Origin of the sequence: Streptomyces sp. NPDC088354 (assembly GCF_044753585.1) — a bacterium.
Classification (GTDB): Bacteria; Actinomycetota; Actinomycetes; order Streptomycetales; family Streptomycetaceae; genus Actinacidiphila.
In genome coordinates this window covers 226,985-284,655 of the sequence record NZ_JBIVNJ010000008.1, presented here as the reverse complement: position 1 = coordinate 284,655, position 57,671 = coordinate 226,985, and the positions used below count along the sequence as shown (strand labels likewise).

Genomic DNA, 57,671 nt, shown 5'->3' with positions numbered 1-57,671 from the left:
TTCCTGGAGGCGTACTACGACGACTCGGCCGGAGCCCCGGCCGGTGCCGGTGCCGGCGCGGGTGCCGCCAAGGGGGAGGCCGCGGCCGCATGACGGCGTCGCTGCTGCTCGCCGAGGCCAGGGAGGCGGAGGGTTTCGCCGTCTTCCTGGCCCGGCTTCTGCGCTGGGACAAGGCCGCGGTCGTCCGGCTGCAGGCGTTCGGGGAGGTGCTCGCGGTCTTCGGCCAGCCGCCCTTCGGGGGCGGCGTGCTGGCCGTGCGCACAGCGGAACTCGCCGAGGCGCACGAGCTGGACGCCACCGTCTCCGCCGGGCAGCTGCTCGACGGCCTCGACGAGGAGGCGGGCACGGTCGCCGTGCCGGCCGCCGTCACCGGCCCCGCGTGGGCCGGGGTACTGCCGCCGCGCGGTGGCTGGCGGCGGGTGGAGGGACTGCCCTCGCCGGACGACGTACGGGCGGTGGCCGCCGCGGCGGTCACCGAGTTCCGCACCCGCAGCGAGGCCCTGGCGCCCGAGCACCGCACCCGGGCGGAGCTCGATGCGCTGGCGGACGGCATCTGGTCCCGGCAGCTCGGCGTGACCGGCCTGCCGCTGCGGGCGGTGCACGCCGCCCACGCCCTCGGCTTCCTGCGCCCGGTGCGCGCCACCGTCCCGGCCCCGCGCGCGGCGGGCGGGGAAGGGGAGCCGGCGATGGACCTGCTGGCGGCGGGGTCGTGGCTGCGGCTGCGCACGTCGTACGGCTCGGTCGCGGTGCGCCGCGGCAGCGGCCTGGGGCTGTCGGTCAGCCCCGTCTGACCACCGGGCCGCGGGCCACCGGGTCGCCGGGCCGTTCGGCCCCGGCGCCCGGGGCGGGGGCCGTCAGCCGGGCGAGTTCACCATCGACGCGGCCGCGTACACCAGGTAGTCCCACAGCTGACGCTCGTGGTCGGGCTCCAGGGCCAGTTCGTCCACCGCGTCGCGCATGTGGCGCAGCCAGGCGTCGTGCGCCTCCTGGTCGACCCGGAAGGGCGCGTGCCGCATCCGCAGCCGGGGGTGGCCGCGGTTCTCGCTGTAGGTGCGCGGGCCGCCCCAGTACTGCATCAGGAAGAGCAGCAGCCGCTCCTCGGCGGGGCCCAGGTCCTCCTCGGGGTACATCGGCCGCAGGACCGGGTCCTGCGCGACGCCCTCGTAGAAGCGGTGGACGAGCCGTCGGAAGGTCGGCTCGCCGCCCACCGCCTCGTAGAACGTCTGCTGGTCGAGTGTGCCCCGCGGGATCTCAGTCACGTGTCCCATGGTCTCAGACGGCCCGGTGGAGCCGGGAGTCAGTCGCGCACGATCGTGATCGTCGTCCAGGCGCCCACGTGGACGCGGTCCCCGTCGCCCAGCGGGACGGGCACGAAGGGCTTGATCGAGTCCTCGCCGCCGTTGACCGTGGTGCCGTTGGTGGAGTCCTGGTCGACCACCGACCAGCCGCCGTCCGGCTGCTGCACGAGCACGGCGTGCTTGTGGGAGACACCCGGGTCCTCCGGCGCCCGCGCCAGGTCGATGTCGGGAGCCTCTCCGGTGCTGTGCCGGCGGCGGCCGATGGTGATCTGCGGACCCGTGAGCGGCAGGCGCTGCTCGGGGGAGTAGGAGGGGAAGTACAGGCCCTGGGCCTCCGGGCCGCTGCGGGCCATCATCGCCGTGAAGTACTCCCGGTCGGCGCCGATCACGGCGGTCCAGGTGCCGGGGCCCGCCGGCGGCGCCTCGGGCTCGTACGCGGACGGCGGGGTGAGCAGGAAGTCGCCGGAGCCGGCGGTGACCGACTGCGGCTCCAGCGGCTCGGCCGGCCGGTTCACCTGCGACGGGCGGGTCAGGGACGACTCGTACCGCTGGTACGGCGGCATGCCGGGCTGGGCGGCCGGGAACGGCGGTGCACCCGTCGTCCCGCCGGCCGGGGACTGCGGGACGAAGGTCGTGCCCGCGTGCGTGACGAAGTTGTAGCGGCACTCCTCGCAGAACTGCGCGTAGCCCTCGCGCGGTGTCCCGCAGTGGGGGCACGGCTCGACGGCCGCCGTGGCGTCCGGGTCGTAGGCCCGGCCGCCGTGGCCGCGGCCCGGGTCGTACCCCGCACCGGCACCGGAGCCGGGGTGGTAGCCGGGGTCGTACCCCGGGTCGTAGCCGCCCGAGTACGGCGGTGGGGGCGGTGGCGGTGGGTAGGAGGAGGCGGGCGGGGCGGAGGCGGCCGCCGGTGAGGTCATGCGCATCCCGCACACCTCGCACCAGTCGTCCGTCGCGGACTCATGACCGTTCGGGCAAGTCGACATGTCGTTTTCTCTCCCCCTCCGCCCCGTTGTACCCCACCACGCTACTTCTTGACGCGGACGGTCTTCGTCGAACGCGTCTCCAGGGTCATCTCGTCGGCGTCCGCGACCCTGGCCTTCAGCCGCACAGTACCCGTCACCGCGTCGACCACGTCCACCACCTTGGCCAGCAGCTTGGCGGTGTCCTCGTTGCCCGAGGCGCTGGCCAGCTGCACCGCGCGGCCCAGCTTGGCGGTCGCGGAGTCGAAGTCGCCCTGCTTGCGGGCCTCCAGGCCCTGCTGGATGACCTGGGCCAGCTCCGCCTGGCCGGTGTAGTGGGCGACCTGCGGGTTGATCCGCGTGGAGGCCGCCATGTCGTCGGTCCACACCGCCCGCACCAGGCCCTGCCCGAGCACCTGCGGCGTGCCGTCCGGGTGCGGCTGGACGAGCGAGATCCGGGCCGCCAGCATCTCCTGGCCCACTCCGGCCGTCGGGACGACCACGTTGACGTGGTAGTCGCGGGACTCGTCGCCCCAGGAGCCCGTCGGATAGTCGCCGGCCCGGGGACCGGCCTCGGCGCGCCGGGCGGTGAGGTCCTCGACCGTGGGGGCCACCTGCTTGACGTACTGGATCTCCGCGCCCTGCGGGGTCCACACGCGCAGGGCCACGTCCGCGACCTCCTTGCCCATGGCCGTCTCCATCATCTGCCGGAAGTCCGCCTCCAGGCCGGAGGGGTCGGCGACGATGTCGACGGAGCCGAGCAGCGCCGAGGCGATGCCGGTCAGCTCCTTGACCTCCCAGTCGGTGCCGACACCGCGGGCGTCGCAGGTGAAGCGGCCCGCGCAGGCGTCGAGGGCGGCGCGCAGGTCCTCCGGCTTCTCGTGCTCGTTGCGGCCGTCGGTCAGCAGGATGCCGTGGCGTATCGACCCCTCCGCGGTGTCCAGCAGCCGGTCGGCCAGCCGCAGCCAGGTGCCGATCGCCGTGCCGCCGCCCGAACTGAGCCGGCGCAGCGCCTGCTTGGCCTGGTGACGGGTGCTGGGGTCGGCCACGGCCAGGCCCCCGTCGGCCGGGTAGACCTCCTTGGCCTGGTGGGTGCCGGCCACCACCGCGAAGGCGACCCCGTCACGGATGGTGTCGATGGCCGTGGCCGTCGCGTCGCGGGCACTGCGCATCTTGGTCGGCGGGTAGTCCATGGAACCCGAGCAGTCCACCATGATCACCACGGCTGCCCCGGGACGGGTGCCGGGCAGGTCGGCGGGGGCCTGGCTGGCGAGCGGCAGCCCACCCGAGGTGCCACCGCCCGTCGAGGTCACGGTGACGATCGCGTTGACCTCGCGGCCGCCTTCCGGGAGGAACTCGTTCTGGTAGATGTCGACGGAGAACTGCGGCACGTTGGACTTGGAGAAGTTGGCCATCGGGTGCGCTCCTAGCGCTTGTCAACCAAGAAGCGGAATCAACGAGTTGAGGAGTGGTGGAAAGGAGGATCGGAGGGTCGGGCGACCGGGAAGGGCAGCACGGCCACGGTGATGTTGTCGTGTCCTCCGCCATCGATGGCGACGCCGACGAGAGTGCGGGCGCAGTGCAGCGGCCGGACGCGGGCGTCCCCGGGCATCACCGAGGCGAGCTCCGCGGCCGACTCCGCGTAGTTCCACAGGCCGTCGGTGCACACCACCACTACACCCGGTCCGTCCGGCTCGAAGGAAGCGGTGTGCGGGTCCAGTTCGACCGCGTCCGCCCCGAGCCAGCCGGTGATGGCGTGGGCCCGTTCGTCCGCGTAGGCCTCGGCCTGCGTCATCAGGCCGAGCGAGACCATGCGTTCGGCCCAGGAGTCGTCCTCGGTCAGCCGGGCGGCGGGGACCGAGCGGTCGTCGGGAATCCAGTAGGCACGGCTGTCGCCGATCCAGCCGACGGTGAAGGTCTTGCCGGAGGTGACCGCGCTGACGCAGGTGCAGGCGGGCGCGTTGTGGTGCCGCCGGCTCTCCTCCTCGGGCGTCTCGGCGGCCAGGTCGGCGACGGCCTGCGCGGCCACCAGCAGGGCCTCGCGCATCGCCTCCTCGGGTCGCACGCCGCGCGACAGCGACGGCACCAGCGACTTCACCGCCGTTTCCGCAGCGGTCTCCGAGGCGTCGTCGGGACGGTACGCGGACGAGACTCCGTCGCACACCACAGCGACGACCGACGGGGTGCCGTCCGGCAGTGCCGTCGTCGACAGCGCGAAGGCGTCCTCGTTGCGGTGGTGCCGCAGGCCCCGGTCGGTGACCGCGGCGACCCCGCCGAGCTCCACTTCCTGGTGGTCGCGGGGGCGTGGCTGGGCGTGGCCGCAGTGCTCGCAGTAGCCGTCGGCGTCGATGGTGCCGACCTCGCAGGCCACGCAGTGCGGGCGGGGAGCCGGCTCGGTGCCGGGCTGCTCGATCCGGGGGTCGGCGATCCGGGCCTGGGTCAGCCCCGATGTGCCCAGTCCGAAGGCAAGCGTGTCGGACTCCCCGGCGGGCGGGGCGAGTTCGTACGCCTCGGGCTCCGCGGGCGGCGCGAGCGGGTAGCCCTCCGGCCGCCGGGAGGCGGCCAGGTCGGCGCCGCAGGCGTCGCAGAACTTGTCGGCGGGCTCCAGAGGCTCGGCGCACTCCGGGCACATGGTCGTCTGGGGCATGGCGTTACACCCACGTCCGGGGGCGGAAGCGGTTGGCCCGCTCCACCAGTTCGATCCTTGTCCGGCCCCGCTCGGCGAGGCGGGCCAGCACTCGGTAGGACTGCTCCAGGCCGAAGCGCAGGCCCCGCTCGTCGAGGTCCCGGCCCAGCAGCGCCGGCGACCCGGCCACGGCGGTGGCGCCGTCCGGCGCGCCGCCCTGCTGTCCGGCGAGCACCCAGTCCAGGGCCGTGCCCAGCACCTCCGTGGACAACTGCTCGCGCAGCCGGGTGTCCAGGCCCAGCCGCTGCAGGTCCTCGACCTGCCGCGCGGCGGCCCGCAGGTCGCCGAGCAGCGCCTCCTGCGGTGGGCGGTCGCGCAACCGCGCCCGTACCGCCGCGACCCGTGCCGCCGTGTAGTGGATGGACGCCTCGGGTACCGACTCCAGCGCCGCGACGGCCCCCGTGCGGTCGCCGGCGGCCAGTTGCACCCGGGCGAGGCCGAAGGCGGCGCTGACGTAGCTGTGGTCGGTGCTCCACACCAGCCGGTAGTACTCGGCGGCGTTGTCCAGCTGCCCCAGTACCTCGGCGCAGATGCCGAGCGCCAGCTTGGGTGCCGGCTCGCCGGGGAAGGCGTCGTAGACCGCGTCGAAGGCGAGGGCGGCGGTCTCGTGGTCGCCGGTGGCGAGCGCGGCCAGGCCGCGGTGCCACACCACCCGCCAGTCGTCGCCGTGTTCGTCCTGGAGCCCGTCCAGCGCCTCGGTGGCCGCGCGCGTGTTCGCGGTGTCGAGCCAGGCGCGCACCAGGCGCAGCCTCAGTTCCGTGGACTCCGTGGGCGCCGCCTGCAGCGCCGCCACCAGCTCCGCGGGCGCGGCGGCCGCCATGCCCGCGAGGAAGCCGGCGTTGGGATCGGCCGAGTCGACGTGGGGCACCGGCAGCGCCAGGGCGGCGGCTCGTACGTCGAGCCGCGTGACCGCCGGGCCGGCAGTTCCGGCATGACCGGCCACGGGTGCGGGGGCGGACCCGGTCCGCTGGGCCGGGACGGCGTAGGGGGCGCCCGCCACCGTCGGGCTGTAGGCGCCGTTCGCCGGTGGCAGGGCGGGCATCGGGGGCGCCGCGGCGAGGGCGGGGGCGGCCGCCGGGGCACCGCCGTCCGCCGTGCCGTCGGCCCGCCCGTTCCTCCGGCCGCCGCCGAGCGAGGAGGCGTCGCCGTCCGCGGGCGCGAGCAACTCGGTGTCCACCACGCGCAGCTCGGGTCCGAACAGCGTGGACAGCGCGGGCCGCGGCGTCCCGGTGCCCATGGCGACGACCTCGCGCAGCACGCCCAGCAGCTGGTCGCCCATCTCCTCCGCCGAGGCGAAGCGGCGCCCCGGGTCGGGGTCGGTGGCCCGCACCAGGAGCCGGTAGAAGGACTCGTAGCGCGAGAAGACCTCGATGTTGCCGGGGTCGGGCAGGCTGTCCACGAAGACGTTCGTGTAGCCCTGGAAGTCGAAGGTGAGCACCGCGAGGGTGCGCGCGACGGTGTAGAGGTCGGAGGCGACGGAGGGACCGACCTCCGGCACCTCGGGGGCCTGGTAGCCGACGGTGCCGTAGATCGCGCTGTCGTTGTCGTCCATGCGGCGCACCGCGCCCATGTCGATGAGTTCGAGCCGGTCCTCGGTCTGGATGGCGTTGTCGACCTTGAAGTCGCAGTAGAGCAGATTGCGGCTGTGCAGGTGGCCGAGGGCGTCCAGCGCCTCTATGGCGTAGGCGATCGCCTGGTCGACGGGCAGCGGTTCGCGCCTGCCGTCGGCGGAGCGGCGCTCGTTGGCGATCTCCTTGAGCGACTTGCCGCCGACGTACTCCATCACGATGTAGCCGTCGAGGCTGCCCGTGCGCGGGTCGAGGTGTTCGACGAAGTTGTAGATCCGCACGATGTTGGGGTGCTCGATCTCGGCCAGGAAGCGCCGTTCGGAGACCGCCGCCGCCAGGGCGTCCTCGTCGCCGGTGTCCAGCAGACCCTTGAGCACCACCCAGCGGTCGCTGACCGCCCGGTCCACCGCCAGGTAGATCCAGCCGAGTCCGCCGTGGGCGAGGCAGCCCACCACCTCGTACTGGCCGTGCACCACGTCGCCCGCCTGGAGCTTGGGCGTGAACGAGTACGGGTGACCGCACTTGGTGCAGAAGCCGTCCGTGCGCCCCGGGCGGTCGCCGCGGCTGCGCCCGACCGGCGCGCCGCAGTCGCCCTTGCTGCAGAACCGCTTCCGCTCGGGAACCTGCGGGTCCTGCAGGACCGACGCGGCGGGGTCGGGCCGCGGGATCGGCGGAACGGCCACCAGTCCCGCGCCGAGCTTGCTGCGGGTCGGGCCGCTGGAGGCGGAGCGCGAACTGCGCACCGACACCGGGGTGCCGCCGACGGTGCCGCCGCTGAGGGAACGGGACAGCCGCCCGGACACCGAGCGGCGGGAGGAGCGGGAGGTGCCCGACGAGCGGGCGGAACGCGAGGAGGGCGCGGACCCCGACGAGACGGCCGATGCCGATGCCGATGCCGACCCGGACCCCGATCCCGATCCGGACCCCGGTCCCGTGCCCGCGCCGGATGCGGTGCCGGTTCCGCCGCCGGCCGTCACCGGGGCGAGGCCGCAGGTGTCACAGAACAGCTGGCCGCCGCCGACGTCTTCGATCGTCCCGTCGCAGCCCGGACGCTGGCACTTCATCGCCCATCCCCCTTGTGATCGGCAGGTCCCGCCTGCCCCGGTACCAGCATGTCGGACACCGCGCGCTGATAGCGCAGCACCGCGCTCTCCGCGGCGCGCAGATCGCACGGCGCACTCCACAGAAGACGCCGCGCGTGGTCGTACCGCTCCATCAGCAGCGGATCCTCCGCCAAACCGTGACGAGCCACCTTCGCCCGGTAGGCGTCCAGCCGTCCCCGCAGCTCCGCGCGGACCGCCAAAGGTGCGGTGACCGCCGTCAGTGACTCGCGGGCGCGCAGCAACTCGTCGTCGGCACGCTGCTCCAGACCGTCCAGCAGCGGGGACAGCCGGTGCCACTGCCCGGTCCTGCGGAACTCCACGGCGGCGGTCAGCTGGTCCTGCAGGACGACCGGCGCGCCGCTCACCGCGGGGACCTCCGACGCGGCGATCTTGGAGAGCACCTCGACGCGGGCGCTGCGCGCCTCGGTGAGCGTCCGGTCGGCGCGCGACAGCACGTCCCGCAGCCGCATCATCCGGTGGTCGGCGTCGTCCCGCACGTGCAGGACGGCCTCGACCTCACGGCGTATGTCCTCCAGCGCGCGGCCCGCCCGGTCGTAGCGCCCGGTGTCGGGGCGCCCGGCGGTCCAGAACAGCAGCGGGTCGGAGACGACCTGGCCGCGCAGCGCCCCCAGTGACGTCAGCAGTTCCTCCAGGTCGTCACCGGAGGGGTGGGTGCCCGGGCGCACCCCGACCGACTCGGCCAGGGAGCGGACCCGCTGCGCCTCGGCGGCGAGCAGGTCGATGCGCGCCGGCAGCGCCGACCACACCGCGTCGACGGCCGAGACGACGTCCAGTACCTGCGCGTACCGGTCGTTCATCCGCGCCAGCAGCTCTTCCAGGCTGAGCCGTTCACTCAGCCGGGCGGGACCGGTCAGTCCGCGGGCGGCCTCCGGGACCGCGCCGCCGGAGACCGTGATGCCGGAACCGCGCAGCAGTTCCGTCAGGTCCCGCAACTCGCTCTGGGTGGGCCAGCGGCGGCGCGAACGCAGCGCGCGGGCGCTGGTGAGCGCGTCGGTGTACGCGTCGAAGTGCGCCCACAGCAAGGACAGGGCCTGCTCGGCGGCGGCCCAGCGCTCCTTGGTGGCGCCGGTGAGCGCCGCCCCCTCCAGCAGCCTGCGGCCGGAGTGGTCCTGGAGCGCGAGCAGGGACGCCTCGATCGCCTCCCGCTCGTCACCGAGCCGCGCCAGGGCACGGTCGACGTCCTCGCGGCTCATCGCCGGTCCGGATGGTCCCGCGAGCGCCATCGCACCTTCTTCCTTCTCCGCCGGTCCCCGTGTCTGCGTCAGCTGTCGGCCGGTTCCCCGTCGGTCGTGGGACGCCCGCGCGGGCGCCGGTCCGCCTCAGTCCCGGTACAGCGGTTCCGGCGGCCCCTCGATGCCGGGGAGATCCGCCTCCAGCCAGGTACGGTACGCCTGCATCCACCGGCTGTCCGGGCCGCCACTGCGGTAGTCCGCCAGCACTTTGTTGACCCGGCGCACCAGGTCGGTGTCCTTCTCGTTCATGGCCACGCCGTAGTACTCCGTCGTGACGGGCTTGCCCACCAGGCGCACCGCCGGGTCCTGGGCCGCCTGCCCCGCGGCGAGCGCGTTGTCGGTGAACACGGCGTCGGCCTCGCCCAGTTGCAGCTTCACCAGACAGTCCAGCTGGTTGGGGACGAGAACGATCCGCGGCCGCAGCCGGTCCTTCTCCTCCTCCAGCTTCGCCTCGCCGGTGGTGCCCTGGGCGGTGCAGATCCGCTTGCCGGTGATGGAGCCGTCGAAACCCTTGATGACGGAACCCTGCCGGGGGACCAGCAGTTGCTGCCCCGCCTCGAAGTAGGCCGTGGAGAAGGCGATGTGCTTCTCCTTGATCCGCTCGCAGGTGATGCTGACCGTGCGCACCAGCACGTCGACGTCGCCGTTGTTGACGGCCTCGAAGCGCTTGGCGGTCGGCACCGTCTTGTACACGATCGCGTCGTCGTCGCCGAGGATGTCCTGGGCGATCGCCTTGGCCAGGTCGATGTCGAATCCGATGATCTTGCGGCTGACCGGGTCGCGGTAACTCCAGCGGTAGCCGTTCTGGTCGACACCGACGACGAGTTTGCCGCGCTGCTTGATCCGTTCGACGGCCGGCCCGCTCTCCCCGGACGGCAGCAGGCTCGCCTCCGGGTGGCCGCCGCAGTCGTCGGCGGCGGCCTGCCGCCCGGCCTGCTCCGCGCCGGCGGGCGTCGCCGAGTGCGTGATGGTCGCCGCGCGCTCCGCATCCGCTCGCTCGGCCGCCCTGAAGTGCAGCGGCAGGGCTGTGCCGGCGACCGCCAGCACGCACAGCCCGGCCATCGCGGCCACGCCTCCCCAGCCCCGCATGCCCTGCCCCCCGCGTGTCATCCGCGGCCTCCCTCCGCCGCTCATCGGTACTCCGACAACCGGCGCCCGATGCCGAGCACCGCTCCCGCCGCGCCGAGCACCGCCAGGAGCGCCGCGCCGGCGCCCAGTCCGTTCAGCGCGCCGCGGCCGTCCTCGGCGGCCTGCTCGAACTCCTCCTGTTCGTGGGCGACGGCCTTGGCCAGACTGCTGTCGACCCCGTCGAAACAGACGCCCGTGTACTCCTTGGCCTGCTCGCCGTTCTCGTAGCTCCCGCCGATCGTCTGGGCCACCGCGTCCAGGTAGCTGCCGGCGTCGTCCTTCGCGCGGGCCTGGAGGTTCAGGCTCCACCAGGCCTTGGCGTCCTTCATCGCGGTGGTGATGCTCTCCCGGCTCTCGGTGTCGTCCGCCAGCCGCAGCGCCCGGGCGAGCAGGCCGGTCTTCCCGTCGGCCCTGGTGCCTGCCATGTCCTGGATCTGCTGGAGGTAGGCGGTGTTGTACGCGTCACCGCTGCCGCGGGCCACCAGCGTCAGGTTCTCGTTGCTGCGGGCCTGCAGGGACTCGATGCGCGCCTCGTTGAGGACCTGCAGGGACCGGGCCCCGTGCGCGTACGAGTCGTCCAGCCGGGCGCGTGCCACGCCGTGCCCCGCCACCAGCCACAGCAGCACGGCGACGGTGGCGGCGGTCCCCGCCAGCAGGCCGACGTTGAACACCCGGTGGGTACGCCGGTACGCGCGCCGCTGCGCCCAGACCAGGGCCACCAGCGCGACGCCGCCCAGCGCCCAGGCCCCCCACGGCAGTGCCTGGGCGTCGTCGTAGTCACGGCCGAGCCGGGCCGTCTCGATCGTCCACAGTTCCTTGGCGTCGGGCAGGATCTGCTCGTTCATCAGGTCGTTGGCGCGGCGCAGATACGCCCCGCCGACCGGGAAGCCCTGCCGGTTGTTGGATCGGGCCCGCTCGATCAGGCCGGTGTACTCCGAGAGCCGCTGGTTGAGCCGCTCCAGCCGGTCGCGCGATCCGGGCGAACCCTCCGAACTCGCCGCCGCCTGCGTGATGCTCCGGGAGGCGACGTCGATGTCCTTGGTGTAGCGCCCGCTGACGTCGGCGGGCTCCACGCCCCCGGCGAGGAACCCGCCGGAGGCGGTGGCGCCGGCGTCGGCCAGCGACCGGTAGATGTCCGCAGCGCGCGCGCTGAGCGGCTCACTGTGGTGGATCACGTCGTCGGCCGCAGTCGCGCGCTCGGTGATCTGCCAGGCCGTCACCGCCCCGAACGCCACGACCAGCACCACCAGCAGGGCCCCGATCACCCGCAGCCGGCCCGGCTCGGTGGTCGCGGCCGTGCGCCACGCGCGCACCTGGTCGACCCACGCCCACGACCGCGCGTCCCCGGGCGCGCCGGAGTCCTGCCCCGGCGGATCGCCGGGCCCCCTCACGGTCGGCGGTTCCGTATTCGTCGGCGTCCGCATCCGCCAGCCCTCCCCCCGACTCGATCCCCGCGCACGCGCGCCGAGCCCATGACCAGCAGTATGGCCGCCGGCGCCGACATCCACCCGCGAATTGGGTGGATCTTGCCGCCGGTTCCGCCCCTTCCGCCCCGGTCGACGTCCCCCCGCCCGGCCCGTGCGCGCGTTCCCTCTCGCTGCTCACCACGCACGCGGGTGCGTGTTCGGTTCCCGGCCTGCGCGCGGGCTACGGCACCGGCGCCACCGGCTCGTAGTGCGCGCGCAGCCGGGCCTGCGCCTCGGTCCCCGCCCCGGACCGGTCCAGGCCGAGCAGCGCGGCGCCGAGGACGGGCGGTGCGGTGACGACCCGCGGGACGGCCCGGGGGGCGCGGGCGGCCAGCAGGGCGGTCACCGAGTCCATCAGCAGCGGGTGACGGGCCGCCAGGACCCCGCCGCCGAGCACCACATCGACCTCCTCGTCCAGCAGACCGAGCCGGTCCAGCGCGACCGCGGCCATGACCACGATCTCCTCCGCCTGACGTTCCACGATGGCCCGGGCAACCGAATCGCCCGATTCCGCGGTTTTGAAGAGTACAGGGGTCAATTCGTGCTTACGGGAGAAATCAATGCGTCCCAAGTGCAGTGCTTCGATCAGCGCGTACATCGAGGTGAGCCCGAAGTGCGCGGGCAGCGTGGCCGCCAGAGCGGTGGGGCCGCCGCGCCCGTCCTCCGCGCGCGCCGCCCACCACAGCGCCTCGTCGGCCAGGCCCGATCCGCCGCCCCAGTCACCGGAGAGGTGCCCGATGGCGGGGAAACGGGCCGTGCGGCCGTCGGGCAGCATGCCCGCGCAGTTGATGCCGGCGCCGCAGACCACGGCGACACCGCGCGGCTCGTCCACACCCGCGCGCAGCAGCGCGAAGGTGTCATTGGCGACGCGGGCGGTGACACCCCACCCCCGGGCGTGCACGGCGAGTTCGAGCTGCTGTTCCTCTACCGGCAGGTCGGCGTTGGCCAGGCAGGCCGAGACATGCCCCACCAGCGGTTCACCGGGGCGCACGGCGGTCCCGGCGGCTTCGGCCGCCCGCTCGACGATACGGGCGACCACCTCGACCGCCGCCTCCACACCGGTGATCTGCGGCTGGAAGCCGCCGCCGCGGGCGGTGCCGAGCACCGACCCGTCGGCGGCGACGAGGGCGACGTCGGTCTTGCTGTTGCCCGCGTCGATCGCGAGGACCCCCCCGTCGAGGGGACGGTTCAGATCCACGCGAGGTGCTCCCGGTTGTGCGCGATCAGACGGTCGGTCAGGGCATCGGCGTACTCGTGCTGGCCGATCAGGGGGTGGGACAGCAGCGCCTTGAAGACGCGGTCCCGGCCGCCGTGCACGGCGGCCGCCAGGGCCAGGTCCTCATAGGCGGTGACGTTCGCGATCAGGCCGCTGTAGAGCGGGTCCAGCGGCGCGACCGGGAGCGGGTGCGTCCCGCTCGCGTCGACGGTGGCGGGCACCTCGATGACGGCGTCGTCGGGGAGGAAGGGCAGGGTGCCGTTGTTGAGGGTGTTGACGACCTGGACGTCGCCGGTGTCCCGCAGCAGCGAGGAGGCCAGGGCAACGGCGGCCTCGGAGTAGTACGCGCCGCCGCGGCGTGACAGCAGCTCCGGCTTCTCGTCGAGGCTCTCGTCCCCGTACATCTCCAGCAGTTCGGCCTCGATCGCGGCGACCTCGGCGGCCCGGGACGGCTTCGACCCCAGTTCCCGCACGACCTCGTCGTGCGCGTAGAAGTAGCGCAGGTAGTACGAGGGCACGACGCCGAGCCGGTCCAGCAGGGTCCGAGGCAGGTGCAGGTCGTCGGCGATGGCGTCGCCGTGCGCGGCCAGCAGCTTGGGCAGCACGTCCTCGCCGTCGGGCCCGCCGATCCGCACCCCTCGCTCCCAGGTGAGGTGGTTCAGGCCCACGTGGTCCAGGTGGACCTGCTCGGGGGTCACCCCCAGGAAGGAGGCGAACTTCCGCTGGAAGCCGATCGCCACATTGCACAGGCCGACGGCCTTGTGCCCGGCCTGCAGCAGGGCCCGGGTGACGATGCCGACCGGGTTGGTGAAGTCGATGATCCAGGCATCGGGCGCGGCCCTGCGGACCCGCTCCGCGATGTCCAGCACCACCGGCACGGTGCGCAGGGCCTTGGCCAGCCCGCCGGCGCCGGTGGTCTCCTGGCCGACGCAGCCGCACTCCAGCGGCCAGGTCTCGTCCTGCGCGCGGGCCGCCTGTCCGCCCACCCGCAGTTGCAGCAGCACGGCGTCGGCACCCGCCACGCCCGCGTCCAGATCGGAGGTGGTGGTGACGGTCCCGGGGTGGCCCTGCTTGGCGAAGATCCGCCGGGCGAGGCCGCCGACCAGCCGCAGCCGGTCCGCGGCCGGGTCGACGAGGACCAGCTCCTCGATCGGCAGGGTCTCGCGCAACCGCGCGAACCCGTCGATGAGTTCGGGGGTGTACGTGGACCCGCCGCCCACGACAGCCAGCTTCATCCCTTGACTCCCGTCAATGTCACGCCCTCGATGAAGGCCTTTTGCGCGAAGAAGAAGACGACGATCACCGGTGCCATGACCAGCACGGTGGCGGCCATCGTCAGGTTCCAGTTCGTGTGATGGGCGCCCTTGAAGGATTCCAGGCCGTAACTCAGTGTCCAGGCCGCCGGGTTCTCGCTCGCGTAGATCTGCGGCCCGAAGTAGTCGTTCCAGCAGTAGAAGAACTGGAACAGCGCCACGGCGGCGATGGCGGGCTTCGCCATGGGCAGCACGACGCGCAGCATCGTGCGCAGCTCGCCGCAGCCGTCGACCCGCGCCGCGTCCGTGTACTCCTTGGGGATGGTGAGCAGGAATTGCCGCAGCAGGAAGATGGTGAACGCGTCGCCGAAGGCCATCGGGATGATCAGCGGCCACAGGGTGCCCGACAGGTGCAGCTGCTTGGCCCAGAAGAGATACATGGGGACGATGACGACCTGCGGGGGCAGCATCATCGTGGAGATCACCAGCATCATCGACAGATTCCGCCCGCGGAAGCGGAACTTGGCGAGCGCGTAGGCGACCGGGGTGCTGGAGACGACCGTCAGCACGGTGCCGAGGCCGGCGTACAGCAGGGTGTTGCGCCACCAGGTGAGGAAGCCGGGGGTGTCCCAGACGGTGCCGAAGTTGCTCCATTCCCAGGTCCTGGGCCACAGGTCGCGGGTCAGGGCCTGGTTGTCGCTCATCACCGCGGTGAGGAAGACGAAGACGAACGGGAGGACGAAGAAGAGGGCGGCGGCGATGCCGAGCGCGTGCACGGCGATCCAGTGCAGCGCCGCCCGGCGGGCCGCGGCCCGCCGGGACTGGTCCGACAGACCGGTCGCCGGGGTCGTGGCGGGCGGGGCGAGAGTGGCGTGGGTCATCGGTATCAGTCCTCCGCCGACAGGAAGCCGCTGCGGCGGCGCATCAGGAGTGCGGTGAAGACCATGGCGAGTGCGAACAGCACCAGGGCGATCACGCAGGCCGCGCCGGTGTCGAAGCGCTGGAAGCCGAGGTTGTAGACCAATTGGGGCAGCGTCAGCGTGGACTTCTCCGGATAGCCGGGCTCGAACTGCTGGCCGGAGCCGCCGATGATGCCGCTGGCGACCTTTCCGGCGACCAGGGGCTGTGTGTAGTACTGCATGGTCTGGATGACCCCGGTCACCACGGCGAACATCACGATGGGCGAGATGTTCGGCAGGGTGACGTAGCGGAACCGGGACCAGGCGCCGGCGCCGTCCAGCTCGGCGGCCTCGTACTGCTCCTTGGGGACGTCGAGCAGCGCGGCCATGAAGATGACCATCAGGTCGCCGATGCCCCACAGGGCCAGCAGCGTCAGGGCCGGCTTGGACCAGGTCGGGTCGTTGAACCAGCCGGGCTGCGGCAGGCCGAGGCTGCCCAGCACGTGGTTCACGGGTCCGGTGCCGGGGTTGAGCAGGAAGGCGAAGGCCATCGTCGCGGCGACCGGCGGGGCCAGGTAGGGCAGGTAGAAGGCGGTCCTGAAGAGCCCGGCGCCTGTCTTGATCTTGGTGATCAGCAGGCCGACGCCCAGGCCGAAGACGACCCGCAGGCTGACCATGACCACGACCAGCCACAGGGTGTTGCGCAACGCGGGCCAGAAGAAGGGGTAGTCGTTGAAGACGTACGACCAGTTCTTGACGCCGTTCCAGGTCGGGGCGGTGAAGCCGTCGTACTTCATGAAGGAGAAGTAGACGGTCGAGATCAGCGGGTAGGCGAAGAAGACGCTGAAGCCGATCAGCCACGGGGAGAGGAAGGCGAGGGTGCGAAGCGCCTCGCGGCGGCGCTTCGCCCTCAGCAGGGGGTGGACGCTCGCACTCATCACCGGGCCTGCGCGATGTCCTTGTCGACCTGCGTGTCGACGCCCTTGAGGCCGGCGGTCAGGTCGGACTGCTTGCCGGACTCGTAGGCGTAGCCGAAGTCCTGCAGCGTGAGCTGGTAGGTGCCGCCGTTGACACTGGCGGGGGTAGTGGTGCTGTTGGGGTTCTGCGCGATGTCCACGAAGGTGCGGAAGAGGGGATCGGCGTCCAGCTTCGGCGACTTCAGCGCGGCGAGCGTGGAGGGCACGTTGTGGATGGCGTTGGCGAAGTTGACGACCGCGTCGGTGTCGGTGGCCATGTACTTGACCAGTTCCCAGGCGGCGTTCTTCTTGGCGCTGGTGTTGGCGACGCCGATGATCGTCCCCGACAGGTAGCCCTTGCCGTAGGTGTCGGCCTGGTCGTCCGGCACGGGGAAGGGGGCGACGCCGATGTCGAACTTCGCGCCGGACTCCTTGGCCATGCCGGCCCGCCACTCGCCGTCCATCGCCATGGCCACCTGGCCGGTGTGGAAGGGGTTCTTGGCGCCCCACTCGTCACCGAAGGTGGACCGGTACTTCTCCAGCTTCTTGAAGCCGCCGAGCGCCTTCACCATGTCCTGCTGCCAGGTGAACATGGCCGCGAAACCGGGGTCCTTGGCGACGCTGGACTTGCCGTCGGCGTCGAAGTACTTCGCGCCCCACTGGGCGGCAAGGTGGGTGGTGGTCGACTCGTAGCCGTGGAAGTTGGGCATGAAGCCGAGCTGGGAGTAGGAGTCGCCCTTGGACTTGGTGAGCTTGACGGCATCGGCCTTGAACTCGGACAGCGTCTTGGGCGGGGCGGCGATCCCGGCGGCCTTGAAGGCGTCCTTGTTGTAGTACAGCCCGTAGGCGTCGCCGAGCAGCGGCAGTGTGCAGCGCTTCCCCTCGAACTGGGTGTACTCCAGCATCGGCTTGGGGAAGGTCGTCGCCGCGTCGATGCCGGACTTCTTCAGGTAGGGGTCCAGGTCGGCGAAGGCGTTGGACGAGCAGAACTTGCCGACGTTGTCGGTGGTGAAGGAGGAGACGACGTCCGGGGCGTTCGGGCCGCCGGCCCGCAGCGCCTGGTTGATCTTGTCGTCGGTGATGTTGCCCTGCACCTTGACGTGGATGTTGGGGTGCGCCTTCTCGAACGCAGTGACGTTGGCGCTGATCGCCTTCACCTCGCTGGGCGCGGACCAGCCGTGCCAGAAGGTGATGGTGACGTCCTTGCTGGGGTCGTCGCTCGCCGTGTTGTTGCTGGAGCCCGTACACGCGCTCGTCAGCAGGGATATCGCGGCGGCGGCGGCGATGGCGGCCGCGGCCGTCTTGGTGGAACCGGACACTTCGCTTCCTCCGGGGACTTTCGGGGGCGGTTCGAGGGTGTGCGATGCCTGCGGAGGGGCCCGCCGGGTGGTGCCGGTGACGGGTGACCCCCGCTGCGGGTGCGGGTGCGGGTGCGGGTGCGTGGTGGGCGGTCGGTGGTTCGGTTCGGCGGGATTCAGCGGGAGGTGTCGAACACCTCGTCGCGGGTGGTGGCCAGGGCGCTCTGCAGTGCCCCGCTCAGGACGGGGTGTTCCGGCACGGCGCCGAGCACCAGCCGGGGCCGGGGCACGGCGAGTTCGGCCAGTTCCGCCTGGACGAGTGCGCGCAGGGGTTCCCCGCCGGCGGCGATCACTCCGCCGGCCAGGACGATCAGTTCGGGGTCGAGCACGGTCACCAGCGAGGCGAGGCCGATGGCGAGCCCGGTCGCGAAGCGCCGCAGCAGTTCCGCCTGCGGCCCGTCGTCGCCGCCGGCCGCCGCCGAGGACAGCAGGGCCGAGGCCGCTCCGGCCTGGGTACCGCGGGGAACGGTCAGTCCCAGTTCGCGGGCGATCCGCAACACGGCGTTGCAGCCCGCCAGTTCCTGGAAGCCGCCGGCGTTGGCCTTGGCCACGTGCCGGACCAGGGGCGTGCCCGGCACCGGCATGAAGCCCACCTCGCCCGCGCCACCGGTCCGGCCGCGGTGCAGCCGGCCGCCGATGACGACGGCGGCACCGATGCCCTCCTCGTTCCACAGCAGGACGAAGTCGTCGTGGCCGCGGGCCGCGCCCAGCCGCTGCTCGGCGACGGCGGCGAGGTTCACGTCGTTGTCGTACTCCAGGGGCACGGGCAGGGCCGCGGCCAGTTCCTCCAGCAGGGTGGGGGAGTGCCAGCCGGGGAGATGGCTGGCGTAGCGCAGCCGCCCGGTGCTCGGGTCGAAGGCGCCCGGGGTGCCGACGACGATCCGGTGCAGGTCGGTCAGGTGCAGGCCCGCGGCCTTCACCGCGCCGTCGACCGCCTGGGCCACCTGCTCGACGGCGCCGTGGGAGCGCCGGCTGCGCCCCGGGGTCGGCAGTTCGAACTCGCCGGTGACCGTGCCGGTGATGTCGGCGACCGCGGCACGGATGTGCTCGGTGGTCACGTCGAGCCCGGCGACGTGCGCGGCGGCGGGGTTGACCGAGTACAGCTGGGCGTTGGGACCCGGCCGGCCGGCGGTGGTGCCGGTGGCGACCACCAGCCCGGCGGACTCCAGCCGGGCCAGCAGCTGTGAGGCGGTCGGCTTCGACAGGCCGGTGAGCTTGCCGATGCGGGTGCGGGACAGAGTGCCGTGTTCGAGGAGCAGGTCGAGAGCGGCGCGGTCGTTCATCGCGCGCAGGACGCGCGGCGTGCCGGGTGTACCGGGGGTGCCGGGGGCTCCGGGGGTACCGGCCACGGTCTCGTCCTTCCTCGGGTCGACGGCTCGTCCGCCGCACGCTACGGCACGGGCGGACGGGCTGGGTGGGGTTCGTGGGCGGGCAGTGACCCGTTGGTAGTTAGTAAACTTTCCTGTTGGTGAAAGGCAAGGTAGGCGCCCGGCGCGGGGAGCGTCAAGGGTGGATCAGGGACGGCGTCAAAGTGTTATCAGGGGCGCCAAGGCGTGAAAAGGGGGCGCCGGGCAACTGCCCGGCGCCCCCTTGCGATCCCTGGCGCGAGCGCCCGGTCCGTCAGATCACTTCGTGGTGCTGGTCGGCAGCGGCTGCGCCGCGAGTGCCTGCGGGGACACGGGGTTGGCCAGTGCCGACGGCGCGGCGATACCGGCGGTCGGGTCCACCGCCTCCTCGTCGTCCGACGCCGCCGGGAGGCCGCCGACGATCGCCATCCCGGCCTCGTCGAAGGTCCGCTTGATCCGCCAGCGCAGTTCGCGCGCGGCCGACATCGCCTTGCCGGGCATCGTCCTGGCCTGCGCCTGCAGGACCATCGAGTTCGCGGTCACCGACTCCAGCCCCAGTACCTCGACCGGCTCCCACAGCACCTCGTCCCACGGCTGGGTCTTGGCCATCTCGTCGGCCGCCCGCAGGATCAGGGCCCGCGCGCGGTCCAGGTCCTCGTGGTAGCCGATCCGCACGTCCACGGTCGCCGTCGCCCAGCCCTGACTGAGGTTGCCGATGCGCTTGACCTCGCCGTTGCGGATGTACCAGATCTCGCCGTTGTCGCCGCGCAGCTTCGTCACCCGCAGCCCGACCTCGATCACCGTGCCGCTGGCCACGCCCGCGTCGATGACGTCGCCCACGCCGTACTGGTCCTCCAGGATCATGAAGACCCCGGAGAGGAAGTCCGTCACCAGGTTGCGGGCGCCGAAACCGATGGCCACACCGGCCACACCGGCGCTGGCCAGCAGCGGGGCCAGATTGATCTGCAGCACCGACAGCACGGTCAGTGCGGCCGTTCCCATGATCACGAACGAGGCCACGCTGCGCAGCACCGAGCCGATCGCCTCGCTGCGCTGCCGCCGCCGCTCGGCGTTGACCAGCAGCCCGCTCAGCGCGCCGGACGCGGCGGCCTCGGCGCCGCGGTTCATCCGCTCGATCACCTTGGTCAGCATCCGCCGCACGATCACCCGCAGTACCAGCGCGATGACCAGGATCAGCACGATCCGCAGACCCGCGCCGAGCCAGTCCGCCCAGTTCTGGCCGATGTACTCGGCCGCGCCATCGGCGGATTTCTGGGCGTCGTCGATGGTCGAGGCGGTGGCGAGCGGTGTGGACAAGGCGGGAACCTCCGGTCGGGCAGGCTTCCCACACTAACGGGGTAAACGATGTGTCTCGTTGCCCCGTTCGGGAGCGACGTGCGCTGATTCAGGGCATGTAAAGGGGTGTGGTCGAAAACACCCTCGGTCCGTTACCCGGTCATGGTGGCGCCGCGACCAGGCTTCCGGAGAGACTGTGGGCAGATCGTCCCGGCGCGAGCCACGCGCCGCCGGCGTAAAAGGAGGCACCCGTGCCGCATGTCCTGGTCCTCAATGCGTCGTACGAGCCGCTCGGCGTCGTACCGCTCCGCCGCGCACTGATCCTCGTGCTGAACAAGAAGGCCGTGTGCCTCGAGGAATCCGGCGCTTATCTGCACAGCGCGACCTGTTCTGTCCCCGCACCCAGTGTTGTCAAGCTCACCAAATTCGTCCGAGTCCCCTTTCGCGGCCCCGTGCCCCTGACCCGGCGGGCGCTCTTCGCCCGGGACGGCGGCCGGTGCGCGTACTGCGGAGGCGTCGCAACCAGCGTCGACCACGTGATCCCGCGCAGCCGCGGAGGCCAGCACACGTGGGAGAACGTGGTCGCTGCCTGCCGCCGGTGCAACCATCTCAAGGCCGACCGGCATGTCGCCGAGCTCGGCTGGCGCATGCGCCATCAGCCCGCCCCGCCGTCCGGCCTCGCCTGGCGGATCATCGGGACGGGGCATAGGGACCCGCGCTGGCTGCCATACCTGCAGCCATTCGGCGCGGACGACGCCTTGGCCCGGATCGACGGCATATCCGCCTGAGACCGGGCCTTTGTGTTGCCCGGCACGGCCCCACGGGCCCCGGGCCGCCCCCCGTGGCGGTCCGGGGCCCGTGGGGCCGCGTCGGCGTGTCGTCCTACTCGAACCGCAACTGCGCAGGGTGCACGGTCCGCCGCAGCAGGGGGAGCGAGGCGGCGGTGGCCAAAAGCGCGGCGGCCGGCAGGGCGACGGCGGCGAGCAGCGGTTCCAGCAGCGGGAACGCGTACGAGCTGTCGAGTCCCGCCGCCTTCCACCAACTTCCGACGGCCAGCAGACCGCACCCCGTCGCCAGCACGGCCGCCGGCACCAGCGGCAGGGCGGTCTCCAGCAGTGCCGCGCGGTTCAGGACGCCTCGGGGCACCCCGCCGGCGGCCAGGGCGGCCAGTGTCCGGCGCCGGGTGATCAACGATTCGACCGCCGCGACCACCAGACCGCCGACGGCCACCGCGAAGGCGATCACGATGCCGGCGCCGACCGCACGGAGCCCGTCGAAGTAGTAGTCCAGGTCCTCCGCGCTGTACGGAAGCCGGTACGGCGCGGCGAGGTCCTCGATCATCAGGCGCCGTACGCCCATGAAACCGACCCCCGCCAGCACGGCCAGCAGTACCGCTCCGTGTGAGCGGGTAGCCGCCCAGGGATCGGCCTGGAGGCGCTCTCCCGCGATCAGCAGTGCCGGGCGCCCGGAGCGGGCCGCGAGGCGCCCCGTGAGGAGGGCGAGCCCGGCGCTGCCGTACAGCACGCCGACCAGGGACAGCACGACGGCGGCCAGAGAGACCGGCGCGGAGACCCCGTAGACCGAGGACCGGCCGCCGAGCACGAACATGTTCGCCACCTGGAGGCCGGTCGCCGCGACGAGCGCCAGCGGAGCGAGCGCCCACAGCGCCAGCCGTCCCCGCCCCGGCCGGGGGTACGGCCGCCGGCCCCCCGAGGCGACCCCCAGCGGATCGGCCGCCGCGCGACGCAGCGTGAACCGGGCCTCCAGCGTCGCGATCAGCGGCATCCCGAACACCACGGCCGCGGCCGCGACCCAGGGGACGGGCACGTCCGCGGGCCAGGCCGTCAACCCCAGTGGCCCGCCGTCGGGCACGGTGACGGGATGCAGCGCACCGAGCACCGCCCGCAGCACGAGGAAGGCCGCCAGTCCGGCGAGCGCGCCGATCCCGCAGGCCGTACCGGTCTCCAGCGCCTGGATGCGGCGCACTTGGCGGGGGGTCGCGCCGGCCAGCCTCAGCGCGGCGAGCCGCTGCTCCAGTTGCACGGCGCCGATCCGGGTGCACTGGCCCAGAAACGCCAGCAGGGGGACGATCAGCAGCAGCAGTCCGATGACCAGCCCGGACCGGGTGGTGCGGTCGTTGAACAATTGATGGCTGTACCAGTGCGCCCCGCCGCCGAACCGGGTGCCGATCACCGCGACGACCGTGGCCGCCAGCGCGAAGAGCGTGCCCAGCGCCGTACTCGCCGCCGTCAGGCCGAGCCGCCACCACTCGCCGTTCGGGGAGCCGCGCAGCAGGGACCAGGCCAGCCGGGCGTCGGCCCGCAGCGCGGTCACCGGAGCACCTGCGCGGGTGCGCCGTCCACGGCGCCGTCGCGGACGGTGATCTCGCGGTCGGCGTACGCCGCGACCTGGGCTTCGTGGGTGACGAGGAGCACGGCGGTGCCCGCCTCGCGCGCGGCCTGCACGAGGGCGGTCATGACCTGTTCCCCGGCGAGGGAGTCCAGGGCGCCGGTCGGCTCGTCGGCGAAGACGGCCTTGGGCCCGGTGACCATGGCGCGGGCCAGGGCGACGCGCTGGGACTGGCCGCCGGACAGCTCGCCGGGGCGCAGGGCGGCCCGGTCGCCGACGCCGAAGCGCTCCAGCCAGTCCCGGGCGCCCGCATGGGCGGCGGCGCGGGGGGTGCCGGCCAGCAGCAGCGGCAGCGCGACGTTGTCGAGCGCGGTCAGTTCTCCGACCAGCTGCCCGAACTGGAAGACGATCCCGAAGTCGGTGCGGCGCAGCGTCGTGCGGCGGGCCTCGCCCGCCTGGTCGAGGCGCTCGTCGCCGTAGCGGACCTCGCCCTCGTCGGGCCGGACGATGCCCGACAGGCAGTGCAGCAGCGTGGACTTGCCGCTGCCGCTCGGGCCGCTGACGGCCAGGATCTCACCGGGGTGCAGGCGCAGTGACGCACCGCGCAGAGCGTCCGTCGTGCCGTAACGCTTGACCAGGCCGCGGGCCTCGATCAGGGGTGGGGTCATGCGGAGGTGACCTCCTCGGTCAGGGCGCCGAGGCGCTGCGCGGCGTTGTCCATCCAGCGCAGGTCGGCGTCGAGATGGGTGAGGGCGTAGTCGGCGGAGAGCACGGCCGACAAGGGGGCGCCGGGCGCCGTCTTCACGGCGGTGAGTTCGCGCATCCGGGCGAGGTGGGCGGCGCGCTGGGCGCGCAGGAAGTCGGCCGGGTCGCCGTGGCCGGAGGCGATGATCGCCGTGACCTTGGCGAAGATCTCGTTCGCCGCGGTGACCGGCGCGGGTGGCACGGGCTCGGCGAGCCAGCGCAGCAGCGCGCCGGTGCCCTGCCCGGTGAGCCGGTACGTGGTCCGCTCGGGCCCTCCTTCGCTCGAAGTGGCGTCGACCTCCGCGAGGCCGTCGCGGACCAGGCGCTGCAGCGTTGTGTAGACCTGGCCGTAGGCGAGCGGACGTGCCTGCGGGAAGCGTTCGTCGTGCCGCCGCTTCAGGTCGTACCCGTGTCCGGGCCCCGCGGCGAGCAGTCCCAGCAGCGTGTTGCCGGTACTCACCGGGTCCTCACCCCCTTGTCCCCTGCTCTATTCGCTGAATACATGTACTGAGTGAATAGTGGCATGCGCCTGATCACCGTGGCAAGCGGTTCACGGGGATGCCGCGGGCAGGGCTCAGCCCGTGACGGCGAAGGCCTGGAGCGAGTACAGCGAGTAGCCGTACTTCGTGCCGCGCTCCACGCCCTGCACACGGAGGAAGCGCGTGTCGGCGGAAGCGTCCAGACGCACCGACTCGGTGCCGCCGTGGCCGTCGTCGACGGTGGCGGCCGTGTGCCAGTTCTGCCCGTCGGCCGAGGTCAGGATCGTGTAGCGGGAGGCGTACGCGTCCTGCCAGCGCAGCGTCACCCGGCCGATCCGGACCGGCCGCGGCAGCTCCGCCTGCACCCAGGCGTCGTCCTGCGCGGGGGAGGACCAGCGGGTGGCGGGGTCGCCGTCGGTGAGCGCGGAGGCGGGGAAGTCCTCGGTCTCGTCGCCGGAGGAGGTGGCGGTGGCGCCCTGCGCGAGGTCCGGCCCGCCGGTGCGCGGGTAGGCGTGCACGGTGACGGTCTGCCGGACCGTGCGGCCCTCGGCGCGGAACTCCAGCGGCACTTCGTACACGCCCGGCACGCCGTCCTCGGGCAGCGACAGCTTCACCGGCACCACGACCCTGCCGCCGCGCGGCAGTTCGATGTCGCCGGGAGCCACCGCGCGCACCCCCGGCGGGGCCTTGGCCGTCAGTGTCACCCGGGCCGCTCCCGGAGAGGTGTCGGTCAGTTCGGCGGTGACCGTCGCAGGCGTGCCACCGGCCTCGACGTCGGCCTCGGCACGGTCCAGGGTCATCCGGGCGGCCGGCCCGTCCGCGTACCAGGGCACGATCTCGTGGACGACCGGTGCCCGGGTCCCGGGCGCCGGGGTGATCCGCACCGCGTCCACCCGCAGGCCGTTCGCGGCGAGTTCGGTCCAGCCGCCGCCCAGCGCGCCGAGCCGGCGCCAGCCCTGCCCGGGCACGCGCGCCTCGACGGCGCCGTCCGCGCCGCCCTCGGGGCCGGTCAGCACGGTCAGCGCCTCCAGGGGGCGGGCCCTGCCGTACTCCAGGGTCAGCCCGTCCGCAGGCACGCGGTACGCCGTGGTCGCGTCGCCGTCGGCGGCGGCGCCGGCCGCCGGGTCGCCCGCGGAGACGGCGGGCTCGTGCCTGTCCCCGGTGGTCACGGTGAACTCCCGCACGGTGACGGCGTTCTCCTGCGCGGCGGTGGCCCGCAGCCGTACGTAGCGGGCCCGGGTGCCCTCCGGCAGGGTCGCGGTGACGGTGCGCTCGCCGGCCACGTCGGTGACCGGCCGCCAGCCGGCGTCGTCGCCCGAGGAGTACTCCAGCACCGCCTGGTTCAGGTAGTCGTCCTGTTCCGGGCCGGGTTGCGCGGAGCCCATGACGATCCGCACCTCGCGGATCTCGCGGGCGCTGCCCAGGTCCACCCCGAAGGTGTCGCCCCGCCGCGGCGGGGCGTCGCTGGCCCAGGCGGTGGAGTCCTTGCCGTCGGTCATGAGGGACGGTTCGGTGGCACGCGCCGAGCCCAGCGTCGCGGTGGCGGTGCCGTCCTCGACGCGCATCCCGGTCCAGGCGTCCGCCGTGGCCAGGGCCTTGGCCAGGAACGGGTCCAGCACCCCGTCGCCCACCGTCACCTGGCTCTGCGCGATCCGCCGCTGCGCCCGCTCCAGGGCCAGCCGGTCCTTCCAGGCGCCGGTGCCGTCGCCGCCGCGCAGCCCCAGCAGCATGTCCACCGCGTGCTCCCCGGCGGATCCGTAGCGCGCCAACTGAGCCAGCCACGGCTGTACTTCGCCGCCGAACGCACCGCCGGCCAGGCCGTCGAGCCGTTCCGGGGCGCCGCTCATCGTGGTGAAGGCGGCGCGCAGCCGGTACGCCGCGCCGTGCAGCCGCTCGTCGCTCCCGTGCTCGTACGCGTCCAGGAACTCCTCCAGCAGCGGCCGCAGATAGGCCGACTCGCTGTCGTCCAGTGCGGAGGAGGCCTCGTTGCCCGCCAGCGCGCGCAGCGCGCCGCGCGCGGCCGGGTCGGTGCCGGCGAGGTCGTCGACGGCGGCCTGCCAGGAGGAGGCGCGGTCGTAGCCGTGCGGGTTCCAGGCGTAGTCCGCGGCCGTGAACAGCGCGATCCGGGACGCCGAGGGCTGCCGCATCGCGGTCGCCAGCAGTCCGGCCGTGGCGGTCGCGACGGCCGGCTCCCGTCCGGTGTAGGGGCCGAGGAAGATGCGGTCGTCCGCCCAGTCGTTGACCGGGTAGTCGTCCATCGTCAGCAGCGGGTGGCGGAACACGTCCTGCGCTTCGGCGACCTGCGTGCCCGTGATCGTCTCCGGTACGACACCGACGCCGGTCCAGGCCACCTCCACGGAGCGGTCCAGCGTCCGTGCGAGTTCGTGGCGGAAGTCGGTGGCGCCGTCCTGGTAGTACTCCGTGGGCAGCAGAGAGAGCGGGATTCCGCCGCCCTGCCGGCCCTCCAGGTGGCGCGCGACGGCGTTCGCGACCTCCGCCTGGGCGCGGGCGGCCGCCCGCGGGCCGTCGCCGTACCGCCCGGCGTCCGCCCGGCAGTGCCACTCGCTGTAGCTGACGTCCTGGAACTGGAGCTGGAATCCGCGCACGCCCAGGGCCCACATCGCGTCGATCTTGCGTTGCAGCGCCTTGCGGTCCTCCTGGGAGGAGAAGCACAGCGCCTGGCCGGGCGTCACGGCCCAGATGAGCGTGACGTGGTTGGCCCGGGCGCGCTCCGCCAGAGAGCGGAAGTCCGCCCGGCGCGCCGCGGGGTAGGGCTCGCGCCACAGCGCCTGGCGGTAGGGGTCGTCGCCGGGGGCGTAGAGGTAGCGGTTCTGCTTGGTGCGGCCCAGGAAGTCGATCTGCGACAGGCGCTGCTCACGCGTCCACGGCTCGCCGTAGAAGCTCTCGGCGATGCCGCGGGCCCTCGCCACCGGCCAGTCGCGCACGACGACGCCGGGCAGGCCGTGCGGCGTCACCAGCTGACGCAGTGTCTGCGCCGCGTGGAACAGGCCGTCCCCGCCCGTGCCGGCCAGGGCCACGGTGCCGTGGCCGAGGACGTGGCCCACGGCCAGCCGGTAGCCCCCGGAGGGCAGGTCCCCCACGGGCGGGGCCCCCAGCGCGCGGAGCGCGGTGTCCGCGCCGTCGCCGTCGGCGTACACCGTCAGAGCGCCCCGCGGGACGTCCGCGCTGTCGCGCAGCTCCCGCGCGCCGGCCTCGCGCAGGATCCGGCGGAGCACGTCCAGTGCGTACGGGTCGGCGCCCGGGCCGGCGATCAGCGTGACGGTGCCCGGGACGGCGGTGAGGCCGCCGGTCGTGCGCACCACCTGGGGCGTGGGATGGACCGGCGGGAGTGCGGCGGAGCGGGCCGCCGCACCGGCGGTGACCGCCGCGTCCGGCAGGCCGGCGGGAGGGGCGGGCGGCGTGACCGGTGCGCCGGGCGACGCGCCCAGCATGCCGCCGACCACGGCGGCGACGATCGCGGCCGTTCTCGCTGCGGCGGTTCTCCTGCCCCGGACCATGTCCGCGACAGCCCATCACCCGCCCGAAGGGCGTGTCAACGCATCCGGGGGCCCTGCTTCCCCTCCCGCCCCGGTGGTGTGCCGCCCCGTACCGCCGGTAGCCGCCGCCCATAGGGGGAACGGCCCGCCGGTCGAGGGAAAACCCCTGTCCGCCCCACCCCCCTCGCGTGCGAGGATGGCCGAAAAACCGACGAAGGAGACGGAAACGTGCCCGGCACGAACCTCACACGTGAGGAGGCGCGCCAGCGTGCGCGCCTGCTGACCGTGGACGCATACGAAATCGAGCTCGACCTGAGCGGGGCCCAGGAGGGCGGCACCTTCCGGTCGGTGACGACGGTGCGCTTCGAGTCCGCCGAGGCGGGTGCCTCGACCTTCATCGACCTGGTCGCTCCGGCCGTCCTCGAGGTGGTACTCAACGGCACCGCGCTCGACCCGGCCGAGGTCTTCGCGGACAGCCGCATCACGCTGCCCTCGCTGGAGGCCGGCCCCAACGAGCTCCGGGTCGTCGCCGACGCGGCGTACACCAACACCGGCGAGGGCCTGCACCGCTTCGTCGACCCGGTCGACAAGCAGGCCTACCTCTACACCCAGTTCGAGGTGCCCGACGCGCGCCGCGTCTTCGCCAACTTCGAGCAGCCCGACCTCAAGGCGACCTTCGCCTTCACCGTGAAGGCCCCGGCGGGCTGGACGGTCATCTCCAACTCCGCGACCCCCGAGCCGGTCGACAACGTGTGGAACTTCGCGCCGACCCCGCGGATCTCCACCTACATCACCGCGCTGATCGCCGGTCCCTACTACGCCGTGCACAGCAGCTGGGAGGGCGAGGGCGGGCGCACCGTGCCGCTCGGCCTGTACTGCCGCCCGTCGCTGGCCGAGTTCCTCGACGCGGACGCGATCTTCGCGGTCACCCGGCAGGGCTTCGACTGGTTCGAGGAGAAGTTCGACTTCCCGTACCCCTTCGCGAAGTACGACCAGCTCTTCGTGCCGGAGTTCAACGCGGGCGCCATGGAGAACGCGGGCGCGGTCACCATCCGCGACCAGTACGTCTTCCGCTCCAAGGTGACCGACGCGGCCTACGAGGTGCGGGCCGAGACGATCCTGCACGAGCTCGCCCACATGTGGTTCGGCGACCTGGTCACCATGGAGTGGTGGAACGACCTGTGGCTGAACGAGTCGTTCGCCACCTACACCTCCATCGCCTGCCAGGCCTACGCGCCCGGCAGCAAGTGGCCGCACTCCTGGACCACCTTCGCCAACTCCATGAAGACCTGGGCGTACCGGCAGGACCAGTTGCCGTCCACCCACCCGATCATGGCGGAGATCAACGACCTCCAGGACGTCCAGGTCAACTTCGACGGCATCACCTACGCCAAGGGCGCCTCCGTCCTGAAGCAGCTGGTGGCCTACGTCGGCACGGACGAGTTCTTCACCGGCGTCCAGGCGTACTTCAAGCGCCACGCCTGGAAGAACACCCGCCTGACCGACCTGCTCTCCGCCCTGGAGGAGACCTCCGGCCGCGACCTGAAGACCTGGTCGAAGAAGTGGCTGGAGACCGCGGGCATCAACATTCTGCGGCCGGAGATCGAGACCGCCGACGACGGCACCATCACCTCCTTCGCCGTCCGCCAGGAGGCCCCGGCGCTGCCGGCCGGCGCCAAGGGCGAGTCCATCCTGCGGCCGCACCGCATCGCGGTCGGCGCGTACGACCTGCGCGACGGCAAGCTGGTGCGCGTCCAGCGCGTCGAGCTGGACATCGACGGCGAACTCACGGCGGTGCCCGAGCTGGTGGGCGCCCGGCGCCCGGCGGTCGTGCTGCTCAACGACGACGACCTGTCGTACGCCAAGGTGCGCCTCGACGAGGTCTCGCTGGCCACCGTGCGCGACCACCTCGGCGACTTCACCGAGTCGCTGCCGCGCGCGCTGGTGTGGGCCTCCGCCTGGGACATGACCCGCGACGGCGAACTGGCCACCCGCGACTACCTGGAGCTGGTGCTCTCCGGCATCGGCAAGGAGTCCGACATCGGCGTCGTGCAGTCGCTGCACCGGCAGGTCAAGACGGCACTGGAGCTGTACGCCGCTCCCGAGTGGCGCGAGACCGGGCTGGCCCGCTGGACCGAGGCCACGGTGGAGCACCTGCGTGCGGCCGCCCCCGGCAGCGACCACCAGCTGGCCTGGGCCCGCGCCTTCGCGAGCGCCGCGCGGACCAAGGACCAGCTTGACCTGCTGGGCGCGCTGCTCGACGGCTCGGAGGTCGTCGAGGGCCTGGTGGTCGACACCGAGCTGCGCTGGAGCCTGCTGCAGCGACTGGCCGCGACCGGCCGCGCCGACGAGGCCGCCATCGCCGCGGAGCTGGAGCGGGACGCCACCGCCGCCGGCGAGCGGCACGCGGCGACCGCGCGCGCCGCCCGGCCGACCGCCGAGGCCAAGGCCGAGGCCTGGGCCGCGGTCGTCGAGGCCGAGACGCTGACCAACGCCGTTCAGGAAGCGGTCATCGGCGGCTTCTCCGAGCCGGACCAGCGCGAACTGCTGGAGCCGTACACGGCGCGGTACTTCGCGGCGATCGCGGACATCTTCGAGTCCCGCTCGCACGAGATGGGCCAGCAGATCATCGTCGGCCTCTACCCGGCGCTGCAGGTCTCGCAGGCGACGCTGGACGCCACCGACGCGTGGCTGGCGGAGGCCGACCGGGCGCCCGCGCTGCGCCGCATGGTCACCGAGTGCCGTGCGGGCGTGGACCGTGCCCTGAAGGCACAGGCCGCGGACGCCGCGGCGGCGTGACCGCGCCGGGGCCCGGGGACGTCGTGTCCCCGGGCCCCGGCGGGCACCCGCCCCGCGGGGCGGGCCCGCTGCGCCGTACGGGGGAACCCCGAGCGCCCGGGCCGGTGTCGGGGAACGCCGAAGCGGGCCGCGGCGGTACCGCGGCCCGGCCTGTGCGGTCGGTCGGGGGAGGAGCCCGTCAGGCCTGCGGCTTGCGGGACTTGTCGGTCACGGTGACCAGGCCCGCGATGACGAGGAAGGCCAGGATCGGGATGCCCAGGAACAGGCCCAGGGTCTCGATCACGCTCAGCCCCGGACCCGGGTCCGAGCCGTCGTCCACGCTGTTGGCGAACGCGGGGGACGACACGAGCAGCATCAGCGCCGTGGTGGCCGAGACGGCACCGGCGCGCAGGGCGTTCTTGTTGAGCTTGTCCACGCTCTCAAAGTAGCGAACGCTCCCGCACCCCGCGCGCCCGGGGTGGCCTTCGCGGGTGCTACGGGACATCCGTCGCCTCCATCGCCGTGCGCACCTCGTGGGCGAGGGCGTGCAGCCGCGGCGAGGCGGCCAGCTGCTCCAGGGTCAGGGGGCGGCCCTCCGCGTCGGCGATCGGCAGCCGCCAGTTGGGGTACTCGTCCCAGGTACCGGGCAAATTCTGCGGACGGCGGTCGCCGACGCCGTCGGGGAGCCACACCCCCACCATCCGCGCCGGCGTCCTGGCCAGGAAGCGGTGCACGGCCTTGACCACGGACTCCTCGTCCCGGGTGCCCTCGGGCAGCAGGCCGAGCCGCCCGAGCAGGGCCAGCCACTCCGCGACGTCGACCGCGTCGGCGGACTGCTCCTCCTCCAGCGACCGCGTCAGCAGCCCCAGCCGGTGCCGCAGTCCGACGTGCTCGCCGGTGAGCCGCGCGGCCGTGGTCGGAAGGTCGTGCGTGGTCACGGTGGCCAGCACGTCCGCCCGCCACTCCGCCGGGGGCAGCGGCCGGGCGTGCCCGTGCCCGCCCGCCGCGGCCGCCCCCTCCCAGTCCCGCTCGAACCAGAGCACCGAGGTGCCGAGGATGCCCCGGTCCGCGAGCTCCTCCCGCACGCCCGGCTCCACCGTGCCCAGGTCCTCCCCTATGACGACCGCGCCCGCGCGGTGCGCCTCCAGGGCGAGGATGCCGAGCATGGCCCCGGCGTCGTAGCGCACGTACGCGCCCTCGGTCGGGGGCCTGCCCTCGGGCACCCACCACAGCCGGAACAGGCCCATCACATGGTCGATGCGCAGCCCGCCCGCGTGCCGCAGCACACCGCGCAGCAGATCGCGGTAGGGCGCGTACCCCGTGGCCGCGAGCGCGTCCGGGCGCCACGGGGGCAGCCCCCAGTCCTGGCCGCGGGCGTTGAAGGCGTCCGGCGGGGCGCCCACCGACATGCCGCGGGCGAGGGCGTCCTGCAGCGCCCAGGCGTCCGATCCGGACGGGTGCACACCCACCGCGAGGTCGTGCACCACGCCCACGGCCATCCCGGCGTCGCGCGCGGCCCGCTGGGCGGCCGCCAGCTGACTGTCGGTCAGCCAGGCCAGCCAGCAGTGGAAGTCCACCTGGTCCAGCCGCTGCCCGCGCTGCCGTGCGACCTGCCCCGACCGCGGGTCGCGCAGCCCGGCCGGCCAGGACCGCCAGTCGGGGCCGTGCAGTTCGGCCAGCATCGACCACGTCGCGTGGTCGTCCAGCGCCTGCCCCTGCTCGGCCAGGAAGTCCCCGTACGCCGCCCGGCGCCCCGGCGACAGCGGCACCTTGCGGACCAGCGCCAGCGCCTCGCGCTTGAGCTCCCACACCGCGTCACGGTCGATGAGCGCGTCCTTGAACAGCACCGAGTCCCGCAGCACGGCCGCCCTGCGCAGCAGGTCCGCGGCCCGCTCGCGGTCCTCGGCGTCGAGATGGGCGTACTCCGGGATCTCCTCCACCCGCAGGTACACGGGGTCCGGGAAGCGGCGAGAGGACGGCCGGTACGGCGACGGATCGGTCGGCCGCCCCGGCACCGCCACGTGCAACGGGTTGACCTGCAGGAAACCCGCGTGCAGCGCCCGCCCCGTCCACGCCGCGAGGTCGGCGAGGTCACCGAGGTCGCCCATGCCCCACGAACGCGCCGACAGCACGGAATAGAGCTGCGCCATGAAGCCGTACACCCGCTCCGGCGGCCCCGGCAGCCGGTCCGGCGCCACGACCAGCTGCGCGGACGCCGTGCGGCCGTCCGGGGTCCGGGCACGCAGCGCGTGCCGGCCGACCGGCAGCGGCGCCTGGCCGTCCCAGCCGGTCTCGACGCCCTCCTCGGTCTCCACCCGCAGGTCCGTGCCGTCCGGCAGTACCAGGCCCGCCGCGCGCCCGGCCCGCACCACCACGTTCCGGGGCAGCAGCCGTTGCCCCGCCCGCCGCTCGTGCTCCGCCAGGGCGTCCCGCACCGCCGCGGGCGTCGAGGCGTTTACTCCGAGCGCGGCCAGCACCTCGATCACCGTCTCGTCCGGCACCCGTACCTCGCGGTCGGCCGAGGGGCGGTACGTCGGGGCCACGCCGTGCAGCACGGCAAGTCTGTCCCGCTCGGCAGCATCGGTCATCGGGGTGCCCTCCCGGGCGTTGTCGGAACAGGGCGACAGCCTGAGCCATACCCACTGCGTGGCGGTGCAGTCGCCCTCCGTGCGGGTGCGCTGCGCTGGCTGTCCGGTGTTGTGGCCTTTTCCCCGCCCGCCCTCCCGGGTGCCCTGTGAAGTCAGTGACCCCGGCGCGCGTGTGGGGTGGGCCGGGTGCGGGGCCTCCGGGGCTGCACGTCCTGGACTGGGATATTTACGCGCGTTTCCAGCACTTGCTCATCCCGTCCCTGCCCGGATGGTGCGCACAAATATCCCGCAGCGTCCAGAACATCCACCCCTACGACCCCGCCCCCTCCGTCTCGTATCGCGCCTGATCCCCGGTGGGGGGTGAGAAGGCGGTCCGGGGCGGCTGCGGTTGCCTGGATGCCCCCCACCGGTGTGTGGGCGGTGACGGCTGCGCCCTGGATTGCGTTGCGCCAACGGTGGCCCGAGCACGGTGCCGTCAATACCCCCCTCCGGGGATCAGGCGCTCGCAACTACAGAGGGGGCGGGGGAGGTGGGGGCACCCCCGGCCGGAGGCTGGGGGAGGGTGGGTGTTCTGGACTGTGGAGCATATGTGGGTGCATGACCCGGGGTGATCAACAGATCGTGCCTGAGGCACCTAAATGTGCTGTCCAGAATGGCCGGCCCCGGAGGCCCCGACCCCGGCACCCCACGACACGCGCGTCTGGGCGCCCAGACTTCCTGGGGCACACGGGCGGGCGGGCGGGGAATGGTCGCGGCAGGGGGCCACCGCCTCAAGCTGGGCCGCGAGCGCCAGCAACGGCCCCTCCGCACCGTGGCGCCCGGCGAGCATCATGCCGATGGGCAACCCGCCGGCGCTCCACTGGAGGGGGAGCGACACCGCCGGCAGCCCCGCGATGTTCCAGGGGGCGGTGAAGGGGGTGAAGGCCAGTTGCGCGGCGAAGTCCGCCTCGGGGTCGGCGTCGTCGCGCAGGGCGCCGACGCGCGCGGGGAGCTGCGCCAGGGTCGGGGTCAGGACGGCGTCGTAGGGGTGGACGGCCCGCGCCAGTGTGCGGCCCGCGGCCTGCATCGCGCCGAGAGCGCGCGCGTAGTCGAGGCCGCCGACGCCTTGCCCCTGGGCACGCAACCACCGTGTGAGCGGGAGCAGTTCGCCCTCGCGGTCGGAGGGGACCGGCGTCAGCGCGGCCAGTACCGACCACACCGGGGTGAACGCGTCCCGGTCGCCGGGCGCCAGCGGCTGCGGAACGTCGACGACCTCGTGCCCCAGGCCCTCCAGCAGCGCCGAGGTCCGCTCGTACGCGGCCAGAACCTCCGGGTGGATCGTGACACCGGCGACGTCCGGCCGGGCCCAGCGGGCGATGCGCAGCCGGCGCGGTTCGTGGTCGCACCACCGCAGGAAGGTCCGTTCGGGCACCGGCAGCGGGAAGGGGTCGCCGGGAGCGGGGACGGACAGCACGTCCAGGAGGGCCGCGGCGTCGCGCACCGTGCGTGCGATGGGTCCGTTGACGGCCAGCCCGCTGACATCGCCCCAGGGCGCGGGGCTGACGCGGCCCCGGCTCGGCTTGAGCCCGACGACGCCGCAGCAGCTCGCGGGGATGCGGATGGAGCCGCCGCCGTCGCTGCCGTGCGCGGCCGCCGCGAGGCCCGCGGCGACGGCGGCCGCCGCGCCGCCGCTGCTGCCGCCGGCGCCGCGCGTGAGGTCGTACGGGGTGCGGGCGGGCGGTCCCACGCGGCCCTCGGTGTAGGCGGGCAGTCCGAACTCGGGGGTGTTGGTCTTGCCGGTCAGCACCGTGCCCGCGTCCCGCAGCAGCGTCACCAGGTGCGCGTCCTGCTGGGCGACGCGGTCGGCGAAGACCGCGGAGCCGGAGGTGAAGCGGACGCCCGCCACCGGGGTGAGGTCCTTGACCGGAACCGGGACCCCGAGCAGGGGCGGCGGCTCGCCGCCGGCGAGCAGCAGCCGTTCCGCGTCCCGGGCGGCGGCCAGCGCCCGCTCGGGGGTGACCGTCAGATACGCCCCGAGCGCGGGGTCGATCCGCTCGATCCGCTCCAGGTAGTGGGTCGTCAGCTCGACCGGTGAGATCTCCCCGCGGCGTACCGCGGCAGCCTGCTCCAGCATCGTCAGCTCATGGGGTGCGGACACGGGGGCCAGGCTAGGCCCTGTTGTCACACGGGCGCCGGCCGCCCGGAGGGCGGGCGCCGCGGGTCCCCGGCTGCCGCTGGGGTGCCCCCTATGCGACGACCGGGCCCAGGGGACGCGGGCGGCGCCATCGACGCGCGGCATCCGTCCCGGCCGGACCCGCCGGGACGTGAACGTTTCCCCCGCCTTCCGCGTCATAGGGGCAGTCGCGAAAGGGGAGGGGCGTGGCGCTGCCGAAACGGAGGACCGGGACCGGGGACGAGGACCCCCTGGCCCCGGCGCATCTCGACCGGGTCCGGGCGATCCTGGCGCTCGGCGGGGTGCCGGCGGGGGACCTGCAGGACGGGGTGCAGCAGGTCCGCTTGAAACTGCTGGAGCACCGGACCGCGGGGCGGGAACCGCTGCGGGACCCGGGCGCGTGGGCCGCCGTGGCGGCCTCCAACGTGGCCATGGACTGGCATCGTTCGCGGCGCAGGCAGGAGGGGCTGCGGGAGCGCCTCATGGCGCTGGCGCCCACGGGCGGGGCACAGCACGGCGGGGGCGACTCCCATGTGCTGGCTCTCGCGATCGCCGACGGGTTGCAGGAACTGCCGCCGCAGCAGCGGCAGGTGCTGGCCCTGCGCTTCTACGCCGACCTGCCGGTGGCCGACATCGCCAGGGCCCTGGGCGTCCCCGAAGGCACGGTCAAGAGCCGGCTGCACACCGCCGTCCGCACGCTGCGCGGCCGGCTGCACACCAAGGAGGTGGTGTGACGATGGACCCGATCGGCGAAAGGGCCGACGAGGCGCTGAGGTCGGCACTCATGGACGTGCCACCGGAGGGTTCGCCGGACGACGAGGCGTACGCGGCCGCGCTCGCCGACGTCGTGCTGCTGCGGGCGCAGCTGCGGTTGATCGGCGACACCGTCGCGGCGCGACCGCCTTCCACGGTCGCCGTGCGTCGTCCCCGCAGGCGCAGGACGGCCGTGCTGTGGCTTGCCGCCGTCGCGGTGGGCGTGCTGGCCGTCGCGGGCCTCGGCATCGCACGGCAGGCCGCCCTCGGCGGGGGCGGCACGAGCGACGCGAAGCTCGGCCCGGAGGGCGTCGTGGCCTGTGCGAGGGTGATCGCCGAGGGCGCCGTGCGGGAGGTGACGCCCACCGGAGCCCCGGGGGACCTGCGCGTCGTGCTCGACGTCGACCGCTCCCTCAAGCCCGCCGGGGGCGACCGCCGGCTGACGTTCACGATCCACGTCGACGACGACCACGACGACGTGGCCCCGCCTCCCGGGCCCGGCTCCCGCGTGCTCGTGCTGCTCTCCACCCTGCCCGGCGAGCCGGTGGACTGGTACCAGGGCCAGGACATCGCCCCCGCCCGGTCGTGGATGGAGAAGGCACTGACCGGTGCCCGGGGCCTGCCGTGCGGGAGCGGCACCGGCTGACCGGCGGCGGGCGGAGCACAGCGAAGGGGGCGGGTGCTCGTTCCAGCACCCGCCCCCCGATCGTGCGCAAGGCCGCGCGGACTAGCCCGCGTTCACCTTGCCGATGATGACGCTGCCGGTGCCCGCGGTGGTGCCGTTGGCGTTGAGCAGCTGGACCTCGCCGAAGAACTGGCGTCCCTCGGGCGCGGGGGCGGCCACCAGCACGTTCGCGGTGACGTTCGCCGAGGCACCGTTGGCCAGCGGCACGTTCGCCGCCTCGTCGACGACGACCGAGCCGAGCGACGCCGAGTAGAAGACGTCACGGTAGTCGTACGCGGTGCTGCCGGACGGGACGGAGAAGCCCTCCACCTGGACGGTGTAGGTGCCGGCCGCCGGGTTGGCGATGCTGACCGCCTCCTCGGAGTCGCCGTCCGCGGAACGGCCGACCTCGACGCCGTTGCGGTAGACGTACAGGTCCAGGTCGGCGCCGGTGTCCGCGGTGCTGCCGATCGCCACGTCGAGACGGGTGGCGCCCGTGGGCACGGCGACCTCCGTGGTGGTGATCTGACCCTGGCTGATCGACGGACGGTTCGCCTCGGCCGAGCCGAGCGCGCCGCCCTTCAGCTTGCCCTGGACGGGGGCGAAGCCGTTGGTGACCTTCCAGGAGACCGGCGCGGGGGTGCCGACGGTGGCCTCGGCGACGGTCTGCACCTCGGGGTCGAAGGAGACGCCGAGCGCGGTCGCGGTGAGGGTGTACGGGTTGGTCAGCAGCGGCGAGGTGCGCCGTGCCTCGACCTCGAACTCCCACACGCCCGGCAGCGGCTCCGCGTAGGAACGCAGGTCCGGCCGGCAGGTGTTGGCGGGGTTGTTGTAGTTCGGGTAGCAGGACGGCGTGGAGGTGTCGTCCACCGGGACGCCCCACGGGTTGATGGCGATGAAGCGGGTCTGGCTGCCCGCCGCGAGACCGCTCATCTTGACCTCGAGCGACTTGGCGCCCTCGGGCACGGTCACGAAGTACGAGGTGGTGGAGTTGCGCTCGACCGTGTCGGACGCGGTGAACGCGTAGCCCGGCTTGGCCTGCGGTGTGGCGACCACGACCGTGTTGAGGATCTGCTGGTCGACACCGCGCGTCGACGGGTCGTCGACCTCGAGGATCGCGCTGTGCGCGCCGGCGGTGTGCGGCTTGGCGGTGATCTGCACGGTGACCGGCTTGTTCAGCGGCAGGTCGACGGTGTCGTCACCGGGGAACCGCCAGGTGCTGTCGTCGTTCAGCCAGTGCAGGTCGTGGCGGATCGTGCGGTCCGGGCCGGAGGTGCGGGTGAGCGTGACGTCGTACGTCTTGCTCTGGTTCGCCTTCAGGCCGGTCTCACGGTCGTAGACGCCGGTGCCGTAGCCGGGGGTCGCCAGGAACTGCGACAGGCTGGTGGAGACCGGGGCCTTGACGGTGTAGGTGTTGGCGTCGGCGCCGGTCTTGATCAGGTGCCAGGCGCGGTCCACGTCCAGCAGGCCGGCGCCCTGGGCGAAGGCCTGGACGTCCTTGATCTTCTTCGCGGTGCTGATCAGAGCGGTGCGCAGCTTCACCGGAGTCAGGTCGATGTGGGCGTGCTTGGCGGCGGACAGCAGCAGCGCGGAGGCGCCGGCGGCCTGCGGGGAGGCCATCGAGGTGCCCTGGAGCATTCCGTAGCCGGGCGGCAGGCTGTAGCCGGCCTCGGCGACGGGGGCGCCGGGCTCCCAGGTCGGGATGGTGTTGATGGAGGCACCCGGGGCCGAGATGACCGGCGCGATGCCACCGTCCTCACGCGGGCCGCGCGAGGAGAACGGCATCATGTCGTAGTCCTTGGTGACCTGCGAGCCGTAGTTGGCCGCCCAGGTCTCCTTGGAGATCGTCGCGCCGACGCTGACGACCTTGTCGGCCAGGCCGGGGTCGCCGATGGTGTTGAGGCCGGGGCCGCTGTTGCCGGCCGAGATCACCAGCTGGACGCCGTAGTCGTCGATCAGCTGGGTGTAGATCTGGGCGCGGACGTTGTTGCCGTCGTTCAGCGCGGGCAGGCCGCCGATGGACATGTTGACGATGTCCACACCGCGGTTGACCACCAGGTCGATCATGCCCTCGGTCAGCGCGATGTTGGTGCAGCCGCCGGACCAGGTGCAGGCGCGCGAGGAGACGATCTTCGCGCCCGGCGCGGCACCGATCATCTTGCCGCCGAACAGGCCGTTGGCGGAGGTGATGCCCGCGACGTGCGTGCCGTGCTCGGACTGGATGACGCCGATGTTGACGAAGTCGGCCTTCTTGCCGATCCAGTCGCCGCCGTACGGGTCCGTCGGGACGTCCTTGCGGATCTCCACCACGAAGGGGATCCGCTCGGAGATGGCCGTGGCGGGGTTGTCGGTGCCGAAGTACCCGACCTGGAAGCCGTCCTTGTACGGCTTCATCGGGGTGTCGTCACCGAAGTTGCCGTTGTCGTTGAGGTCCACCCGGACGGTGCCGGCCGCGGGGTCGTAGAGCACGCCCCACAGGTCGGTGGTGTCGCCGTCCCGGTTGAGGTCGCCGGCCATGTCGCCGCCGACGGTGGCCGACTCGCGGAACACCGTGACCTGCTGGGAGGGGTCGGGAGCGGTCCAGGTCCTGGCGCCCACGGTGACGGTCGGCCCGTTGGTCATCCGGCGCCACGTGGCGTCGCTGTCCAGGATCGGGTCGGTCGCCGTGACCCAGTCGACGATCTTGCGCTCGCCGGTGGTGGTCTTCTGCAGCGCGGGGTGACCGAGGTCGACGCCCGAGTCGAGGATGCCGATGGTGACGCCGCGGCCGTCGGACTCGGGGTTCTTGCGGACGAAGTCGACCGCGCCGGTCTCCCAGGCGGGCTGGTACGGGTTGACCGCCGGGGTGTTGGCGTCCGGACCCGGGTAAGCGGCGGCCGCGGACTTCTTCGCGGCGCCCGTGGTGCTGTCGCCCGTCGGGGTCGGGTCGTCGAGCTTGATCTCCTGCTTCAGGTCGACGGCCTGGACGGAGGAGAGCTCCTGCGCCGCCGCGATGGCGGCGTCGGCCTTGCCGGTCGGGACGGTGGCGCGGACGTACCCGAGCTTGTCGTACGTCCGGTCCACCGAGGCGCCCTTGAGGGCGTCGATCTCACCCGAGATCTGTTCGGTGGAACCCGCCTTGGTGGCGATCATCATCGTGACGTTCTTGTCGCCTGCGGCCTTGGCCTTGGCGAGGAGTTCCGCGTCGGCGGATCCGAGCTTGTCGCCGGCGGTCTTCACCGCGGCGTCGGCGGGGTCGCCCCCTTGGTCGGCGAAAGCGGTGGAGGCGGATATTCCGGTCGCGGTCAGCGCGGCGACGAGTCCCGCAGCGAGCGCGATGCGGACGCGTCTCTTCCCGCGTATGTGTTCAGGAGACATGGGCATCCTTGTTCAAGATTTGGGCGCCAGTTGACCGACACAGTGGTCCATGTGCCGGGTTGTTGGGGAGTGCCGGAGATGGCGCAGGTCTGCCATGACGCGAATGCGTCAACTTGCAGGCGGGCGCGAATGCCGCAGACCTTCCCAACCCGGTCCATGTCGCCGCCCGTACCCCGGCGGCCCGGATCCTGATCGCCCGTGTCATGCACGGCGGTTGGTGAACATCTGATGAGCGGTTCGCCACCGGCCGCCGCGTCCCGGATGACCAGCGTGAATACGGCTGATCGATGTCCGGGGATCGGTGCCGGCTGTTCCGCTTGCGTTGGAACGCAGGACACTCCGACTGCCAACGATCCCGGTGTAGACGCCCCTACCGTCGCCGTCGCCCACCGGGGGAACCCGCCATGCCTGGTCCCGTGCCCGCTGCCGCCCTCAACCGCCGCACCTTCCTGATCGCCTCCGGGACCACCGCGCTCGGCGCGGGACTCGGTATCGCACTGGTCCCCGGCTCCGGCGACGCCAAGGCCGTCCCTCCGGCCGCGCAGGCGGCGCTCGGCGCGGCCGCTCCCGTGTCGCCCGCCGGCCCGGTCCCGCCCGCCGCCCCCTCGGCGGCCGGTACGACGCTGGAGACGGTGGCGGCACCGCGCGGCAGCGGCGGCTATCGCCGGCTTGCCGACGGCCCTGGCTGGAAACGTGTGACGCGCACCGAGCTCGCCGCCGCGCAGAGCGGCCGCGCCGACCGCCGGACCACGCTGAGCTGCTTCGTCCAGTTCACCGACCTGCACCTGACGGACGTCCAGAACCCCCAGCGCTACGAGTTCCTGCGCGCGGACTCCGCCGGCGGCTGGCGCCCGCACGAGGCGCTGACCAACGCCGGTGTCGTCTCTCTGGTCGAGCGGGTCAACGCACTGCGCAACGGGCCCGCCACCGGCACGCCGATCGGCTTCGTCATGACCACCGGCGACAACACCGACAACAACTCACAGCTGGAGCTGGAGTGGTTCCTGACCGCCATGAGCGGCGGTCGCATCACCCCCAACTCCGGTGATCCGCACCGCTACGAGGGCGTCCAGGACTCCGGTCTGAAGCTCTACTGGCAGCCCGACGCGGACCTGCGCGACGCCGACAAGGCACTCGGCTTCCCCCGCCTGCACGGCTACCTCGACGCCGCGGTCCGCCAGGTGACCAGCCCGGGCCTGAACGTCCCGTGGTACGCCACCGTCGGCAACCACGACCAGCTCTTCGCCGGCACTTTCGCGTCCTCGCCGTTCTTCCGCGAGCTGGCCACCGGCTCGCGCAAGCTGTTCTCCCTGCCCGCCTCCGAGGCGGCCCTCGTCAACAAGGCGATCCGCACGGGATCCGACCCCAAGGGCGCCCGCTTCCGCCAGGCCTGGGAGCACCACAAGAGGACCGCCCGCACCGTCACCCCCGACGAGCGCCGCGCCCCCTTCACCCGGCACCAGTACATCGCCGCCCACCTCGACCCGGCGTACGCCGGCGCGGGCCCGGTCGGCCACGGCTACACGCAGGCCAACCTGTTGACGCGCCGCCTCTACTACACCTTCCGCGTCTCCGACGACGTGCTCGGCATCAGCCTGGACACCACCGACGCCGGCGGCGACTACCGCGGCTCGCTCGGCACCGAGCAGCTGCAGTGGCTGGAACGGACGCTCACCGCCCACAGCGGCGAGACCGTCCTGGTCTTCAGCCACCATCCCAGCTGGGCCATGACGAACACGGTCCGCGACCCCGCCCGGCCCACCGAGAAGCGACACGGAGGCGAGGAGCTCCTCGCGCTGCTGGGGCGGCACCGCAACGTCGCGGCGTGGATCAACGGCCACAGCCACAAAAACAAGATCGTCCCCCACGGCTCCTTCTGGGAGGTCTCCACCGCCTCCCACGTCGACTACCCGCAGCTCGCCCGGGTCGTCGAACTCACCGACAACCATGACGGCACGCTGTCGCTGCACTGCACGCTGGTGGAGTCCGCCGCGCCCCACCGCACCGATTTCTCCGACCTGTCCCAGACGGGTCTGGCCGCGCTCTACCGCGAGTTGTCCTTCAACGCCCCCGGCTCCGGCTCCGATCTGTCCGGGGCCGCCGGCGACCGCAACGTGGAGTTGCTGCTGAAGAAGCGCTGAGCCCGGCCGGGGCCGGCGGGCTCAGCGCGGGAGCACCACCACGTACGAGGCCGGGTTGCGGTCCACCGAGGCCATGAGCGCGGTGCGGACGACTGCGGCCTGCTGTTCCAGCGCCTCGCGCAGCTTCTTCGGCGTGATGTGCACGACCGTGATGCCGAGCCGCTCCAGGTGCTCGCGCTTGCGGGCGTACTCCGACCACAGGGCGTCCTCGTCCTGGCGCGGGGCGCGGGCGTCGATCTCGACGGCGACGGCGTGCTCGGGCCAGTACGCGTCCACGCCGCCCAAGTGCGGGCCGCCCGGCAGGCGCAGGTCCACGTTCCACACCGGGTCCGGCAGGCCGAAGCAGCGCACCATGTCGGACAGCCGGTTCTCGGCGATCGCCCTGCCCTCGGCCAGCAGCGCGTCCACGGCCTCGACGACGTGCGGCCGCGACAGCAGCCGCGCGCGGCTCAGTTCCCTGACGATGGACGTGGCCTCGCAGTGTCCGCCGCGCACGGCCTCGGTCATCACCAGGCGCACCGTCTCCGCGTCCTCCAGCTCCGCCACCGCGTCGGCCAGCGCCCGTTGCACCGGCGCGCAGGGGATACCGCCCACCAGGTGCGGGCGCGGCGGGGTCTGGGTCCGTACGAAGCCGACGTCCCCCGCGGCGCGCACCTTGCGCTGCCGGGCCACCAGCAGGTCGATCCGCTCCAGCCCGAGCAGCGGGGGGACGGAGGAGAAGCGGTGCAGGGCGAGCGCGGCCAGGCCGGTCACCATCGCCTCGCCGTCCGCATAGAGCAGCGCCGCGAACAGCCGCTCCTCGCTGGTGGGGGGTCCGGGGTGCAGCACGTAGACCTTGGGCAGCACCTCCTGCCACGGGCCGTTCGGGCCGCAGCGCTCCGAGAGCGTGGCCGGGGTGACGCCGTGCTCCCGCAGCTGGCGCGCGGTCAGTACCGCGGGCCGCTTACGGGAGGGGTGGTCGAGGGGGCGGGGGCTGAGGGGGGTGTTGTGGTTCATGTCGGGTCAATTCCCGCTCCCCGGGGGCGGGCTAACCGCTGTTACCGTTCCGTCGACAAATGCGGACATCCCTGCACTAAAGTTCAGACGTTCGGTTGCCGAAGGGCGGATTTCACCTATCCGGGTGCACCGCCCCGGGCGGCCTGCGCATTCGTCACCTCGGTACCCGGGGCGCCGGGGGGTGCCCGGACCGTGGACGGTACGCCGTTGGTGTGACCGGACGTGTGTTCGCGGGGGCGCGGGCGTGTACGGGTACGCGTGCGGGGGTGCGCCGCCCGCCGGCGGCGCACCCCCGCACGCGCCGGGATCAGGCGTCCGCGCCGGCCGCCGCGTCGCGTTGCTGGGCGCGCAGCGCCCGCACGAGGTCGTCCCGGCACTCGGCGACCAGCCGTCGCAGGGCCGGAGCGGCGTCGGTGTGCGCGTCCAGCCAGGCGGCGGCGGCGTCGGCGGTCTCCGCCCGGTCCTGCAGATGCGGGAAGAGGCCCCGGACCACGGCCATGGCGATCTCGATCGACCGCTCGGCCCAGATCCGCTCGATGACGGCGAAGTACCTGTCGGCGTACGGCGCCAGCAGCTCGCGCTGCCCCGCCTGCCCGAAGCCCGCGATGGTCGCCTCCACCAGGGCGTTGGACAGCGCGTCGGACTCCACGACCGCCGCCCAGGCCTGCGCCTTGACCGCCGCCGACGGGCGTGCCGCCAGGCACCGCACCTGGTGCCGCTTGCCGGAGGCGGTGTCGTCGCGGGAGAGCTCCGCGGCGATGGCGGCCTCGTCGGCGGCGCCGCCGGCGGCCAGCGACTCCAGGAACGTCCAGCGCAGTTCCTGGTCCACCTCCAGCCCGTCGACCTTCTCCGCGCCGTCCAGGAGCGCGCGCAGGAACGCCGTCCCCGCCTCGCCCGAGGCGACCGAGGCGTGGAAGCGGGCCCAGGCGAGCTGGTGCCCGCTGCCGGGCTCGGCCGCGCGCAGCTCGCGCAGGGCGCCCTGCTCCAGGGCGCGCAGCCCCTCCTCGCGCCACTGCGGCGCCGCGTAGTCGTTCAGGGCGGTACGGGCCTGCAGGTGCAGACCCTGCAGGACGCCGATGTCGGTCTCGGCGCCCGCGAAGCGCAGGACCAGGCCGAGGTAGTCACGGGCGGGCATGAGCCCGTCGCGCGTCATGTTCCACACCGCGGACCAGGCCAGCGCCCGCGCCATGGGGTCGGCGAGCTCGCCCAGGTGCTCACGGACGGTGGCCAGCGAGTCCTCGTCGAAGCGGATCTTGCAGTACGTCAGGTCCTCGTCGTTGACCAGGACGAGGTCGGGGCGCTCGGCCCCGGCCAGCTCGGCCACGACGCTGCGCGGTCCGGCGACGTCGGCCTCGGCGCGCGCGTACCGCTCCAGGGTGCCGGCGGGCGTGCGGCGGTAGAGCCCGACCGCGACGCGGTGCGGCCGCAGCTGCGGGTGCGAGGCCGCCGCCTCCTGCACCACCGCGAGCTCCGCGACGCGCCCGTCGCCGTCGTAGGCCACCTGCGGCGTCAGCGCGTTGACGCCCGCGGTCTGCAGCCAGGCCCGGGACCACTCGGCCATGTCGCGCCCGGAGGTCTCCGCCAGCACCGACAGCAGGTCGCCGAGTTCGGTGTTGCCGTACGCGTGGCGCTTGAAGTAGCGCCGGGCGCCCTCCAGGAAGGCGTCCCGGCCCACGTAGGCGACCAGCTGCTTGAGTACCGAGGCGCCCTTGGCGTAGGTGATCCCGTCGAAGTTGAGCTTGGCGTCCTCCAGGTCACGGATGTCGGCCGTGACCGGATGCGTGGACGGCAGCTGGTCGGCGCGGTAGGCCCACGCCTTGCGCCGGTTGGCGAAGGTGATCCAGCCGTCCTTGTAGCGGGTCGCCTCCACGAGCGAGAACGCGCCCATGAAGTCGGCGAACGACTCCTTGAGCCACAGGTCGTCCCACCACTTCATGGTGACCAGGTCGCCGAACCACATGTGCGCCATCTCGTGCAGGATGACGTTGGCCCGCCCCTCGTAGGACGCCCGGGTGACCTTGCCGCGGAAGACGTACTCCTCGCGGAAGGTGACCAGGCCCGGGTTCTCCATGGCGCCGATGTTGTACTCGGGCACGAAGGCCTGGTCGTACTTCCCGAAGGGGTACGGGTAGTCGAAGTGGTCGTGGAAGAAGTCCAGGCCCTGCCGGGTGACGGTGAAGATCTCGTCGGCCTCGAAGTGCCGGGCCAGGCCCTTGCGGCACAGCGCGCCCAGCGGGATCTCCAGCTCCGTGCCGTCCGCCAGGGTGCGCCGGTAGGTGTCGTGCACCATGTGGTACGGCCCGGCGACGACCGCCGTGATGTACGTCGAGATCGGCCGGGTGGCCGCGAAGTGCCGGGTCTGCCCGCCGTCCGAGGTGCCGGTGACCCGTTCGTTGCCCAGCACCTCCCACGACTCCGGGGCGGTCACGGAGAAGGTGAAGGGCGCCTTCAGGTCGGGCTGCTCGAAGTTCGCGAAGACGCGGCGGGCGTCGGCCGGCTCGTACTGCGTGTAGAGGTAGACCTCGCCGTCCTCGGGGTCGAAGAAGCGGTGCAGACCCTCGCCGGTGCGGCTGTACGCGCACTGCGCGTCCACCACCAGCACATTGTCGGCGGCCAGCTCCGGGAGCGCGATCCGCGCCCCGTCGAAGACCTCCGCGGGGTCCAGCTCCCGGCCGTTGAGGACCACCGACGTGACCGAGGGCGCCACCAGGTCGGCGAAGCTCGCCGTGCCCGGCTCGGCGCAGCGGAAGCGGATCGTGGTCACCGAACGGTAGGTCGGCTCCTCCGCCCGGACCGCCGACCGGAGGTCGAGCGCGACCTCGTAGCCGTCCACGGCGAGCAGCCGGGCCCGCTCGCGGGCCTCGTCACGCGTGAGGTTCTCACCGGGCACGGGGTCTCCATCCTTCGCACGTCATCGTGGTGTCCGTCGTGCGGACGCCACGCATCTTCGCACGTCGTGCCGGACGGCAGCGATGGGGAATGGCCATGGGACCGGCGGCGTTCCCTGCTCAGGACCCCGTGTCGATGTGTCATGCCCCGAGGAGACAAACGTGACCGAGACCACAACCGCGCCCACCCCGGTGGACTTCTGGTTCGACCCCGCCTGCCCCTGGGCGTGGATGACCTCCCGCTGGATGCTCGAGGTGGAGAAGGTGCGCCCCGTCGAGGTGCGGTGGCACGTGATGAGCCTGGCGGTGCTCAACGACGGCCGTGACGAGCTCCCCGAGCAGTACCGCGAGTTCCTGACCACGGCCTGGGGCCCGGTCCGCGTCTGCATCGCCGCCGAGCAGAAGCACGGCAGCAAGGTGCTCGGCGCCCTCTACACCGCCCTGGGCACCCGCATCCACAACCAGGGCCTGGGCCACGCGGACCGCGAGGTCATCGTCGCGGCCCTGGAGGAGGTGGGTCTTCCCACGGACCTCGCCGACTTCGCCGACAGCGACGCCTACGACACGGAGCTGCGCGCCTCCCACCAGGAGGGCATCTCCAAGGTCGGCCAGGACGTCGGCACCCCGGTCATCGCGGTCCCCGGCGCCGACGGCGAGCAGATCGCCTTCTTCGGCCCGGTCGTCACCCCCGCCCCCAAGGGCGAGGCCGCGGCCCGCCTCTGGGACGGCACGCTGCTGGTCGCGTCGACCCCCGGCTTCTACGAGATCAAGCGCACCCGCGACCAGGGCCCGATCTTCGACTGATCGCCCTCACACGTTCGGGGGCACCTAGAAGTGCCGGAGCAGTTCGGGAAAGGCCGCCAGCCGCAGCACGCGCTCGTCGGCCGGGTCGATCTCGGACTGCTCCAGCACCCAGGTGTTGTCGTTGGGGATGAAGACGGCGCTCATCCCCGCCTCCCGGGCGGGGATGATGTCGGACTTGGGGGAGTTGCCGATCATCCACGCCGCCTCCGGCGCGAAGCCGTACCGCGCGAGCAGCTCCCGGTAGGTGTCCACGTCCTTCTCCGGGACGATGTGCACGCCGCGGAACCGGGGGGCCAGCCCAGAGGCCTCGACCTTGCGGGACTGCTCCTCGGTGTCGCCCTTGGTGAGCAGCAGCAGTTGGTGGCGGGCGCCGAGCTCGTCCAGGGTCCGCGCGACCCCCGGCATCAGTTCCACGCGGTGCTCGGTGAAGGCCAGCGCCAGCTCGTCGATGCGCCGGGCCTCCTCCGGCGTCGCCGGCCGCTCCCGCAGCCGCTCAAGGCACTCGCCGAGGCTGCGCAGGAACACCTTGCTGCCGTATCCGTGGACGACCGCGTTCGCCGCCTCGATCTCGTTCAGCAGCTCCCTGATCCGGTCCCGGTCCAGCACCGGGTGGTCGACCCAGTCGAGGAAGTCCTCTATCACCCGTTCGAAGACGACGTTGTTCTCCCAGAGCGTGTCGTCCGCGTCGAAGATCAGCACCTGTCCGGTCAGCCTCGCGTCACCCATGGCGGGAGCCTAACCAGCGCCCGGGCGCCGGGGCCCGCGATTATCGGGCGGGGCAGGCCGCGTCGAGTTCGGCGCGCGTCGGCGGATCGGCGCCCACCCGTGTGCAGTTGAGCGCCGCGGCGGTGACGCAGCGGGTGAGCACCCCGGACAGCCGCTCCGGGGCGGCGGGCACGCCCGACGTGGCGAGGCTGTCCAGCAGCGCGGCCTGGAAGGCGTCGCCCGCGCCGATGGTGTCGACCACCGTCACCCGCGGCGCCGCCACCCGCACGACCGCGTCCCGGGTGACCGCCAGCGCGCCCGCGGCGCCCAGGGTGACGACGGCCAGCCGCGGCCCCTCGGCGAGCAGGACCCTGGCCGCCTCGGTGGGGTCCAGGCGCGGGAAGAGCCAGGCCAGGTCGGCGTCACTGGCCTTGACGACATCGGTGACCCCGGCCAGCCGCAGGCACGCCTGGCGGTAGGCGAGCCGGTCGGGCTGCACCGCCGGACGCACATTGAGGTCGGCGGCCACGGTGCGCCCCGGGAGCGCGTGCAGGTCCCGGCACAGCTCCAGCACCCGGCCCGCCCCCGGTTCGAGGACGGTGGCCAGCGAACCGGTGTGCAGCACCGCGGTGTCGGGCGGCACGGCCAGGTCCCCGGGGTCCCAGGAGGCCAGGAAGTCGTACGAGGCGGAGCCGTCCCGGTCCACGTACGCCATCGCCAGCGTCGTCCGCCCGGCCGGGCTCGCGGCGCGGACGACGTCGATCCCGGCCGCCGCCAGATGGTCCCGGACGAGCTCGCCGGGCGGGTCCTCGCCCCAGGTCGTGACCAGGGTGGTGGACCGGCCGAGCCGCCGCAGGCCGACCGCCACGTTGGCCGGGCTGCCGCCGGGCATCGGGGTCACCCCGCGCTCCCCGGAGCGCCACAGCAGGTCGACGAGGACCTCGCCGACCACGGTGACCCGGGACGGGGAGGACGACGGCGCGGAGGACGCGGAGGGCGCGGACGCCGGGGACGGGGACGGGGCACTCATCGGGACGGGAACGCCTCCAGTTCGGTGCGGTCGGGCGGCATCCGGAGCGGGGCGCCGTCGCAGAAGGATAAGAGCGATGCCCGGGGGCCGCCCCTGCGGGGCCGGGCACGCCGCCGTGGCGGCCCGATCCCCGCAGCGGAGCCGTTTGGAGAGATTCCACAAGGCCCTTCCCGGTCCTCGTGACGAAACTCACGCGGTGCACGGACTCCTTGTAGGGATGTCACCACCAAGGTGATCAGGGCTTTGTGATCGGCCGACGATGATCGGGACGAGGGAGCCGGGTTAACGTCACGGTGACCGAACAGACCCCCACCCCGCGGAGTACCGATGGCCACCGCAGTTCCCGCCGCTTCCGCCGCACGGACCCACCCGGTCCTCGCCGACCTGATCCCCGCGTCGCGGCTGCGGGACGCCACCCTCGTGCTGGGCGGCGCGGTACTGACCGGCCTGGCCGCGCAGTTGTCGGTGCCGGTGCCCGGGTCGCCGGTGCCGGTGACGGGGCAGACCTTCGCGGCGCTGCTGGTCGGCACCGCCCTCGGCGCCCGCCGCGGCCTGCTGGCGCTGGCGCTGTACGCGGCGGCCGGCGTCGCCGGGATGCCGTGGTTCGCGGACGGCTCGTCCGGTGCGGGCGCGCCCAGCTTCGGCTACATCCTGGGCATGGCGCTGGCCGCCGCCGTCGTGGGCGGCCTCGCCCGCCGCGGCGCGGACCGCAGCGTGTGGCGCACGGCCGGCGCGATGGTGATCGGCAGCGCCGTCGTCTACGCCGTCGGCGTGCCCTACCTCGCGCTGGCCGCGCACCTGTCGCTGGGCCAGGCCGTCTCCCTGGGCCTGACGCCCTACCTGATCGGCGACGCCCTCAAGGCCGCACTGGCCATGGGCGCGCTGCCCGCTGCCTGGAAGCTCGTCGGCCGCCGCGGCTGACCGCAGGGCAGGTCTGCGGAACCCGTACGCACGGCGAAGGGGGCGGCCACCGGCCGCCCCCTTCGCCGTGCCGTGGCGGCCGGTCAGTGCCGGGCCGACCGCGGGCGCCGGGTCAGCCACAGGCCCGCGCCGCCCGCGGCCAGCAGCAGGCCGCCGCCGAGGGCGAGGACGGTCGTGCGGTCGGGGGCGCCGGTGCTCGGGAGGGTGTCCGAGGGGCTCGGGCTCGGACGGGCCGACGAGTCGCGGCCGAAGGGCACGTTGTCGGTGCCCAGCAGCAGCGGGGTGTCGGGGGCGTTGGGCGTCGGCTTGCTGGTGCCGAAGGGCACGGGGCCCTGCTGCCACAGCAGTGCGCCGTCCTTGCCCATGACGGGCAGGCAGATCTTGCCCTTGCCCTGCAGGTCGTAGGTCGCGGACACCGGATAGCTCCGGCTCTTCCCGGCGGCCAGTGTGCCGACGTCGCAGCTGAACCCGCTGTTGGAGCCCTTGGGCAGTTTGCCCTCGGGGATCGGGTCGCAGCCTTTGACGCCGGTGACCTTCAGCGCGTCGAAACCGACGACCAGCAAGGTGAGTTCCGGGGACTTCTTCTCCCCCTTGTTGACGACCGTCGCGGTGATCGAGGTCTTCTCCGTCGAGTTGTCGACGGAGATCCGGGAGGGCAGCTCGGTGCCCACCTTCACACCCGCGGGAACACTGGGTCCCGGGGAGCCCCCCTGGCCGCTGCCGGGTACGGGATCGGCCCCGTACGCGGGCCCGGCGAACGCCAGTGCCAGCACGGCCGCCGCCGCGGCCGTCTCCCGAACGTGAATTCGCCGATCGAAAAGGCGCATTGCGCTTCCCCCTTCTTGCCTCCGCATCAGCGGTATCTGAAGAGGTACCACAAGATTCGGGGCATCTATGCTGTGATGGTGGCAAGTTCATACTTCTGTCCCGGACCCGTCGTGAATGATGCGATACCGGACAGGAATTGAGGGGCAGGGGGAATTCCTCCCGCAGTGGGGAGTCCGGGCATGGTGGGGAACACGAGCGGCGAAGTGCGGGGCCGGCTGGTGGTGGGCCGCTACCGGCTGGCGGAGCCGATCGGCCAGGGCGGGATGGGCCGGGTGTGGCGGGCCGTGGACGAGGTCCTCGACCGCCAGGTCGCGGTCAAGGAGATGCGGCTGGACGACATGGCGGCCGAGGACGCGCGCGTGCGGCGCGAGCGCACCCTGCGCGAGGCGCGCGCGACCGCCCGCATCGACCACCCCAACGTGGTGCGCGTCTACGACGTGGTCCAGGAGGCGGACCGGCTCTGGATCGTCATGGAACTGGTCGACTGCCGGTCCCTGGAACAGGTGCTGGTGCAGGACGGCCCGGTCGGCCGGGCCGAGGCGGTACGGATCGCCACCGGCCTGGCGCGGGCGCTGCGCGAGGTGCACGCGGTCGGCGTGCTGCACCGCGACATCAAACCCGGCAACGTCCTGATCGACACCCGCGGGCGGGTGGTCCTCACCGACTTCGGGATTGCCGCGATCCAGGACTCCGCCGCGCTCACCATGGCCGGGATGCTCATCGGCTCGCCGGACTACATGGCCCCCGAGCGCATCGAGGGCCGGCAGCAGGGGCCGCCGTCCGACCTGTGGTCGCTGGGCGCCACCTTGTGCGCGGCCCTGGCCGGGCAGTCGCCCTTCGCCCGTCCCACCACGCTGGCCACGTTGCACGCCGTGCTGTACGAGGAGCCCCAACTGCCCCCGGATGCGGGCCCGCTGCGCGAGACGCTGGCGGCCCTGCTGCGCAAGGACCCGGAGGAGCGGCCGACCCTGGACCTGCTCGACGAGGCGCTGGCGGCCCTGGCGGACCCGCCGGGTGGACCCGCTGTCGTGACCCGGCAGGCCCCGCCGCCCGCGGAGGAGGGGTACGTCCCCACGCTCGCGGTGGGCGGGTCCGCCCCGCCTCCGGTACCCGAGCCCGCGCCGCCGGCGCCGGAGCCGGAGGACGCGGTCCCGCCCGGCTGGGAGGCGTACGCGGCCGTGAGGACCGAGCAGCCCGCGCCTGAACCTGGGAATGGGCCCGCGCCCGGGCCCGTCCCGGAACCAGCGCCCGCGCCCGCTCCGGAACCCGCGCCGGCGCCCGAACCCGCCACGCCGCCCGTTCCGTCGCTGCCTCCCGGGGCGCCGGCCCCGTCCCCGGCACGCTCACGGTTCCGCCGCGCCGCCCTGCTCGCCGGCGCGGGCCTGACCGCGGCCGCCGTCGCCGCGACCGTGGTCGTGCTCACGGCGTCCCGCACCGGCCACCGCGAGGGCCCCGTCGTCGCCGGCACCAGCCGCCCCCCGGCGACCGCGACGGCGCCGGCCACCACGGCGCCCGCGGCCGCACCCACGACGGCGTCCTCCGGCCGCAACGAGACCGGCTTCGCCTGGCAGCCCCCGCACGGCTGGACCCGTACGGCCAAGAGCCCGTCCAACGTCCACTACCACGCCCCGGACGGACAACAGGAGATCGCCGCCTCGTACGCACTCGCACGGGGCGGCGATCTGCTGAAGCAGTGGCAGGACTTCGAGGCGGGCTCCCACGACGTGCCCGACTACCGGAAGATCCGGCTGGAGCGGACGACGTTCCGCGGCCGTCCGGCCGTCGTGTGGGACTACTCCTTCACCCAGGCCGGCGTGCCGTGGAAGGCGCGGCAGCTCGGCTTCACCGAGGGAGGCAAGTCGTACCAGGTCAACATCTGGTACGCGGCGGCCGGCGAGCCCGCCGCGCTCTCGGTCTACGAGGAGGTGACCGCGTCCTTCCGGCCCTTGTGAAGCAGCTGGCGGGCCACCGCGACGCCGATCACGCCGAGCGCCACCAGGACCGAGACGACCACCTGGTCGCGGCCTCCGCCGTCGGTGCCGTCGGTGAGCATGTAGCCCAGCACGAACACGATCATCGCGATGGTCGCCCAGGTCAGGTACGGGTACAGCCACATCCGCACCCGCAGCCGCTCCGGCGCCTCGCGCACGATGATCCGCCGCATGCGCAGCTGGGAGCAGCAGATCACCAGCCACACGAACAGCGCGATCGCGCCGGAGGCGTTGAGCAGGAAGAGGAAGACGGTGTCCGGGTACCGGTAGTTGAAGAAGACGGCGACGAAGCCGAACACCACCGAGCCGAGGATCGCCGCGCGCGGCACCCCGCGCGGGCTGGTGCGGCCGAACGCCTTGGGCGCGTCACCGCGCCGGCCGAGCGAGAACGCCATGCGGGAGGCCGTGTAGAGGCCGGAGTTCAGGCAGGACAGCACGGCGGTCAGCACGATCACGTTCATGATCTGGCCGGCGTGCGGGATGCCGATGGTGTTCAGCGCCGCGACGTAGGAGCCGTCCTTGGCGATCGCCGGGTCGTTCCAGGGCAGCAGCGAGACGACGACGAGGATCGAGCCCAGGTAGAAGACGCCGATCCGCCAGATCACGCTGTTGGTGGCCCTGGTGACGGCGCGCTCGGGGTCCTCGGACTCGCCGGCGGCCAGGGTGACGATCTCGCTGCCCATGAAGGAGAAGACGACCAGCAGCACGCCGGTGAGGATCTTGCCCGGTCCGTTCGGCAGGAATCCGCCGTGGTCGGTCAGATGGGCCAGTCCCACGGCGTCGTTGTGCGCACCGGGGAGCACACCGAAGACGGCGAGCGCGCCCAGCACGATGAAGCCGCCGATGGCCACGACCTTGATGCCGGCGAACCAGAACTCGAACTCGCCGTACGAGGCGACCGAGGCCAGGTTGGTCGCGGTCAGCACGGTCATCACGATCAGCGCCCAGGCCCACTGCGGCACGGCGGGCACCCAGCCCTCCAGGATCTTGGCACCGGCGGTCGCCTCGACCGCCAGCACCACGACCCAGAAGAACCAGTACAGCCAGCCGATCGAGAAGCCGGCCCACCGGCCGAGCGCGCGGTCCGCGTACGCGGAGAAGGAGCCCGAGGTCGGGTTGGCCGCGGCCATCTCGCCGAGCATGCGCATCACGAAGACGACCATGACGCCGACAAGGGCGTAGGAGACGAGGATGCCGGGGCCCGCGGCGGCGATGCCGGAGCCGGAGCCCACGAACAGGCCCGCGCCGATCACACCGCCGATCGCGATCATCGACAGATGGCGGTTCTTGAGCCCGGCCTGCAGGCCGGAGCCGGACTCCGGCGCGGCCTGGTGGGCCTCGGCGGGGGAGTCGGCCACTGGTGTGGGGGGACGTGTACTCATGGGGTGGCATGAAACACTGCCGCGGCGACCGCGGGAACCTTTGATTCCGTTTTGTTGTCCTCACCTCAAATCCACCTCAGATCTCCCTCACGTACACCACATGGCGCCTCCGCCCCCTCACTCGGAGCACCCGGGTCGCCACCCTCGGGGGCCGCCGTGCCACACTCGACGCTATGCGCGTGTACCTCGGCTCCGACCATGCCGGCTTCGAACTGAAGAACCACCTCGTCGAGTGGCTCAAGGCCAACGGCCACGAGCCCGTCGACTGCGGACCGCACGTCTACGACGCCCAGGACGACTACCCGCCGTTCTGCCTGCGCGCCGCCGAGGGCGCCGCCGCCGCCCCCGACGCCCGCGGCATCGTCATCGGCGGCTCCGGCAACGGCGAGGCCATCGCGGCGAACAAGGTCAAGGGCGTGCGCGCCGTGCTCGCGTGGAGCGAGGAGACCGCCACCCTGGGCCGCGAGCACAACAACGCCAACGTCATCAGCGTCGGCGCCCGCATGCACTCCCGCGAGGACGCGACCCGGTTCATCGAGGTCTTCCTGAACACCCCGTACTCGGGTGAGGAGCGGCACTCCCGCCGCATCGGCATGCTCACCGCCTACGAGGCCACCGGCGAACTGCCGCCCGTCCCGGCCGACCCCCGGGAGGGCTGATCCGGGCATGCCCGAAGGGCATACGATCCACCGCCTCGCCGCGGACCACGAGGAGCGCTTCGGCGGCCGCGTGGTCCGCGCGAGCAGTCCGCAGGGCAAGTTCTCCGACGGTGCCGCGCTCCTGGACGGCCAGGTGCTGCAGGGCGCGGAGGCCCACGGCAAGCACCTCTTCCTGGGCTTCGGGCCGCTCGGCTGGGTCCATGTGCACCTCGGCCTCTACGGCAAGAGCGGCTTCGGCGCCGGGCCGGGCGGCGCGCCCGTCGGCCAGGTCCGGCTCCGGCTGGCCACCGCCGACCACCACATGGACCTGCGCGGCCCCACGGCCTGCGAGCTCATCACGGACGGGGAGAAGCAGGCGATCCACGACCGCCTCGGCCCCGACCCGCTGCGCCCCGCCGACACCGGCGACCGCGCGTGGTCCCGTATAGCGCGCAGCCGCACCAGCATCGCCGCCCTGCTGATGGACCAGAAGGTCGTCGCGGGCGTCGGCAACGTCTACCGCGCCGAGGTCCTCTTCCGGCACGGCATCGACCCGTACACGGCGGGCCGCGACCTGGGCCCCGCCCGGTGGCGGGCGGTCTGGGACGACCTGGTGGCGCTCATGCGCGAGGGAGTGCGCAACAACCGGATCGACACCGTACGGCCCGAGCACACACCCGAGGCCATGGGCCGGCCGCCGCGCGTCGACGACCATGGCGGCGAGGTCTACGTCTACCGCCGCGCCGCCATGCCCTGCCTCGTCTGCGGCACCGAGGTCCGCACCGCCGCGCTCGCGGCGCGGAACCTCTTCTGGTGCCCGGGGTGTCAGCCTTCGGCCTGAGGCGGAGGGCGGGCGGGGCTGCGGCCCCCGGGGCGCCGGTTCCGCACCGCCGCGCTCGCGGCGCGGAACCCCTTCCGCTGCCCGGCTGCCGGCGGTCCGCTCAGAAGCCGTGCGGCAGCCAGGGAGCGATGTCGCTGCCGAAGGCGACCGAGGCATCCTTCAGCGCTCCGCGGCGCAGTTCCCGTACCCGGCCGGCGCGCTCCAGCGCGGTGAGCGAGGTGCCGCCCAGGTAGGCCGCGCCCAGCTCCCGCGCGGACAGCGCGAGGTCCGCCGGGTCGGTGGTGCGCTCGCACGACGCGCCCTTGGCGTCGCCGCAGAGCCGCCACCGGCCCTCGTTCCAGGGGCAGAAGGGGTCCTCGACCTCCAGCACGACGTCCACCGGCGCCGTGTACGTACGGGCCGCGAGGGCGGCGCCCACCTCGACCGGGCGCAGCAGCATGCCGTCCCGGAAGCGCACGCCGCAGCGGCGCACGTCGTCCACCATGTGCAGGATCGCGTCGTCGGCCGGGCGGTTGCGGGCGGTCACCCGGCAGGTCAGGTCGATGCCGAACAGGTAGCGCCACAGCGCGCCGCGGGCCGCCGGGTCCAGCGCCTCCAGGTCGCGCAGTACGACGGTGCCGTCGGGCCCGTGGGCGTTCCAGGAACTCTTGACCGCGTAGCGCACATAACCGACCACCTCGCCGTCCCGCTCGGCGAGCACGCACTGCAGGTTCGACGCGCCGTCGCGGTACGCCTCCGCGTCCAGTACCCCCTTGCGCTCCCATCCGGGCCGCCGCTCCAGCATGCCCGGGCGGCCCGGGACCAGTCGGGCGTAGACCGCCTCGCACGCCGGCACCGACCCCTCCAGGTCCGCGAAGCGCAGCCGTACGTCGTCGGCGCCGTCCGGAACCGTCAGGCCCGCGCGCACGGTGTCGATGTCCACGAGCATCTGGTCGGTGACCACCGCGTAGCCGAAGCGGCCGTAAATGGCCGGTTCCGAGGCGGTCAGCACCGCCAGCGGCTCGCCGAGCCCGCGCACGTCGTCCAGCTGCCGCCGCATCATCGCGGTCAGCACCCCCCGGCGCCGGTGCGTCGCGGCGACGCTCACCATCGTCACGCCGGCCGCGGGCACCACCGCGCCGCCCGGTACCGCCAGGCGGAAGGAGAAGGCCCCCGCCGTGCCGACGATCTCGTCGCCGTCCCAGGCGGCGAGCGACCGCCCGGTCTCCGTCACCGAGCGGTCGAACTCCCGCTCCTCCGCGGGCTCGGCCGTACTGCCGAAAGCCCGCTCCAGCGTGCCGAACCACGTGTCCCACTGCCCGGGTTCCAGAACCCGCAAGTCCGCCGTCATGGCTCCTGCCTACCAGCGCCCTCCCGTACCGGCGAGCGATTTTCGCCGTCCGCCGCCCCGGGGCGGCGAACCGCCGGGGGGACCTGCGCTGCGGAGAACGGGTGACAGTGGATAAGGTCGCCGGGAACATGGCACAACGCCCGGTAGGAGACGGCTTGAGGGCCAGGTGGGGGAGAACGGCCCACCGGGCCCGCGTCGGCCTGCGCAAATCCGCGGTCGACTACTTCCGCGGCGACGCCGCGGACTGGCTGGCGCTGATCGTCCTGCTGCTCTGCGTCCCCGTGATCGCCTGGGGGACCGTGCTGGCCCCGCAGTGGTGCCCGCCCACCACGCTCGTGCTCCCCGTCCTCCTCGGCGGGCTGCTGCTGCGGCCGTCGAGCCTGCTGCTGCTGTACGGCAGCTCGGCGGTGGCGCTGGTCGTGGAGTCGGCGGTGCTGGGCCCGTACCGGGACGGCGTGGGCCGGGTCACGCCCGGCACCGTGCTGGTGGTGGCGGCGGTCGCACTCGCCGGGCTGGTCGTCGCCCAGTTCCGCGCCCGGGTCGGCGTGCCCTGGATGCGCGGCGGCACCATGCTCTTCGACCTGCGCGAGCGCATCCGGGTGCAGAGCAGGATTCCCCGGCTGCCGGACGGCTGGCACGCGGAGATGGCGCTGCGGCCGGCCGGCGGCCAGTCGTTCTCCGGCGACTTCGTGGTGGCCACCCGCACCACCGGCGGCCGGATCCTGGAGGCGGTCCTCACCGACGTCTCCGGCAAGGGCATGGACGCCGGTTCACGGGCCCTGCTGCTGTCCGGCGCCTTCGGCGGCCTGCTGGGCTCGCTCCCGCCGCACGCCTTCCTCACCGCCGCCAACGGCTATCTGCTGCGGCAGAACTGGGACGAGGGCTTCGCCACCTCCGTCCACCTGGTGCTGGACCTGGAGACCGGCGACTACGAACTGCTCTCCGCGGGTCACCTGCCCGGCATGCAGCTCAGCGCCGGCACCGGCCGCTGGGAGGAGAAGGCGGCCGAGGGCCCGCTGCTGGGCGTCTACGACGGTGCCGAGTTCCACGGCGTGAAGGGCACGCTGCGCTCCGGCGACGTCCTGCTGCTGTTCACCGACGGCCTGGTGGAGGCCGCCGGCCGCGACATCGCCGAGGGCATCGACCGGCTCATCGGCGAGGCCGACCGCTATGTCGCGCACGGCTTCCGGGGCTCGGCCTGGCAGTTGATCGAGGCGGTCGCCAAGGACGTCAACGACGACCGCGCCCTGCTCATCGTGTGCCGGGACTGACCGGCTCGGTACGGAGGAAGGCCCAGGCCTTCCGCGGCCGCACCGCGAAGCGGAAGAGCCTTGCCGTGACCACGGCGCCCGCGATCAGGGCGAGAACCGGCCCAGGGGCCGGGCGGTCCTCACCACGCCCCCGTGCAGCAGGTGGCCGTGCCGCGTCCCCGCCCCCCAGGGCGGTGAACCGCGTCCGCCGATGCGGCACCCACGCGAAGAAGCAGGCGGTCGGCGGCAGCGGCCCGGCGAAGCGGGCGAAGGGCGTCACCACGCCGGTCCACCAGGGCAGCCCCAACCGGGCCGTGGACGCCCGGTGGTAGAGCCGATCGGCCTCGACGCGGCGGTCACCGGCGCCACCGCGAGGGGCTGCCGGGTCGGCGGCTCATTCCGCTGTCGTGTCCGTCCGTTCACTCCGGTCGTGAAACGGTGGAACGGAAGGAACGGCCGGCATCCGGAGCCCGCGGCGACCCTTGGCGCGGCAACTGGCTGCGCACGGCAGCGGTTTGACCACAATGCTTTCGGAACTCGGCTCACAATGACGGGATTCGCCGCGTCGGAGGCGGTCGGGACGCCGTCCCGCGAGGGCTTCCGGCGGGCACCGTGCCCCGCGTCACAGGTGTGCGTGCCCGGTCTGCGGGGAAGGTGAGCCCTGCGGGGTCTCGGTGTCGGCGGCAGGTGGCACGATGGACGTCGCGGGGGCGCGGCAGGCGGCTGTTCCCCCGGAACGATGAGGCGTCAGACCGAGGATGTGATCCCCAGTGGCCATCT

General features: G+C 73.2%; 45 protein-coding genes (2 of these 45 running past the window's edge). 15 read left to right on the top strand and 30 right to left on the bottom strand.

Features of this window, described 5'->3' with window-relative positions:
* Both ACIP98_RS15760 and ACIP98_RS15755 read left to right on the top strand, forming a co-directional pair.
* A protein-coding gene (locus tag ACIP98_RS15760; protein ID WP_401976264.1) for an acyl-CoA thioesterase crosses the window boundary here: on the top strand, positions 1 to 93 show its 3' end. It extends 381 nt beyond the left edge of the window; 93 of the gene's 474 nt are visible here — the last part of the coding sequence; its start codon lies off the left edge, out of view; it ends in the stop codon at positions 91 to 93.
* The gene (locus tag ACIP98_RS15755) at positions 90 to 791 is read left to right on the top strand and encodes a hypothetical protein (RefSeq protein WP_319661394.1); all 702 of its coding nucleotides are present in this window, start codon (positions 90 to 92) and stop codon (positions 789 to 791) included. The genes ACIP98_RS15760 and ACIP98_RS15755 overlap by 4 nt, the downstream gene beginning before the upstream one ends.
* 63 nt (positions 792 to 854) lie before the next feature.
* On the opposite strand, the gene ACIP98_RS15750 is transcribed toward ACIP98_RS15755, so the two are convergent.
* The 15 genes from ACIP98_RS15750 to ACIP98_RS15680 form a co-directional block, all read right to left on the bottom strand.
* Complete coding sequence (locus ACIP98_RS15750) at positions 855 to 1,268, bottom strand: globin (protein ID WP_319661393.1); 414 nt, start codon at positions 1,266 to 1,268, stop codon at positions 855 to 857.
* Positions 1,269 to 1,297: 29 nt separating this feature from the next.
* Entirely contained in the window at positions 1,298 to 2,221 is a 924-nt protein-coding gene (locus tag ACIP98_RS15745; protein ID WP_401976261.1) for an FHA domain-containing protein, read from the bottom strand.
* A gap of 101 nt (positions 2,222 to 2,322) precedes the next feature.
* Positions 2,323 to 3,672: a VWA domain-containing protein gene (locus tag ACIP98_RS15740; RefSeq protein ID WP_401976258.1), complete on the bottom strand. Its 1,350-nt coding sequence runs from the start codon at positions 3,670 to 3,672 to the stop codon at positions 2,323 to 2,325.
* Positions 3,673 to 3,710: 38 nt separating this feature from the next.
* The gene (locus ACIP98_RS15735) at positions 3,711 to 4,904 is read right to left on the bottom strand and encodes a protein phosphatase 2C domain-containing protein (RefSeq protein WP_401976255.1); all 1,194 of its coding nucleotides are present in this window, start codon (positions 4,902 to 4,904) and stop codon (positions 3,711 to 3,713) included.
* A 4-nt stretch (positions 4,905 to 4,908) separates the two neighbouring features.
* On the bottom strand, positions 4,909 to 7,575 hold the full coding sequence (locus tag ACIP98_RS15730) for a tetratricopeptide repeat protein (RefSeq protein WP_401976252.1): 2,667 nt from the start codon (positions 7,573 to 7,575) through the stop codon (positions 4,909 to 4,911).
* Positions 7,572 to 8,858 carry a hypothetical protein gene (locus ACIP98_RS15725; RefSeq protein ID WP_401976250.1) on the bottom strand — a complete coding sequence of 429 codons (1,287 nt, stop codon included), beginning with the start codon at positions 8,856 to 8,858 and terminating at the stop codon, positions 7,572 to 7,574. The genes ACIP98_RS15730 and ACIP98_RS15725 overlap by 4 nt, the downstream gene beginning before the upstream one ends.
* Before the next feature lie 96 nt (positions 8,859 to 8,954).
* Positions 8,955 to 9,977: a glutamate ABC transporter substrate-binding protein gene (locus tag ACIP98_RS15720; RefSeq protein WP_319661387.1), complete on the bottom strand. Its 1,023-nt coding sequence runs from the start codon at positions 9,975 to 9,977 to the stop codon at positions 8,955 to 8,957.
* Between the two features lie 20 nt (positions 9,978 to 9,997).
* Positions 9,998 to 11,386 carry a hypothetical protein gene (locus ACIP98_RS15715; protein WP_319661386.1) on the bottom strand — a complete coding sequence of 463 codons (1,389 nt, stop codon included), beginning with the start codon at positions 11,384 to 11,386 and terminating at the stop codon, positions 9,998 to 10,000.
* Positions 11,387 to 11,642: 256 nt separating this feature from the next.
* Positions 11,643 to 12,659 (bottom strand): BadF/BadG/BcrA/BcrD ATPase family protein, encoded by a 1,017-nt coding sequence (locus tag ACIP98_RS15710; RefSeq protein WP_319661385.1) that lies wholly within the window; start codon positions 12,657 to 12,659, stop codon positions 11,643 to 11,645.
* Complete coding sequence (locus ACIP98_RS15705) at positions 12,650 to 13,912, bottom strand: 6-phospho-beta-glucosidase (protein WP_319661384.1); 1,263 nt, start codon at positions 13,910 to 13,912, stop codon at positions 12,650 to 12,652. The genes ACIP98_RS15710 and ACIP98_RS15705 overlap by 10 nt, the downstream gene beginning before the upstream one ends.
* The gene (locus ACIP98_RS15700) at positions 13,909 to 14,811 is read right to left on the bottom strand and encodes a carbohydrate ABC transporter permease (protein WP_319661383.1); all 903 of its coding nucleotides are present in this window, start codon (positions 14,809 to 14,811) and stop codon (positions 13,909 to 13,911) included. Before ACIP98_RS15700 ends, ACIP98_RS15705 begins: the two co-directional genes overlap by 4 nt.
* A gap of 5 nt (positions 14,812 to 14,816) precedes the next feature.
* Entirely contained in the window at positions 14,817 to 15,767 is a 951-nt protein-coding gene (locus ACIP98_RS15695) for a sugar ABC transporter permease (RefSeq protein WP_319661382.1), read from the bottom strand.
* The gene (locus ACIP98_RS15690; RefSeq protein WP_319661381.1) at positions 15,767 to 17,104 is read right to left on the bottom strand and encodes an ABC transporter substrate-binding protein; all 1,338 of its coding nucleotides are present in this window, start codon (positions 17,102 to 17,104) and stop codon (positions 15,767 to 15,769) included. Before ACIP98_RS15690 ends, ACIP98_RS15695 begins: the two co-directional genes overlap by 1 nt.
* A 155-nt stretch (positions 17,105 to 17,259) precedes the next feature.
* Positions 17,260 to 18,426 (bottom strand): ROK family transcriptional regulator, encoded by a 1,167-nt coding sequence (locus tag ACIP98_RS15685; RefSeq protein ID WP_319661583.1) that lies wholly within the window; start codon positions 18,424 to 18,426, stop codon positions 17,260 to 17,262.
* Positions 18,427 to 18,768: 342 nt separating this feature from the next.
* Positions 18,769 to 19,806, bottom strand: coding sequence for a mechanosensitive ion channel family protein (locus ACIP98_RS15680; protein WP_401976246.1), 1,038 nt, complete (start codon positions 19,804 to 19,806; stop codon positions 18,769 to 18,771).
* Positions 19,807 to 20,036: 230 nt separating this feature from the next.
* On the opposite strand from ACIP98_RS15680, the gene ACIP98_RS15675 reads away from it, so the two are divergent.
* Positions 20,037 to 20,573: an HNH endonuclease gene (locus ACIP98_RS15675; RefSeq protein WP_319661379.1), complete on the top strand. Its 537-nt coding sequence runs from the start codon at positions 20,037 to 20,039 to the stop codon at positions 20,571 to 20,573.
* 94 nt (positions 20,574 to 20,667) lie between these two features.
* On the opposite strand, the gene ACIP98_RS15670 is transcribed toward ACIP98_RS15675, so the two are convergent.
* The 4 genes from ACIP98_RS15670 to ACIP98_RS15655 all read right to left on the bottom strand — a co-directional run bounded on the left by ACIP98_RS15670 (position 20,668) and on the right by ACIP98_RS15655 (position 26,875).
* Positions 20,668 to 22,119, bottom strand: a complete 1,452-nt coding sequence (locus tag ACIP98_RS15670) for an FtsX-like permease family protein (protein ID WP_319661378.1) — start codon at positions 22,117 to 22,119, stop codon at positions 20,668 to 20,670.
* Positions 22,116 to 22,802, bottom strand: coding sequence for an ABC transporter ATP-binding protein (locus ACIP98_RS15665; protein ID WP_319661377.1), 687 nt, complete (start codon positions 22,800 to 22,802; stop codon positions 22,116 to 22,118). Before ACIP98_RS15665 ends, ACIP98_RS15670 begins: the two co-directional genes overlap by 4 nt.
* Positions 22,799 to 23,338, bottom strand: coding sequence for a PadR family transcriptional regulator (locus ACIP98_RS15660; RefSeq protein WP_319661376.1), 540 nt, complete (start codon positions 23,336 to 23,338; stop codon positions 22,799 to 22,801). The genes ACIP98_RS15665 and ACIP98_RS15660 overlap by 4 nt, the downstream gene beginning before the upstream one ends.
* A gap of 114 nt (positions 23,339 to 23,452) precedes the next feature.
* The gene (locus tag ACIP98_RS15655) at positions 23,453 to 26,875 is read right to left on the bottom strand and encodes a beta-N-acetylglucosaminidase domain-containing protein (protein WP_401976242.1); all 3,423 of its coding nucleotides are present in this window, start codon (positions 26,873 to 26,875) and stop codon (positions 23,453 to 23,455) included.
* 207 nt (positions 26,876 to 27,082) lie between these two features.
* On the opposite strand from ACIP98_RS15655, the gene pepN (ACIP98_RS15650) reads away from it, so the two are divergent.
* Positions 27,083 to 29,653, top strand: a complete 2,571-nt coding sequence (gene pepN, locus ACIP98_RS15650) for an aminopeptidase N (RefSeq protein WP_319661374.1) — start codon at positions 27,083 to 27,085, stop codon at positions 29,651 to 29,653.
* 178 nt (positions 29,654 to 29,831) lie between these two features.
* On the opposite strand, the gene ACIP98_RS15645 is transcribed toward pepN (ACIP98_RS15650), so the two are convergent.
* From ACIP98_RS15645 to ACIP98_RS15635, 3 genes are all read right to left on the bottom strand, one after another.
* A complete protein-coding gene (locus ACIP98_RS15645) occupies positions 29,832 to 30,068 on the bottom strand; it encodes a hypothetical protein (RefSeq protein WP_319661373.1) in 237 nt (78 codons plus the stop codon).
* 58 nt (positions 30,069 to 30,126) lie between these two features.
* Positions 30,127 to 32,220: a 4-alpha-glucanotransferase gene (gene malQ / locus ACIP98_RS15640; protein ID WP_401976239.1), complete on the bottom strand. Its 2,094-nt coding sequence runs from the start codon at positions 32,218 to 32,220 to the stop codon at positions 30,127 to 30,129.
* A gap of 634 nt (positions 32,221 to 32,854) precedes the next feature.
* Entirely contained in the window at positions 32,855 to 34,357 is a 1,503-nt protein-coding gene (locus ACIP98_RS15635; RefSeq protein WP_401976237.1) for an amidase, read from the bottom strand.
* Between the two features lie 221 nt (positions 34,358 to 34,578).
* Here ACIP98_RS15635 and ACIP98_RS15630 point away from each other — a divergent pair, with 221 nt between their 5' ends.
* Complete coding sequence (locus ACIP98_RS15630) at positions 34,579 to 35,106, top strand: sigma-70 family RNA polymerase sigma factor (protein ID WP_319661371.1); 528 nt, start codon at positions 34,579 to 34,581, stop codon at positions 35,104 to 35,106.
* Entirely contained in the window at positions 35,103 to 35,771 is a 669-nt protein-coding gene (locus ACIP98_RS15625; protein ID WP_401976234.1) for a hypothetical protein, read from the top strand. Before ACIP98_RS15630 ends, ACIP98_RS15625 begins: the two co-directional genes overlap by 4 nt.
* Positions 35,772 to 35,852: 81 nt before the next feature.
* Here ACIP98_RS15625 and ACIP98_RS15620 read toward each other — a convergent pair whose 3' ends face one another.
* Complete coding sequence (locus ACIP98_RS15620; RefSeq protein WP_401976232.1) at positions 35,853 to 39,152, bottom strand: S8 family serine peptidase; 3,300 nt, start codon at positions 39,150 to 39,152, stop codon at positions 35,853 to 35,855.
* A 398-nt stretch (positions 39,153 to 39,550) separates the two neighbouring features.
* Here ACIP98_RS15620 and ACIP98_RS15615 point away from each other — a divergent pair, with 398 nt between their 5' ends.
* The gene (locus ACIP98_RS15615) at positions 39,551 to 41,287 is read left to right on the top strand and encodes a TIGR03767 family metallophosphoesterase (RefSeq protein ID WP_319661368.1); all 1,737 of its coding nucleotides are present in this window, start codon (positions 39,551 to 39,553) and stop codon (positions 41,285 to 41,287) included.
* Positions 41,288 to 41,308: 21 nt separating this feature from the next.
* Here the strand turns inward: ACIP98_RS15615 and ACIP98_RS15610 are convergent, their stop codons facing one another.
* Both ACIP98_RS15610 and pepN (ACIP98_RS15605) read right to left on the bottom strand, forming a co-directional pair.
* Positions 41,309 to 42,283: a hypothetical protein gene (locus ACIP98_RS15610; RefSeq protein ID WP_401976231.1), complete on the bottom strand. Its 975-nt coding sequence runs from the start codon at positions 42,281 to 42,283 to the stop codon at positions 41,309 to 41,311.
* Between the two features lie 307 nt (positions 42,284 to 42,590).
* Positions 42,591 to 45,173: an aminopeptidase N gene (gene pepN, locus ACIP98_RS15605; protein WP_319661366.1), complete on the bottom strand. Its 2,583-nt coding sequence runs from the start codon at positions 45,171 to 45,173 to the stop codon at positions 42,591 to 42,593.
* Between the two features lie 160 nt (positions 45,174 to 45,333).
* Between pepN (ACIP98_RS15605) and ACIP98_RS15600 the strand changes: the two genes are divergently transcribed.
* Positions 45,334 to 45,975 (top strand): DsbA family protein, encoded by a 642-nt coding sequence (locus tag ACIP98_RS15600; protein ID WP_319661365.1) that lies wholly within the window; start codon positions 45,334 to 45,336, stop codon positions 45,973 to 45,975.
* A 24-nt stretch (positions 45,976 to 45,999) separates the two neighbouring features.
* Here the strand turns inward: ACIP98_RS15600 and ACIP98_RS15595 are convergent, their stop codons facing one another.
* Positions 46,000 to 46,701: an HAD family hydrolase gene (locus tag ACIP98_RS15595; protein ID WP_319661364.1), complete on the bottom strand. Its 702-nt coding sequence runs from the start codon at positions 46,699 to 46,701 to the stop codon at positions 46,000 to 46,002.
* Between the two features lie 40 nt (positions 46,702 to 46,741).
* Positions 46,742 to 47,710: a carbohydrate kinase gene (locus tag ACIP98_RS15590; protein WP_319661362.1), complete on the bottom strand. Its 969-nt coding sequence runs from the start codon at positions 47,708 to 47,710 to the stop codon at positions 46,742 to 46,744.
* Positions 47,711 to 48,037: 327 nt separating this feature from the next.
* On the opposite strand from ACIP98_RS15590, the gene ACIP98_RS15585 reads away from it, so the two are divergent.
* Positions 48,038 to 48,631, top strand: coding sequence for a biotin transporter BioY (locus ACIP98_RS15585; protein ID WP_319661361.1), 594 nt, complete (start codon positions 48,038 to 48,040; stop codon positions 48,629 to 48,631).
* An 83-nt stretch (positions 48,632 to 48,714) separates the two neighbouring features.
* Here the strand turns inward: ACIP98_RS15585 and ACIP98_RS15580 are convergent, their stop codons facing one another.
* Positions 48,715 to 49,458, bottom strand: coding sequence for an LPXTG cell wall anchor domain-containing protein (locus ACIP98_RS15580; protein ID WP_401976227.1), 744 nt, complete (start codon positions 49,456 to 49,458; stop codon positions 48,715 to 48,717).
* Positions 49,459 to 49,638: 180 nt separating this feature from the next.
* On the opposite strand from ACIP98_RS15580, the gene ACIP98_RS15575 reads away from it, so the two are divergent.
* A complete protein-coding gene (locus ACIP98_RS15575; protein WP_319661359.1) occupies positions 49,639 to 51,411 on the top strand; it encodes a serine/threonine-protein kinase in 1,773 nt (590 codons plus the stop codon).
* Here ACIP98_RS15575 and ACIP98_RS15570 read toward each other — a convergent pair.
* Complete coding sequence (locus tag ACIP98_RS15570; RefSeq protein WP_401976224.1) at positions 51,375 to 52,832, bottom strand: amino acid permease; 1,458 nt, start codon at positions 52,830 to 52,832, stop codon at positions 51,375 to 51,377. The genes ACIP98_RS15575 and ACIP98_RS15570 overlap by 37 nt on opposite strands.
* A 173-nt stretch (positions 52,833 to 53,005) precedes the next feature.
* Here ACIP98_RS15570 and ACIP98_RS15565 point away from each other — a divergent pair, with 173 nt between their 5' ends.
* Complete coding sequence (locus ACIP98_RS15565; RefSeq protein WP_401976222.1) at positions 53,006 to 53,491, top strand: ribose-5-phosphate isomerase; 486 nt, start codon at positions 53,006 to 53,008, stop codon at positions 53,489 to 53,491.
* Positions 53,492 to 53,498: 7 nt separating this feature from the next.
* Positions 53,499 to 54,311, top strand: a complete 813-nt coding sequence (locus ACIP98_RS15560; RefSeq protein ID WP_319661357.1) for a DNA-formamidopyrimidine glycosylase family protein — start codon at positions 53,499 to 53,501, stop codon at positions 54,309 to 54,311.
* Positions 54,312 to 54,411: 100 nt separating this feature from the next.
* Here the strand turns inward: ACIP98_RS15560 and ACIP98_RS15555 are convergent, their stop codons facing one another.
* A complete protein-coding gene (locus ACIP98_RS15555) occupies positions 54,412 to 55,641 on the bottom strand; it encodes a GNAT family N-acetyltransferase (protein WP_401976219.1) in 1,230 nt (409 codons plus the stop codon).
* Between the two features lie 128 nt (positions 55,642 to 55,769).
* Here ACIP98_RS15555 and ACIP98_RS15550 point away from each other — a divergent pair, with 128 nt between their 5' ends.
* The 3 genes from ACIP98_RS15550 to ACIP98_RS15540 form a co-directional block, all read left to right on the top strand.
* Positions 55,770 to 56,912, top strand: coding sequence for a PP2C family protein-serine/threonine phosphatase (locus ACIP98_RS15550; protein ID WP_319661354.1), 1,143 nt, complete (start codon positions 55,770 to 55,772; stop codon positions 56,910 to 56,912).
* A 173-nt stretch (positions 56,913 to 57,085) separates the two neighbouring features.
* On the top strand, positions 57,086 to 57,223 hold the full coding sequence (locus ACIP98_RS15545; RefSeq protein ID WP_401976216.1) for a hypothetical protein: 138 nt from the start codon (positions 57,086 to 57,088) through the stop codon (positions 57,221 to 57,223).
* Between the two features lie 438 nt (positions 57,224 to 57,661).
* On the top strand, positions 57,662 to 57,671 hold the beginning of the coding sequence (locus ACIP98_RS15540) for a hypothetical protein (RefSeq protein WP_319661351.1). Its footprint extends 185 nt past the window's final position; the window shows 10 of its 195 coding nt (coding positions 1–10); it begins with the start codon at positions 57,662 to 57,664; its stop codon lies off the right edge, out of view.

Excerpts from the sequence above, each read along its gene's own strand:
- ACIP98_RS15595 (WP_319661364.1), bottom strand. The coding sequence starts at position 46,701 with ATGGGTGACGCGAGGCTGACCGGACAGGTGCTGATCTTCGACGCGGAC.
- ACIP98_RS15570 (WP_401976224.1), bottom strand. The coding sequence starts at position 52,832 with ATGAGTACACGTCCCCCCACACCAGTGGCCGACTCCCCCGCCGAGGCC.
- ACIP98_RS15745 (WP_401976261.1), bottom strand. The coding sequence starts at position 2,221 with ATGCGCATGACCTCACCGGCGGCCGCCTCCGCCCCGCCCGCCTCCTCC.
- ACIP98_RS15565 (WP_401976222.1), top strand. The coding sequence starts at position 53,006 with ATGCGCGTGTACCTCGGCTCCGACCATGCCGGCTTCGAACTGAAGAAC.
- ACIP98_RS15555 (WP_401976219.1), bottom strand. The coding sequence starts at position 55,641 with ATGACGGCGGACTTGCGGGTTCTGGAACCCGGGCAGTGGGACACGTGG.
- ACIP98_RS15720 (WP_319661387.1), bottom strand. The coding sequence starts at position 9,977 with ATGACACGCGGGGGGCAGGGCATGCGGGGCTGGGGAGGCGTGGCCGCG.
- ACIP98_RS15740 (WP_401976258.1), bottom strand. The coding sequence starts at position 3,672 with ATGGCCAACTTCTCCAAGTCCAACGTGCCGCAGTTCTCCGTCGACATC.
- ACIP98_RS15615 (WP_319661368.1), top strand. The coding sequence starts at position 39,551 with ATGCCTGGTCCCGTGCCCGCTGCCGCCCTCAACCGCCGCACCTTCCTG.
- ACIP98_RS15580 (WP_401976227.1), bottom strand. The coding sequence starts at position 49,458 with ATGCGCCTTTTCGATCGGCGAATTCACGTTCGGGAGACGGCCGCGGCG.
- ACIP98_RS15730 (WP_401976252.1), bottom strand. The coding sequence starts at position 7,575 with ATGAAGTGCCAGCGTCCGGGCTGCGACGGGACGATCGAAGACGTCGGC.
- ACIP98_RS15575 (WP_319661359.1), top strand. The coding sequence starts at position 49,639 with ATGGTGGGGAACACGAGCGGCGAAGTGCGGGGCCGGCTGGTGGTGGGC.
- ACIP98_RS15610 (WP_401976231.1), bottom strand. The coding sequence starts at position 42,283 with ATGAACCACAACACCCCCCTCAGCCCCCGCCCCCTCGACCACCCCTCC.
- malQ (WP_401976239.1), bottom strand. The coding sequence starts at position 32,220 with ATGACCGATGCTGCCGAGCGGGACAGACTTGCCGTGCTGCACGGCGTG.
- ACIP98_RS15665 (WP_319661377.1), bottom strand. The coding sequence starts at position 22,802 with ATGACCCCACCCCTGATCGAGGCCCGCGGCCTGGTCAAGCGTTACGGC.
- ACIP98_RS15755 (WP_319661394.1), top strand. The coding sequence starts at position 90 with ATGACGGCGTCGCTGCTGCTCGCCGAGGCCAGGGAGGCGGAGGGTTTC.
- ACIP98_RS15585 (WP_319661361.1), top strand. The coding sequence starts at position 48,038 with ATGGCCACCGCAGTTCCCGCCGCTTCCGCCGCACGGACCCACCCGGTC.
- ACIP98_RS15750 (WP_319661393.1), bottom strand. The coding sequence starts at position 1,268 with ATGGGACACGTGACTGAGATCCCGCGGGGCACACTCGACCAGCAGACG.
- ACIP98_RS15685 (WP_319661583.1), bottom strand. The coding sequence starts at position 18,426 with ATGAACGACCGCGCCGCTCTCGACCTGCTCCTCGAACACGGCACTCTG.
- ACIP98_RS15560 (WP_319661357.1), top strand. The coding sequence starts at position 53,499 with ATGCCCGAAGGGCATACGATCCACCGCCTCGCCGCGGACCACGAGGAG.
- ACIP98_RS15705 (WP_319661384.1), bottom strand. The coding sequence starts at position 13,912 with ATGAAGCTGGCTGTCGTGGGCGGCGGGTCCACGTACACCCCCGAACTC.
- ACIP98_RS15695 (WP_319661382.1), bottom strand. The coding sequence starts at position 15,767 with ATGAGTGCGAGCGTCCACCCCCTGCTGAGGGCGAAGCGCCGCCGCGAG.
- ACIP98_RS15550 (WP_319661354.1), top strand. The coding sequence starts at position 55,770 with ATGGCACAACGCCCGGTAGGAGACGGCTTGAGGGCCAGGTGGGGGAGA.
- ACIP98_RS15655 (WP_401976242.1), bottom strand. The coding sequence starts at position 26,875 with ATGGTCCGGGGCAGGAGAACCGCCGCAGCGAGAACGGCCGCGATCGTC.
- ACIP98_RS15735 (WP_401976255.1), bottom strand. The coding sequence starts at position 4,904 with ATGCCCCAGACGACCATGTGCCCGGAGTGCGCCGAGCCTCTGGAGCCC.
- ACIP98_RS15620 (WP_401976232.1), bottom strand. The coding sequence starts at position 39,152 with ATGCCCATGTCTCCTGAACACATACGCGGGAAGAGACGCGTCCGCATC.
- ACIP98_RS15725 (WP_401976250.1), bottom strand. The coding sequence starts at position 8,858 with ATGGCGCTCGCGGGACCATCCGGACCGGCGATGAGCCGCGAGGACGTC.
- ACIP98_RS15590 (WP_319661362.1), bottom strand. The coding sequence starts at position 47,710 with ATGAGTGCCCCGTCCCCGTCCCCGGCGTCCGCGCCCTCCGCGTCCTCC.
- ACIP98_RS15700 (WP_319661383.1), bottom strand. The coding sequence starts at position 14,811 with ATGACCCACGCCACTCTCGCCCCGCCCGCCACGACCCCGGCGACCGGT.